Genomic DNA, 56,520 nt, shown 5'->3' on the forward strand with positions numbered 1-56,520 from the left:
TGAAGTCCGCCTCTGTTCTGGGCGTCGTCGTCGATCCCCCCACGCATGTCGGCGATGGGCTGCCCGTGGTCAAGGTCAGCCATTTGGACCACACCGCGCCGCCCGCCGCGTCCGCGCCGGCCGCAACCGCCGCGACGTCGATCCAGTCGGCCCCGGAGGGGCTGTACGAGCTGTCGATTTCGACCATTCGCGAAATGGCGACCGGGCTAGCCGGCGAGCGGCCCGTCGTCACGGGCACCGCCGGAAACGACGTTCTGTTCGGCTCCGTCGAGGGCGAGACGATCGCCGGCGGCGCCGGCGATGACTACATCGACGGCCGAGGCGCCCAGAAGGGTCAGATCGATCGCATCGACGGCGGCGCGGGCAACGACACCATCGTCATGAACGCGCGCGTGGTGGCCTCCGGCAGCGCCGGCGCCGACACCTTCCTGATCTCTGCCAACGAGCCGACCAGCCGGGCCGAGATGCTGCTGGGCGTGGTGCTCGACTATTCCGCGGCCAAGGGCGATCACCTCGCCGTTCTCGGCAAGGGCCAGGTGACGGTCGTGAGCACGGCGACGGTCAGCGATGTCCTGGCGGTGCAGGGCGCGACCCTGGGCGAGGCCACGGCCAGCCAGGTGGCCGACGTGACCACCGCCGTGGCCGGGACGCGCGTCGGGTTCGACCTGAACGGCGACGGGACCGAGGATGTCTTCATCCTGCTGGGCGGCGCGACCACCGCGAACTTCAAGGTCGGTATGACGATCGCCAACGACCACACCGATGTGAAGGTGCCTCTGATCGGCCAGTCGTCGACCGCCGACATCAGCGGTCACCCGGGCGATCCGCCCTCCGCTCACTAGAGGAAGGGGCGTTAGCCCCGAACCAGCTCCCGCATCGCCTTGTCCAGGCCTTCCAGGGTCAGCGGATACATGCGGTCCGACAGGATCTGCTTCATCACCCCGATCGACTGGGTGTAGTCCCAATGCCGCTCGGGCGTGGGGTTCAGCCAGATGCAGCTCTGGTAGATGTCGGTGACCCGCTGCATCCACAAGGCGCCGGGTTCCTCGTTCCAGTGCTCGACGCTGCCGCCCGGATAGGTGATCTCGTAAGGGCTCATGGTGGCGTCGCCGACGAAGATCACCTTGTAGTCGGCCGGGAACTTGTGGAGCACGTCGAAGGTCGGGATCTTCTCGGTGTGACGCCGCTTGTTGTCCTTCCAGACCGTCTCGTAGAGGCAGTTGTGGAAGTAGTAGAACTCCAGGTTCTTGAACTCGGTCTTGGCGGCGCTGAACAGCTCCTCGCAGAGCTTGATGTGGCCGTCCATCGAGCCGCCGATGTCGAAAAAGATCAGCACCTTGATGGCGTTGCGGCGCTCGGGGCGCAGCTGGATGTCCAGATAGCCCTTCTCGGCCGTGCCCTTGATCGTGCCGTTCAGATCCAGTTCGTCGGCCGCGCCGGTGCGGGCGAACTTGCGCAGGCGGCGTAGCGCCACCTTGATGTTGCGCGTGCCCAGTTCGACGCTGTCGTCGAGGTTCTTGTACTCGCGCTTGTCCCAGACCTTCACCGCGCGGCCGTGGCGGCTCTTGTCCTGGCCGATGCGCACGCCCTCGGGATTGTAGCCGTTGTTGCCGAACGGGCTGGTGCCGCCCGAGCCGATCATCTTGTTGCCGCCCTCGTGGCGCTTCTTCTGCTCGCGCAGGCGCTCCTGAAGGGTCTCCATCAGCTTCTCGAAGCCGCCCAGGGCCTCTATCTGGGCTTTCTCCTCGTCGGTCAGGAACCGCTCGGTGAGAGCCTTCAGCCACTCCTCGGGAATGTCGGCGGCCAGGCCTTCGTTGACCGTCTCCAAGCCCTTGAAGACATGGCCGAACACGCGGTCGAACTTGTCGAGGTTCTTCTCGTCCTTCACCAGGCTGGCGCGCGACAGGAAGTAGAAGTCCTCGACCGAGCGGTCGATGACCTCCTTGTCCAGGGCCTCCATCAGCAGCAGGTACTCGCGCAGGCTGACCGGCACCTTGGCCTGGCGAAGCTCGGAGAAGAAGCGAAGGAACATCGGCGCGGCTTTCGAACGGATGTTCGGATTGTGGAGCGTTCTGAAAGCGGACGCAATCACCCCCGCCGCAGGATGAATTCCAGGTCTCGCGTCTTGCCGACCGGGAAGTGGTATTCGCCGACCTTCTCGAACCCGAGTCGGCCATAGAGCTTCTGGGCCCCGAAGTTCTCCGACCAGACGCCGATCCAGATGCGGCGCGGACCCAGCCAGTCCAGCGCCGTGTTCAGCAGCCGCGAGCCGCGACCGCCGCCCTGATGGTTCTTGAGCACATAGATCCGCTTCAGCTCGCCGTCGGTCGGGGCGACCGCGTCGTGCGGCAGGTCGCAGGGGCCGGCCAGGGCGTAGCCGATGGCCTCGCCGTCCTCGTCCTCCAGCAGCCAGGTGGCCTTGTCGGGGTGGGCGAGGTCGTTCCGCGTCCGCTCCAGGCCGTAGGCGTAGGCCAGGAAGGTCTCTAGGTCCTCGGGCGGATAGAGGTGGGCGAACGTCTCGGTGAAGGTGCGGGCGCCCAGGCTGGAGACAGTGTCGGCGTCGTCGATCGTGGCGCGGCGGATGGTGTCGGTCATGGCGACTTGGTAGCCGCCATGACCGCAGGCTTCAACGGGCGTCAAAAACCTTCCAGCGCCACCTTGCCGATGGTTCGGGCGCTCTCGACGATGCGGTGGGCTTCCAGCAGGTCGGCGGCGCGGATCTTGCCGACCACCTGGGTCAGGGTGGTGCGCAGCACGCCCTGGTCGACCAGGTCCGCGACCTGCGTCAGCAGTTTGTGCTGTTCGATCATGTCCGGCGTGCCCTGCGGCCGGGCGAACATGTACTCCCAGTGGATCGAGGCGGCCTTCTGCTGCAGCGGGCGGATGTTCAGGTCGCCATCGGCCTCGATGATGCCGATCTTGCCTTGCAGGGCGATGGCCTCGGAAACCTGCGGGAAGTGTTGGGCGCTGTGGGTCAGGCAGGCGATGTAGGCGGGGGCGGTGAGGCCCAGGCGCTTCAGTTCGTCGGCCAGCGACTTGCCGTGGTCGAAGACCTGGTGGGCGCCCAGTTCCTGGACCCACTGGCGGGTCTCGTCGCGCGAGGCGCTGGCCACGACGTGCAGCCGGGTCAGCTTGCGCGCCAGCTGGATCAGGGCCGAGCCGACGCCGCCGGCCCCGCCGATAATCACCAGGGTCTGGCCCTCGCCACCGTCGCGCTGGACGCCGAAGCGATCGAACAGCAGCTCCCAGGCGGTGATGAAGGTCAGCGGCATGGCAGCGGCCTGGGCGAAGTCCAAGCTCTTGGGCTTTTTGCCGACGATGCGCTCGTCGACCAACTGCAGTTCGGCGTTCGAGCCTTGGCGGCCGATGGCGCCGGCGTAGAACACCTCGTCGCCGGGCGCGAACAGGGTGACGGCCTCGCCGACCGCTTCGACCACGCCGGCGGCGTCGAAGCCCAGCACGCGGACCTCGCCTTCGGCCGGCTGGGCGCGGCTGCGCACCTTGGTGTCGACGGGGTTCACCGACACGGCTTTCACCCGCACCAGGATGTCGTGGCCGCTGGCGACGGGATCGGGCGCTTCCAGGTCCAGCAGGGCGTTGGGATCGGTGGCGGGCTTGAGCTCGCGGAAGCCGACGATCTTCATGAGGGATCTCCAGAACGATGGGCGGTTTCGAACCGCGAGCAGGAGATCGCGCTAGGCTACGATCTTCGCAAGTACGGTCATTTTTTGTATGTAGTACCCGTTTTGATACTGTTTGGCTTCGAGGAGGGCGGGCGTGGAAGATCCCAAGGAATGCGGCGTCGAGGCCGCGCTGGGCCTGATCGACGGCAAATGGAAAGGCGTCATCCTGTTCCACCTGATGAACGGCCGCATGCGCTTCAACGCCCTGGGGCGCAAGCTGGGGACCGTGACCCAGCGCATGCTGACCAAGCAGCTGCGCGAGCTGGAGGCCGACGGCCTGATCGTCCGCACCGTCTATGCCGAGGTGCCGCCGCGCGTGGAGTATTCGCTGTCCACCAAGGGCCGGAGCCTGGAACCGGTGATCTGCGCGCTGAAGGCCTGGGGCGACGCCAATGTCCTGGGCTTGCCGGCCGCGCCGGCGCGAAAGGCCGGCTGACCGATGACCCTGGCGCTCTACACCCACCTGGACATGCTGGATCACCAGCCGGGCCATGGCCACGTCGAGAGCCCCGAGCGCCTGCGGGCGGTGGTCGACGCCCTGAACGACGATCCGAACCTGGCGCTGGAGCCGAGGGACGCGCCGCTGGTCGATGTCGAGGACCTGCTGCGGGTGCATCCTCGGGCCTTCGTCGACACGGTGTTCGCCGCCGCGCCCAGCGCCGGGCGGCGATCGCTGGATCCCGACACCGTGCTGTCGACCGGCAGCCTGACGGCGGCGCGGCGTGCGGCCGGGGCCTGCGCGGCGGCCGTGCGGGCCGTCGCCGTAGGCGAGAGCGAACGGGCGTTCTGCGCGGTGCGGCCGCCGGGTCACCATGCCGAGCCTGGCGTGGCGATGGGATTCTGCGTGTTCTCCAACGTCGCCGTGGCCGCTCGCGCCGCCCAGGCGGCGGGTCTCAAGCGTGTGGCGATCGTCGATTTCGACGTCCACCACGGCAACGGCACCCAGGCCGCGTTCGAGAACGACCCGACGGTGTTCTTCGCCTCGATCCACCAGTCGCCGCTCTATCCCGGCACCGGCGATCCTTCGGAGCGGGGCGTCGGCAACATCGCCAACGCCACTGTGGCCCCGCACGCGCCGCGCGAGACCTGGCGCGCGCGATTCGAGGGGCTGATGGACAAGGTTGACGCCTTCGCGCCCGAGCTGGTGATCGTCTCGGCGGGCTTCGACGCCCATGCCCGCGACCCCCTGTCGGCCCAGAGCCTGGAAGAGGGCGACTTCGCCTGGGCGACCCGGGCGATCGTCTCGGTGGCGAAGGCTCGCGCCAAGGGCCGGGTTGTGTCCTCGCTCGAGGGCGGCTACGACCTCCAGGCGCTGGGGCGGTCCGCCGCCGCGCATGTCCGCGCTCTTCAGGAGGGGTGAGGGGACGGAACGGCTTTCAAGCCCACCGCCTTCTCTTCAACATGGCCGACGTCACCACCGCCGACCAAGCGACCCCGCCCGCGCGACCGGGCGTCATCACCCTGGCTCGCCACGGCGAACCCGCTCTGTCGCGCCAGGTCAGGCTGAACGCGCCTGAATACGGCGAGTGGTGGGCGCGCTACGAACTGGGCGGCCTCAAGGACGGCCAGTCTCCGCCAGCCCAGCTGATCGAGATCGCCCGCGAGGCCGGCGTCATCATCGCCTCGACCCGCCGTCGCTCGGTCGAGACCGCCCAGGCGGTGGTCGCCGGGCGCGCCTTCGCCACCGACCCGACCTTCATCGAGGCTCCGCTGCCGCCGCCGCCCTGGCCGTTGTGGCTGAGGATGTCGCCCAAGCGCCTGGGCTTCTTCGCCCGCTTCTGGTGGTGGTTCTTCAACAACCACGGCGGCCAGGAGACGCGCGCCGAGGCCGAGGTCCGGGCCGGAAAGGCCGCCGACCTGCTGGTCGAACTGGCGGATGGGGGCCAGGACGTGCTGGTCGTCGCCCACGGCTTCTTTAACTGGATGATCGCCGCCGCCCTCAAGCAGCGGGGGCTGACGAAGCTGGTCGACGAGGGCCACGCCTACTGGAGCATCAAGCGCTTCCGCCGGGCCTGAGCTTCAAAGCCTCTTCCCTTAACCGCGCCCAGGCTCTAGGCCGTTGCCCGCGCCGCCCGTCGCCACTAGGCTGACGGCTGTTCACCCGAGAGTAGAAATGACCGACGCCACGAGCAATCCCGCCGACATCTCCGCCCTGAGCTTCGAGGAAGCCCTGGCGCAGCTGGAGCGGATCGTGGCCGAGCTGGAGTCCGGGCAGGCCCCGCTGGAGCGGTCGATCGACATCTACGAACGCGGCGCGGCGCTCAAGGCGCACTGCGAGAAGAAGCTCGAGGCCGCGCGCCTGAAGGTCGAGAAGATCGTCCTCGGCCAGGGTGGGGCCGTGACGGCCGAAGCGGCTGAGTTCAACTGATGGGCGGCGCCCGTCCGACCTGGGGGAGACGCCCTTGAACGATCTCGCCCCTTCCGACCTGGCCAAGCGGATCGTCCAGGCCGCAGACATCGTCACCGTGGCGCTTGATGAGCTGCTGCCCCGCGCCGACGGCCCCGAAACACGCCTGACCGAGGCCATGCGCTACGCGGCGCTGGGGCCGGGCAAGCGGTTGCGTCCGTTCTTCGCGCTCGAGACGGGCAAGATGTTCGACCTGCCCGAGCGGCCGGTGCTGCGTGCGGCCTGCGCGCTGGAGTGCATCCACGCCTACAGCCTGGTGCATGACGACCTGCCGGCCATGGACGACGACGACATCCGTCGTGGCCGCAAGACCGTGCACAAGCAGTATGACGAGGCCACCGCCATCCTGGCCGGCGACGCCCTGCAGACGGCGGCCTTCGAGATCATGGCCCACCCGGACACCCACGATGACGGCCACGTCCGCGCCGAACTGGTGCGCAAGCTGGCCATCGCCTCCGGCGCGAAGGGCATGGCCGGCGGCCAGATGATCGACATCCTGGGCGTTCGCGACGACCTGGGCGCGGTGGCGCGCATGCAGCGGCTGAAGACCGGCGCCCTGATCGCCTTCGCCTTCGAAATCCCCCTGATCATCGGCCGCGCCAAGGAAGCCGAGCGCGCCGCCCTGATGGCCTTCGCCCAGGACCTGGGGCTTGCCTACCAGATCGTCGACGACATTCTCGACGCCGAGGGCGACGAGAAGACCCTGGGCAAGGCCGCCGGCGGCAAGGACGCCGCCAAGGGCAAGGCCAACTACGTCACCCTGCTGGGACTGGATGCGGCCAAGGAGCGCGTGGCGCTTTTGGCCGAGCAGACGCGTTCCCATCTCGAAATCTTTGGCGAACGAGCCGAACATCTGCGCGAAAGCGTTGATTTCGTGCTGGACCGCCGCAACTGACCGCGCTTTCTTCAAACATGTCCTCCAAAACGCCTCTGCTCGACACCATCGCCTCTCCGGCCGATACGCGTGAGCTTTCCGTATCCGATCTGAAGCAGCTGGCCGCCGAGGTTCGAAGCGAGACGATCGACGCGGTCTCGGTGACGGGCGGCCATCTGGGCGCGGGCCTGGGCGTGGTCGAGCTGACCGTGGCTCTGCACCACGTGTTCGAGACCCCGCGCGACATCGTCATCTGGGACGTCGGTCACCAGGCCTATCCGCACAAGATCCTGACCGGTCGCCGCGACCGCATCCGCACGCTGCGCCAGGGCGGCGGCCTGTCGGGCTTCACCAAGCGGGCCGAGAGCGAGTACGATCCGTTCGGCGCGGCCCACGCGGCCACGTCGATCTCGGCGGCCCTGGGCTTCTGCGCCGCGCGTGATGCGAAAGGCGAGGACAACCACGTCGTCGCCGTGATCGGCGACGGCTCGCTGGGCGCGGGCATGGCCTACGAGGCGATGAACGCGGCGACCGACACCACCAAGCGACTGATCGTCATCCTCAACGACAACGACATGTCGATCGCCCCGCCGGTGGGTGGCATGAGCGCCTATCTGGCCAATCTGGTCTCGGGCGGCGCTTACCGCTCGGTGCGCAAGCTGGGCAAGACCGTCGTCGAGAAGCTGCCGACCCCGATGCGCGAGGCTGCTCGCAAGGCGGAAGAATATGCCCGGGGCATGGTCACCGGCGGCACCTTCTTCGAGGAGCTGGGCTTCCACTATGTCGGCCCGATCGACGGCCATGATATGGACGCCCTGGTCAGCGTGCTCAAGAACGCCAAGGCCTTCGGTGACAAGCCGGTGCTGGTCCACTGCGTCACCCAGAAGGGCAAGGGCTACGCCCCGGCCGAGGGCGCTGACGACAAGCTGCACGCCGTGGCCAAGTTCGACGTCGTCACCGGCCAGCAGCAGAAGGCGGCCGCGGGGCCGCCCAGCTACACCAAGGTCTTCGCCCAGGAACTGATCAAGCAGGCGGAGAAGGACGACAAGATCGTCGCCATCACCGCCGCCATGCCGTCGGGCACGGGCCTGGATCTGTTCGGCAAGGCCTTCCCGGACCGCACGTTCGACGTCGGCATCGCCGAGCAGCACGCGGTGACCTTCGCCGCAGGCCTGGCCGCCGACGGCATGAAGCCGTTCACGGCGATCTATTCGACCTTCCTGCAGCGCGGCTACGACCAGGTGGTGCACGATGTGGCCATCCAGGGCCTGCCCGTGCGCTTCGCCATGGACCGCGCCGGCCTGGTCGGCGCCGACGGCCCGACGCATGCCGGCAGCTTCGACATCGGCTTCATGGGCGCTCTGCCCGGCATGGTGCTGATGGCCGCCGCCGACGAGGTGGAGCTGGCCCGCATGGTCGCCACCGCCGCCGCCATCGATGACCGCCCCAGCGCCTTCCGCTATCCGCGCGGCGAGGGGCTTGGCCTTGAGATTCCGGCCCATGTCGACCCGCTGGAGATCGGCAAGGGCCGCATCGTCCGCGAGGGGACCAGCGTCGCCATCGTCTCGTTCGGCACCCGCCTGTCGGAAAGCCTCAAAGCCGCCGACCTGCTGGCCGCCCGCGGCCTGTCGGCCACGGTCTGCGACGCCCGCTTCGCCAAGCCGCTGGACATCGACCTGCTGCTGCGCCTGGCGCGCGAGCACGAGGCGCTGATCACGGTCGAGGAAGGGGCGATGGGCGGCTTCGGCGGCTTCGTTCTGCAGGCCCTGGCCGAGCATGGGGCCTTCGATCGCGGCCTAAAGGTCCGCACCCTGTGCCTGCCCGATATCTTCCAGGACCAGGACAAGCCCGACGCCATGTACGCCCAGGCCGGTCTCGACGCCGAGGGCATCCTGCGCGGCGCGCTATCGGCCTTGGGCATGGACAATGTCACCGCGGCGGGGGCTGGGCGGCGGGCCTAAGCCCCGCAGGCCCTGAAGAACGCCTTCACGTTCCCTCGGTCGGCAGAACCGGCCGCTAGGCTGTGACGCTCGCCCTTGGTCAGCAGCGCCAGGTCGCCTGATTTCCTGAAACCGTCCAGCGCCGGGGCGCTGGTCTTGCCGCGCGCTTCCAGCAGGCCGCCCTCGGCCATGGCGTCATCGACCTGGGCGGCGGCGAAGCGGCTCTCGGCGCGGCCGGAAGCCAGGACGATCTCGCCGCCGGACAGGCCCACGGCCGAGACGTCGACCCGATCCTGGCCCGGGCTGCAGCTGAGCATCAGCACGACGTCGTCGCTGTTGGGCCGGCCATAGGCGAGGCGAGGGGCCTCGGCGGCGCTCTCCAGATAGGCCCAGTGATAGCCATCCTGCGCGACCTTCTCGTGCGCGCAGCCGGTCAGGCCGGCGGCCAGCAGACCAAGAACGACGACGGGGGCGATGCGGGACGCCATGAGCTGGTCCTCCTCGCCTGATCAACGCCGCGCCGACCTGAATGGCTCCTGAAAGCACATCGGGCGCGGAAGCCTCGCGGCCGCCGCGCCCGACGATCTTGTCCGAAGACGTCCCGCCTAGAAGGGCGAGAACTTCTCGACCAGCGACTGGCCGGCCGGGGTCTTCTGCACGCGGCTGATGTCGCCGCGACCGCCGTAGCTGATGCGGGCCTCGGCGATCTGGGTGTGCTTGATGGTGTTGGCCGAGGAAATGTCCTCAGGGCGCACGATGCCGGCCACGGTAAGCTGGCGCAGCTCGGCGTTGGTGCGGACTTCCTGGGTGCCCTGGATGACCATGTTGCCGTTTGGCAGGACCGAGCTGACCACGGCGGCGATCGTCAGGCTGATCTTTTCCGAGCGCTGGACGCTGCCCGCGCCGGCGTTGGTGGTGGCCGAGTTGGTGTTCAGGGCGTTGGCGGGATCGAAGCCGCCCGGCAGCACCTTGCCCAGGCTCGATTCCAGGCCCAGCAGGTTCGGGATGCCGGCCTTCATGTTCGAGGTTCGCGAGGACGCGGTCTGGTTCTTGGTGTTGGCGCTGTCGTCGATGTCGATCATCACGGTCAGGATGTCGCCGACGCGGCTGGCGCGCTGGTCGTTGAAGAATGCGCGAGCGCCGACGCGCCACAGCGAGTTGGCCGAGGCCGACTGCGGGGCCGGCTCGCGGGCGGAGACGTATTGCTGCTGCATCGGGGCCAGTTCGGCGGGATAGCCGACCGGGGCCAGTTGCGGGCCCTTCACGGCCTCGGTGACGGTGGAGCAGGCGGCCAGCGGGGCGAGCAGGGCGGCGGCGGCGATGATGGCGGAGCGACGCATGGGGTGAAAGACCTCTTAGCGAGCGGCGAAACGGACGGGTTGCGAACGAGCTTGCAAGCTCTGGGCCTGCGGACCGACTGCGGCGGTGCCAGGACCGGTGGCGACGGCCTGGATGATCTTCTTCGACAAGGTGTTCTGAACGGCGAAGACGTCGCCGGTGGCGGCGTTGGCCATGGCCTTGCCTTGAAGCGAAAGGGAAATTCCGCCATCGTCATAGGTGACGGTGACCAGATCGTTGGCCTTGATCACCTGGGCGGCACCCACGTCGCGGCCCGAGACTGCGGCGCCTTCACGCAGGGGGCGCTTGGCGGCCAGGCCGATGACGGCGTCGGCGTCGCGGGGGGCGTCGGCCGGGGCGCCGGCCATCTTTGTCCAGACCAGGTCCTGAGGCTGGACGATTTCGCCGACCGAGAGACTGCGGGCATAGGCAAGAACTTCCACGTTGCCGCGCGTGGCGCCGGCTTGGCCGCGACCATTGGCGGAGACGCCGCCATTGTCGACGCCTTCGCGGACGATGATCCGGCGGATGCCGTTGCTGTTGCTCCAGTCGAAACCGGCGCGGCGGGCCGAGACCTGCACCTGGCCGGCGTCGAGCACGGCCGTCGGACCCATGCGGGCGGCGATCACCATGTCGGCGGCCGGGCCGGTGACGCCGTCGAACAGGTCGCCCAGGGTGACGCGGCCGTCGGCGTCGGTGGTGTCCATGCGCAGGGTCACCGGCGTTCCGGCGTGGGCCGGGGCGGAGAGGACGGTCAGCGCCAGCGTGGCGGCGGCGGCGAGAAGGAAGGCCTTCATCAGCTTAGCTCCGCAGCTGCGAGGTGGCTTGGAGCATCTGATCGGCCGTGGTGATCACCTTCGAGTTCATCTCGTAGGCGCGCTGGGCCGTGATCAGCGAGGTGATTTCCGTCACCGCGTCGACGTTCGACGCTTCGGTGTAGTGCTGCAGCAGGGTGCCGAAGCCCGGCTCGCCAGGGGCGGCCAGGTTGGCCGCGCCCGAAGCGGCGGTTTCCAGCAGCAGGTTGTCGCCGACCTGTTCCAGGCCGCCTTCGTTCATGAAGGTCGCCAGCTGGATCTGGCCGATCGTCTGCGGCTGGGTCTGGCCGTCCAGCTTCACCTGCACCAGGCCGGTCTTGCCGATGATGATGTCGGTGGCGTTCTGCGGGACCGTGATGCCGGGCTGGACGGTGTAGCCGTCCTCGGTGACGATCTGGCCCTGGTCGTTGGTCGAGAAGTTGCCGGCGCGGGTGTAGGCCGTCTCGCCCGAGGGCAGCAGGATCGGCAGGTAGCCCTTGCCCTGGATCGCGACGTCCAGCGGGTTGTCGGTCAGGGTCGGGGTGCCTTGCTCGGTAATGCGGTAGACCGAGCCGGCCTTGACGCCGCCGCCGACCTGCACGCCGGTCGGCACGATATTGCCGTTGCTCGACGATTGCGAACCCGCGCGCTCCACCTGCTGGTACAGCAGGTCCTGGAACTCGGCCCGTTGGCGCTTGAAGCCGACGGTGTTCATGTTCGCGATGTTGTTCGAGATGACTTCGACGTTCAGCTGTTGCGCTGACATGCCCGAAGCGGCGGTGCGGAGAGCTTGCATCGGCTAGCGTCCCTTAGTTGACTTTGCCCAGCCGCTCGACGGCGGTCCGGGACAGTTCTGCGGTGTTGTCCATCATCTTGGCGACGCCCTCGTAGGCGCGCTGGATCTCGATCAGCTTGGTGATCTCGATGACTGGCTGGACGTTCGAGGATTCCAGCATGCCTTGGTGGACGCGGGCGTCCGGCGCGGCTTGCAGGGTGGTGTTGGTGGTGTTGCGGTAGAGGTTGTCCCCGTCCTTGGCCATCGAGGCCATGTCGTCGGGGCGGACCACGGCGACGCGGCCGACGCGGACCGCGCCTTGGCTGACGGTGCCGTCCTTGCCGATCGAGACCGGGCCCAGCGTCGGGTCGATAGTCATCGGACCGCCACCTTCGTCCAGAACAGGATTGCCCTGCTCGGTGACCACCTGGCCTTCCGGATTGGTCGTGAAACGGCCGTCGCGGGTGTAGCGGTCGCCGGAGGCGGTCTGGACGTGGAAGAAGCCCATGCCCTCGATCGCCAGGTCGAAATCGCCGCCCGTCTTGGTCATCGCGCCCTGCGTGAAGTCGCGGGCGACGCCGGTATCCATGACGAACTTGACCGGGGACTTGCCGTCCAGGGTCTTGGCCGGCTTGCCCTGCTCGGTGGCGACCATCAGGTCTTCCGTCTTGAAGCCGGTCGTGTTGGCGTTGGCGATGTTGTTGGCCACGATGTCGAGCTGGCGGCGCAGCGTCATCTGACGCGAGAGGCCGACGTAGAGCGCGTTGTCCATGGCGAGTTAACTCGGGCGGCTGGCGCGACAAATGCGCCGCATCTCCTGAAGCAACCTTCGTGCCAGCCTTAAAACGCGTTATAAATCAACGAATAGGAAGGTTAATGCAGGGGTGTTGGTCGGAGTCTGCCGGGCAGATTCAGCCTGCGACCAAATGGCCTCCAAAACACATCGTTAACCATGTCCCCCGCATGTGTACGGGCATAGATTCCAAGGAACCGCGCGCGTGGCCAAGAAACCCGAAAAGGAAGCTCCCGCTCCCGAAGGCGAAGAGGGCGCCGAGGGCGAAGCTCCGGCTAAGAAAAAGCCTCCGATCCTGATCATCGCGATCGCTGCGGGCGTCCTCGTGCTGGGCGGCGGCGGCGCGGCCGCGTTCTTCCTGATGAAGCCGAAGCCGGCCGCCGACGGCGCCGAGCACGGCAAGGAAAAGAAGGAAAAGAAGAAGGAAAAGAAGGAAGAGGGCGGTCACGGCGAGAAGAAGGAAGGCGAGGGCGGCGCGGCGGCCGCGGGCGGTCCCGCGCCTGTGATCAAGGAAGGTCCCGACGGGATCTACTTCTACACCCTGCCCGATATCGTCGTGAACATGCAGACGGCGGACGGCAAGTCGACCTTCCTGAAGCTGAAGCTGACCTTCGAGCTTCCCGACGAAGAGACGGGCGACGTCCTGACCGAGAATCTGCCCAGACTGCAGAGCATGTTCCAGGTCTTCCTTCGCGAACTGCGTCCGGAGGACCTGAACGGCAGCCAGGGCACCTTCATGCTTCAGGCCGAACTGGTGCGCCGGGTGAACATGGTCGCCGCGCCGGCCAAGGTGAATGCGGTCCTCATCGAGGAGATGCTGATCAACTAGGTCCTCGGGCTGGTTGGGCGAACGAACATGGCGGACGAATTCGACGATCAGGAAGCGATGGCCCAGTGGGCCTCGCAGAATCCCCCCGGCACCTTCGAGGGCGGCGGCGAGGGCGGCAATGAGTTCGGCGATTTTTCCGGCGGCATGGGCGGCTGGGACGACGGCGGCGGTGAGGGCGGCTCCGAGCGCATCCTGAACCAGGACGAGATCGACAGCCTGCTGGGCTTCGATCTCTCGGGCGACGGCGGCGAGGATCGCACGGGCATCCGCGCCATTATCAACTCGGCGCTGGTCTCGTACGAGCGCCTGCCGATGCTGGAAATCGTCTTCGACCGCCTGGTGCGGTTGATGACGACGTCCCTGCGGAACTTCACGTCGGACAACGTCGAGGTCAGCCTCGACAACATCAGCTCGATCCGCTTCGGCGACTATCTGAACTCGATCCCGCTTCCGGCCATCCTGGCGGTGTTCCGGGCCGAGGAGCTGGACAACTACGGCCTGCTGACGGTCGACTCGAACCTGATCTATTCGATCGTCGACGTGCTGCTGGGCGGCCGTCGCGGCACGGCGGCGATGCGCATCGAGGGCCGGCCCTACACGACCATCGAACGCGTGCTGGTGCAGCGGATGATCGAGGTCGTGCTGCACGACCTGAAGAGCGCTTTCGAGCCCCTGCATCCGGTCAGCTTCTCGCTGGACCGCCTGGAGACCAACCCACGCTTCGCCGCCATCGCCCGGCCGGCCAACGCGGCCATCCTGGTCAAGCTGCGCATCGACATGGAAGACCGCGGCGGCCGCATCGAGCTGCTACTGCCCTACGCCACGCTGGAACCCATCCGGAAGATGCTGCTGCAGCAGTTCATGGGTGAGAAGTTCGGCCGCGACAACATCTGGGAAGGCCACTTGGCCACCGAGCTGTGGACCACCCAGATGGAGGTCCGCGCGGTCCTGGACGAGCAGCAGGTGCCGCTGTCGCGCGTGCTGAACATGCAGGTCGGCGACACCCTGATGCTGAACGCCACGCCCGACAGCCTGGTCGAGCTGCGCGCCGGGGCCATTCCGCTGACGCGCGGCCGCATGGGCCGTCGCAACCATTCCATCGCCGTGCGGGCCGAGGCGCCGCTGACCCCCGCCGCCAAGAAGGCCGTGCAGAAGCTGAAATGAGCCTCGTCGCCTTCGCCATGAACGGGTTCCTCGCGGTGCTGCTGATTGCGGCGCTGGCCTTCGGCTGGCGTCTCGAGCGCCGCCTGAAGGCCCTGCGCGACAGCCATGAGGGCTTCGCCAAGGCCGTGGCGGAACTGGACCAGGCGGCCGCCCGCGCCGAGCAGGGCCTGGCCGATCTGCGCGCGGCCACCGACGAGGCGGCCGACACCCTGGCGGTGCGCATCGAGCGGGCTCAGGCCTTGGCGGCCCAGTTGGACGAGCGGATCAACGGTCCGCTGCCCAAGGCTCGCCCTGACCGCGTCGAACGCGAGGAGCGACCGCCGCTGGCGCGGAGCGAACCCAAGCCCGCGCCGCAGGCCGACCGCCGACTGAAGGCCGAGGATTTCGAGCGTCTTCTGGATCGCGAGGATCGCCTTCCGCCGACCGCCCGCCTCACCCTGGGAGCGCCCAGCGCCGCCCGCGAAACCCCGCGTTCACGGGCGCGGATCGATGATGACCTCTTCGACGGGCCGGGCGACAGCTCGCGTCCAGGAAGCAACCCCCGAGTTCCCCGCCGATGAAGAACGTTCCGCGCATCCTCCCCCTGGTCGGCCTCGCCGTCGGCGGCGTGCTGGCGATCAACGCCGTGGCCGGCGCCAAGTCGCTGCCGGACCTGCTGGGCGGGGCCAAGGCCTTCGCCGAGGGCGTCGCCAAGCCGGAAGGCAAGAAGGGCGGCGAGCAAGCGGCTTCCGCGGACGCCGCGGGCCAGCCCGCCGCCGCCAACGCTCCGCCGCCGCGCGTCTGCGCCCCTTCGGCCGACGCCCTGGCCAAGGAAGCCGGCCTGTCGCCCGCCGAGCTGCGGATCCTGCAAAGCCTGGGCGCCCGTCGCGGCCAGCTGGACCAGCGCGAGCAGGACATCGACGTCCAGCTGCAGCTGCTGGCCGCCGCCGAGGCCAAGCTGGACGCCAAGATGAAGGCCCTGACCGGCCTGAAGGGCGACATCCAGGGCCTGCTGGGCCAGGTCGACGCCCAGAAGCAGGCCGAGGTCGATCGCCTGGTCACGGTCTACGCCGGCATGAAGCCCAAGGACGCCGCCGCCCGCATGACCCTGCTGTCGGACGAGGTCCGCCTGCCGATCGCCGCCAAGATGAAGGAACGCACCCTGGCGATGATCCTGTCCAACATGGCCCCCGGCGAAGCCAAGATCCTGACCGAGCGCCTGGCCTCGCGCCTGACCAACCCGGCCGTGGAGAAGGGCAAGGCCGCGATCGCCGAAAACGCCGCGGCCGCGCCGGGCGCCGCGCCGGCCCAGCAGGCCGACGCTGGCCTGGCCGGCAGCGCTCCTGCCAAGGCCGCTCCCAAGAAGGCTGGTTAAGGGAGGCCCATGACCCTTCGCCAGCTCCTGCGCTCCAGCGTCGCGGCCGCGTGCATCGCGGCCACGCTGGCGCCGTCCGGCTACGCAGCCCCGCCGCGCGTCGCGGCGCGGGGTGTGCTGGATGTGCGCGTCGCGCAGGCGGCGGACTTCTCGCGCATCGAGTTCCACTGGTCCGGCGGCGCGCGCATGGTCTCGCACCGCGAGGGCCAGACCCTGGTCCTGCGCTTCAGCCGCGACGCCAATCCCGATCTCTCGACGCTCAAGATCGCGCCGCCGCGCTGGGTGAAGTCGTCCGAGGCTCGCCACGTCAACGGCGTGCTCGAACTGGTCCTGAACCTGACCGACGACGCCGACGCGCGCCTCGGCAACGCCGACGGCGTCGACTTCGTCAACATCTTCGCCCGTCCGGGCGCGCCGCCGGCCAGCCAGACCGCGGCGTCCGCCGCGCCGGTCGGCCGGCCCAACCCCATGCCCGCCGGCGGCGTGGTCAAGGTCGAGTTCGCGCGCCAGGATCAGCAGGTCACGCTGAGCTTCGACTGGGCCGCCCCGGCGGGCGCGGCCGTGTTCCGGCGCGGTGAGGCGGTGTGGATCGTGTTCGACACGCCCGCGCGCCTCGACATCGGCAAGCTGCCGGCGTCCAGTATCCGCTATTCCAAGATCCAGGCCTTCAGGGGGCCAGACTATACCGCGCTGCGTATCGTCGCCCAGGCGGGCGCGCCGTACGTGGCGGTGGGGCAGGGCGGCCTGTGGAAGATCAGCCTGGGCCCCGGCTCGCAGGAAAGCCCCGACGTCATCAAGGTGGCGCGCGACGAGAGCGTCCAGCCCGCCACGCTGTCGGCTGCCGTCTCGGGCGTGACCAAGGCGGTCTGGGTCGCCGACCCGGCCGTCGGCGACAAGATGATCGTCGCCCCGGCCTTGGCCCCGTCTAAGGGCCTGCCGTCGCGCCGGGACTATGTCGAGATGGCGCTGCTGCAGTCGGTGCAGGGCCTGGCGATCGAGACCTATGCTTCCGACCTGCTGGTGCAGGCCGACGGCGATCTTCTGCGCATCGGTCGGCCCAAGGGTCTGGCCCTGTCGCCGATCTCGGCCTCGACGCCGCCGGAGGAAGCCGCCGCCGGCGCGCCCCAGCCGATGTCGATGCCGGCCCTGATCGACCTGGACAACTGGCCCAAGACCGGTTCGGGCGGCTTCCTGGCCCGCTACAACGCCTTGCAGAACGCCATCGCCGCCGCGCCGGAAGGCGACGGCAAGGACAGTGACGCCGGCGCGCGCATGGCCTTGGCCCGCTTCCTGGTCGGCTCGCAGATGTCGTTCGAGGCGATCGGCGTGCTCAACGCGGCCGGCCGCAAGCATCAGCCCCTGCTGGGCGACGCCGAGTTCCGCGGCCTGCGCGGCGTGGCCAAGGTCCAGGCCGGCCGCCTAACCGAGGCCGACGCAGACTTTTCCTCTCCGGTCCTGTCCGACGACCCGTCCAGCGCCCTGTGGCGCGGCTATATCTCGGCCAAGCAGGGCCAGTGGGCCGACGCGCGCACCAAATTCGTCGGCGGCGGCCGGGCGCTGGATCTGTTCCCGCCGATCTGGCGCGCCCGCTTCCTGCACGCCGAGGCGCAGGCGGCTCTGGGCGTGGGCGACCTGACCGGCGCCATGCAGTTCGTGACCAAGGCCCTGGCCCAGCCCGCTGTCCCGGTCGAGGACCAGCTGGACATCCGCCTGACCCAAGCCCGGATCTTCGAGGCCAAGGGTGAGAAGGTCCGCGCCCGTCACATGTTCGAAGCCATCGCCAAGGCGCCGATCGATCGGATCGCCACGCCGGCCATGCTACACGCGACCCAGCTGGGCTACGCCAAGGGCCAGATCAACGCCGCCAAGACCGCCGAGGTCCTGAACCAGTTGCGCTATCGCTGGCGGGGCGACGGCGTCGAGCTGGAGGTGATCCGGGCGCTGGGCAAGCTCTATATCGACCAGGGCCGCTATCGCGAGGCGCTGGAAGTGCTGCGCTCGGCCGGTCGTCAGCTGCCGGACCGTCCCGAGGCGGTGGCGCTGCAGAACGACCTGTCCAACACCTTCCGCCAGCTGTTCCTACAAGGCTTGGCCGACGGCATGCAGCCGATCCAGGCCGTGGGTCTGTTCTATGACTTCCAGGACCTGACCCCGATCGGCGCCGACGGCGACCAGATGGTCCGCAACCTGGTGCGCCGCCTGGTCGACGTCGACCTGCTGGACGACGCGGCCAAGCTGCTGAAATATCAGGTCGACAACCGCCTGAACGGCGTGCCCAAGGCCCAGGTCGCCACCGACCTGGCCTGGATCTACCTGATGAACAAGAAGCCGGAGGATGCTCTGGCCGCGATCAACGACACGCGCACCACTATCCTGCCGCCAGCCCTGAACGCCGAGCGTCGCCTGGCCACGGCCCGCGCCCTGATGAACCTGGGTCGCTACGACGACGCCCAGGAACTGATCGAGAAGGACAACAGCCGCGACGGCCAGGAGATCCGCGCCGAGATCGCCTGGAAGCAGCACACCTGGCCGACGGCCGGGGCGCTGTACGAGCGCGCTCTGGGCGACCGCTTCAAGGCCCCGGGCGCCCTGGCGCCGGGAGACGAGGCGCGTCTGCTGCGCGCGGCCGTCGCCTACAGCCTGGCCGACGACGACAAGTCCCTGGCCCGTCTGCGCCAGCGCTGGTCCGGCTTCATCGACACCGCCGGCAATCCCGACGGCCTGCGCGTGGCGCTGCAGGGCCTGAGCGTGGAAGCGTTGTCGGCCTCCGACTTCAGCCGGGTCACCGCCGACAACGAGGCCTTCAATGGCTGGATCGGCCGGATGAAGGACAAGTTCCGCACCGGCCAGCCCGCCGGCTCACCCGCTCGGGCGGGGAAGTAGGGCAGGGATTTTCCGCCTACGGTCGTTTTCGCTGAACGTGAAGGCATGACCGGCCTCGAAGCGCTCCAGCGTCGCGGAAAAATACCCGCCTAAACCCGATTGGTCTTATGGCGGGCTCTAGACGTTTAGCCTAGTTAGGGCGCGTCCTCCGTCCCACATGGCGGGAGGATCGGGAGCCGCTTGCCTTTCTGCCGCAGGCATGTCATGACAACGTTGTCATAGGGTGGACGACATTGGTGAAGAAAAAAGACGACGGCGAGAATGGCCGCGAGGTCATGGTGCTGCTTGGCGGCGCGGGTGACCTGGCTCTGCGAATGCTTCTGCCTTCGCTATACTTCCTGGAACTTGATCGTCTTCTGCCGCACGATCTGCGGATCATTGGCGTGGCCCGCGCGGATCATGACGCGGCCAGCTACAAGGCGTTGGTCCGCGAACAACTCGGCAAGCGCGCGACGGTGGAGGAGGCGGTCTGGAACCGTCTGGCCGACCGCCTCGACTACGTGCCGGCCGACATCACCAAGGACAGCGACACCCAGAAGCTCGCCGAGCGCATCGGCCAGCACGGCGATCTGGTCATCTTCTTCTCGCTCTCGCCCAGCCTGTACGGCCCGGCCTGCCAGGCGCTGCAATCGGCCGGCCTGACCGGACCCAAGACCCGCCTGATCCTGGAAAAGCCCCTGGGTCGCGACCTGGAGAGCTCCAAGGTCACCAATGCCGCGGTCGCCGCCGTGGTCGACGAAAGCCAGGTCTTCCGGATCGACCACTATCTGGGCAAGGAGACGGTCCAGAACCTGACCGCCCTGCGCTTCGCCAACGTGCTGTTCGAGCCCCTGTGGGACCGCAACACGATCGACCACGTGCAGATCACCATCGCCGAGACCGAGAAGGTCGGCGACCGCTGGCCCTATTACGACGAATACGGCGCGCTGCGGGACATGGTTCAGAACCATATGCTGCAACTGCTGTGCCTGGTCGCCATGGAGGCGCCGTCGGGCTTCGATCCCGACGCGGTCCGCGACGAGAAGGTCAAGGTGCTGCGGTCCTTGCGCCCCTTCACCAAGGAGAGCGTGGCCCACGACACCGTGCGCGGCCAGTACGTGGCCGGCGTGGTTGAGGGCGGGGCGCGGCCGGGCTATGTCGAGGAAGTCGGCAAGCCCACCAAGACCGAGACCTTCGTGGCCATGAAGGTGGCGATCGACAATTGGCGCTGGGACGGCGTGCCGTTCTTCCTGCGCACGGGCAAGAACCTGCCGGACCGCCGCACCCAGATCGTCGTCCAGTTCAAGCCGCTGCCGCACAACATCTTCGGTCCCGCGACCGACGGCGAGCTGTGCGCCAACCGCCTGGTCATCGACCTGCAGCCGGACGAAGACATCTCGCTGACGATCATGAACAAGCGTCCGGGCCTGTCGGAAGAGGGGATGCGGCTGCAGTCGCTGCCACTGTCGCTGTCGTTCGGCCAGAGCGGGGGCCGCCGCCGGATCGCCTATGAGAAGCTGTTCCTGGACGCCTTCCGCGGCGACCGCACCCTGTTCGTGCGCCGCGACGAGGTCGAGCAGGCCTGGCGGTTCATCGATGGCGTCTCGGCCGCTTGGGCCGAGGCCGGCATCGAGCCCGCGCCCTATGCGGCTGGCACCTGGGGACCGCAGTCGTCGCAGGGCCTGATCTCGCCCGGCGGCAGGTCCTGGAAGGCCTGACGATGGCCAAACTGGAAGCCTTCGGCTCGCGCGAAGCCCTCTATGACGCCGCCGCCTCGATCCTGGTCGGGGCGCTGACCACGGCCGTGGCGACCCACGGCAAGGCGGGCTTCGCCGCGACGGGCGGCTCGACTCCGGCCCCGGTCTACGATCGCATGGCCGGCATGACCGCGCCCTGGGACAAGATCACGGTCACCCTGACCGACGAGCGCTTCGTCCCGCCGTCCGATCCCAGCAGCAACGAAGGCCTGGTCCGTCGTCACCTGCTGACGGACCAGGCGCAGAAGGCCGCGTTCGCGCCGCTGTTCATCGACGGCGTCAGCCACGAGGAAAGCGCCTATCTGGCTCAGGAAGGCGTTGACGCCGCCGCGCCGTTCGGCGTGGTGCTGCTGGGCGTGGGGCCCGATGGCCACTTCGCCTCGCTGTTCCCGGGCAATCCGGTGCTGGCGCGAGGCCTGGATCCGCGCTCCGAGCGCTCGGTCCTCGCCGTGCCGCCTGGGGATCCGGCGCCGGATATTCCGCGCCTGACCCTGACCCTGGCCGCCCTGACCCGCACCGATTTGATCGTGCTGCTGGTGACCGGAGCGGCCAAGAAAGCGTTGTTGGAAGGCGACGTCGATCCGGCCCTGCCGGTCGCCGCCATTCTGAAGCAGGACCGCGCCAAGGTCCGCATCCTCTGGGCGGAGTAGATCGCCATGAGCCTGAACCCGGTCATCGCCGAAGTCACCGCCCGCATCGTGGCGCGCAGCAAGGACAGCCGCGCCGCCTATCTGGCCAACATGGAACACGCGATCCAGAGTCAGCCCGGCCGCGCCAAGCTGTCCTGCGCCAACTGGGCCCACGCCTTCGCCGCCTCTCCGGGCGTCGACAAGGTGCGCGCCCTGGATCCGAACGCGCCGAACATCGGCATCGTCTCGGCCTATAACGACATGCTGTCGGCCCACCAGCCGCTGGAGGAATATCCGGCGCTGATCAAGGCCGCCGCGCGCGAGGTTGGGGCCACCGCCCAGTTTGCCGGCGGCGTGCCGGCCATGTGCGATGGCGTCACCCAGGGCCGTCCGGGCATGGAGCTGTCGCTGTTCTCGCGCGACGTCATCGCCATGGCCACCGCCGTCGCCCTGACCCACGACGCGTTCGACTCGGCCCTCTATCTGGGCGTCTGCGACAAGATTGTCCCGGGCCTGGTGATCGGCGCCCTGACCTTCAGCCACCTGCCGGCGCTGTTCGTGCCCGCCGGCCCGATGACCTCGGGTCTGCCCAACAGCGAGAAGGCCCGCATCCGCGCCCTCTATGCCGAAGGCAAGGTCGGCCGCGCCGAACTGCTGGAGGCCGAGAGCGCCAGCTATCACGGTCCTGGCACCTGCACCTTCTACGGCACGGCCAACACCAATCAGATGCTGATGGAGCTGATGGGCTTCCATCTGCCCGGCTCGGCCTTCGTGCACCCCAACACGCCGCTGCGCGAGGCCCTGGTCAAGGAAGCCGCGCGCCGCGCCGCCGCCGTCACCAACAAGGGCAACGAATTCATCCCGGTCGGCCGGATGATCGACGAGAAGTCGATCGTCAACGGCGTGGTCGGCCTGATGGCCACCGGCGGCTCGACCAATCTGGCCCTGCACATCATCGCCATGGCGCACGCGGCCGGCGTCCAGCTGACGCTGGAGGACTTGGACGACATCTCCAAGGCCACGCCGCTGCTGGCCCGCGTCTATCCGAACGGTTCGGCCGACGTGAACCACTTCCAGGCCGCTGGTGGCATGGCCTTCGTGATCCGCGAGCTGTTGAAGGCTGGCCTGGTCCACGACGATGTCCAGACCATCGCCGGCCCCGGCCTGTCGCTGTACGCCCAGGAGCCGCACCTCGAGGACGGCGTCCTGAAGTGGCGCGAGGGGACGAGCGAGAGCCTGGACACCGCCATCGTGCGTCCGGTCTCCGATCCGTTCAGCAAGGAGGGCGGCCTGCGCCTCCTGCGCGGCAATCTGGGCCGCGGCGTCATGAAGATCTCGGCCGTGAAGCCTGAGCACCACGTGATCACCGCCCCGGCGGCGGTGTTCCAGGAGCAGGAAGACTTCATCGCGGCCTTCAAGCGTGGCGAGCTGGATCGTGACGTGGTCGTGGTCGTCCGCTTCCAGGGCCCGTCGGCCAACGGCATGCCCGAGTTGCACAATCTGTCGCCGTCGATCTCGGTGCTGCTGGACCGTGGCTACAAGGTCGCCCTGGTCACCGACGGCCGCATGTCGGGCGCCTCGGGCAAGACTCCCGCCGCGATCCACGTGACGCCCGAAGCCGCCAAGGGCGGACCTCTGGCCTATGTCCAGGACGGCGACGTCATCACGGTCAACGCCGAAACCGGCGAACTTAAAATCCTGGTGGACGAGGCGGCGCTGCTGGCTCGCACGCCAGCGAACGTCCCGGCGTCCAAGCCGGGCTTCGGCAGGGAATTGTTCGGATGGATGCGGCAAGGGGTCGGCGCCGCCGACGCCGGCGCGTCCGTCTTTGCTTGAGGAAGCACCAGGTCATGGATGGCAATCATAGCGGGGGGCTCGGCCTCGTCGGCGACATCGGGGGCACCAACGCCCGCTTCGCCCTGGTCGAATTCGACGGTCAGGATCCGCGCCTGATCGAACCCACCGCCTATAAGGGCGAGGACTACGGCACGGCCGAGGACGCCATTGAGGCCTATCTGCACAAGGTCGGGGTCAAGCATCCCGATCAGGCGGTGGTGGCGGTGGCCGGTCCGATCGACCACGGCCAAGTCCACATGACCAACCTGGATTGGCGAATTTCCGAGGACGGCCTGCGTCGCGCCGGCGGCTTTCGGAACGCCAAGCTGATCAACGACTTCACCGCCCAGGCCCTGGCCGCGCCGCGCCTGAGCCCCAAGGACCTGCGCCAGATCGGCCCGCTGCCGACCTCGGGCGAAGGGGACCTGGCCATTCTCGGCCCGGGCACCGGCTTCGGCGTCGCCGGCCTAGTGCGGCGTCACGGCCAGGAGATCCCGCTGGCCACCGAGGGCGGCCACGTGGCCTTCGCGCCACTGGACGAGGTCGAGATCGAGGTGCTTCGTCTGCTGACCAAGCAGCTGGACGGTGGCCGCGTCTCGGTCGAGCGCATCCTGTCGGGCCCTGGCATGGAAGACCTGCACGTCGCCCTGGCTCAGGCCGAGGGCCGCAAGGTCGACGCCTTGCTCGCCAAGCAGATCACCGAACGCGCCGTCGAGGGCTGCGCCGACAGCCTGGCCACGGTCAATCGCTTCTGCGCGGTGCTGGGCTCGACGGCGGGCGACATCGCCCTGACCCTGGGCGCGCGCGGCGGCGTCTTCATCGCCGGTGGCATCGCCCCCCGGATCATCGACATCCTGGAGAAGAGCCCGTTCCGCGAACGCTTCGACGCCAAGGGGCGTCTGTCGGGCTTCACCAAGGACATTCCGACCCACGTCATCCTGCACCCGCACACGGCACTGATCGGCGCGGCCGTGGCGTTGACGCCGGAGGGCCGGGCGGCGGTGTCCTGAGCCGGTCGGTTCAGTTACCCGCTTTCTGCATCTCCATCGTCTTTTTCGCGATGAGCCGTAGGCATTGCGCGGCGCCGAGGCCGAGCGGCTTTTCACGACCGGCCGCCTGGCGCTTGGCGAAATAGGGGTCCACCAGTTCCTGGACGTCGGGAGCGAACAGGTATGGCTGATGCAGGGGCGCCAATGCCGAATGGACCTGCGCGCGCGCGAGCCGCGTTTCGCAGGCCCCGACGGTCCGAGCCAGCTCGCCGCCGCCCAGGATGAATGGCGTCTGCCACCCCGCGCGCCCCTTGGGTTCTAGCAGGCTGTCGACATAGCGCCGAACGACGGTCGGGATGCTGCCCAGAGGCGGCGTCATCAGGGTCGAACCGACGGGGTCATCGACGGCGCGGCGGCACTTGGTCGCCAGCTCCTCCACCGCGTCGTTCAGAGCGCGGTCGGCGCTTTGTTCGTCGAGATGCGCCATGGCGGCGTCCATCTTCTCTCGCATCGCCCGGTCTTCAGTGGTCTTGGCGGCGGCGACGGCGGCCATGGCGTCGCGGGCCGAGACGCCCACGCGATCGCCGTAGCGGCTCACTTCCTCGTCGAAGGCCCGCGGATCGCGGAGACCGTAGCCGAGAACCGCGCACGACGGCGCGTCGCCGGCGAAGCGGCCCAGGACGTCGAGGCGGCCCATGATCTCGGACGGTATCTGCGCGGACTGCGCCAGGGCCGCCGCCGGCGCGAGCCCGAACAGGCCGGCGATCACCGGTGCGAACACTGCTGAAACTTTCACGGCCAAGCCCTCTCCATCAACCGCGGCGGATACCAGCCGGCTGGCTTTGTCTAATTTGAGGCAAGAGGAGAGGGCTCGCCATGACAAGGTTGTCATGGCTTAGTATTCGCCACACCGAACGAATCGGGGCGGCGAGGGACGGAATTGAGCGCCAAGATCACGATCCACGACGTGGCGCGCGAAAGCGGCGTCTCGATCAAGACCGTTTCGCGGGTCCTCAACCGTGAGCCCAACGTCAAGGCCGACACCCGCGACCGGGTGCAGGCCGCCGTGGCCGCGCTGAACTACCGACCGAACATCTCGGCCCGCAGCCTGGCGGGCTCGAAGGCCTATCTGATCGGCGTCTTCTTCGACAACCCCAGCCCCGGCTACGTCACCGACGTGCAGCTGGGCGCGATCGCGCGGTGCCGTCAGGAGGGCTACCACCTGATCGTCGAGCCGATCGACTCCACGACCGACGTCGAGGACCAGGTCGCGCCGATGCTGGCCACCCTGCGCATGGATGGCGTGATCCTGACCCCGCCGCTCAGCGACCACCCCGTGGTCCTGGCCGCGCTGGAGCGGGAAGGGGTGCCCTATGTGCGTATCGCGCCGGGCGGCGACGTGGATCGCGCGCCGTGGGTCAGCATGGACGACCGGCTGGCGGCCTATGAGATGACCCGGCACCTGATCGACCTGGGCCATCGGGACATCGGCTTCATCATCGGTCACCCGGATCACGGCGCCTCGCACCGTCGCCACGCGGGCTTCGTCGACGCCATGCGCGACGCGGGCCTGGTCGTGCGCGAAAATCGGGTCGAGCAGGGATTCTTCTCGTTCCGCTCGGGCTTCGAGGCGGCCGAGAAGCTGCTGGGCGGCGCCGACCGTCCGACGGCTATCTTCGCCTCCAACGACGACATGGCGCTGGGCGTCATGGCCGTCGCCAACCGACTGCGTCTGGACGTGCCAGCCCAGCTGTCGGTTGCCGGCTTCGACGACACGCCGGGGGCCAAGATCACCTGGCCGCAGCTGACCACCGTGCGTCAGCCGATTCACGCCATGGCCGGCGCCGCCGCCGACATGCTGATGAATGGGGTCGAGCGGGCGGAGGGGGCGCCGCCGCCCTCCCGTCTGCTGGATTTCGAGCTGATCGTCCGGGAATCCACGGGAAAAGCGCCGCGTTAGACGCGGATTTGCCGAGCGTCACGAATGTTACCGTAATCAAATGGACTTGACAGCGCTGTCCAATCGACGTGAGATTACGGTGATCAAGACGGTCGCCCACGGTAAAGGCGGCGTCAGGAGGAAACGCCATGACCTCGCCTGACCGGACAAGCGTCCGTCGCGCCATCCTGTGCGCACGATCACTCCCCTCCAAGCGGCCCTGACCGCTTTTCTTTCGCTCGGCGCGGTCACCCCGCAAGCGCCGCGCCGAGCGCTTTTCTCGACATTTCACATGGTCCGCCGGGGGGCGGGCGCATCCTGGGAAACATCATGTCCGTATCCGGTCGTCTCGCCGCCGCCTCCGCCCTGGCCTTGATCTTCGCCGGCGGTCTGGCGCAAGGCGCGCTCGCCCAGACCCAAGGCGCCTCGGCGGCGATCGCTCATCCGGACGCCTGGCCCAAGGCCGCCAGCCCGGCGACGATCACCGACGCCAAGACCGAGGCCTTCGTCACCCGGCTGATGAGCCAGATGACCGTCGAGGAGAAGGTCGCCCAGACCATCCAGGCCGACGGCGCCTCGATCACGCCGGAGGAGCTGAAGAAATACCGGCTGGGCTCGGTCCTAGTCGGCGGCAACAGCGCCCCCGACGGCAACGACCGCGCCACGCCCCAGCGCTGGGTGGAGTGGATCCGCGCCTTCCGCGCCGCGGCGCTGGAAAAGCGCGGTGGTCACCAGGAAATCCCGATCATCTTCGGCGTCGACGCCGTGCATGGGCACAACAATGTCGTCGGCGCGACCATCTTCCCGCACAACATCGGCCTGGGCGCGGCGCGCGATCCCGACCTGATCCGCCGCATCGGCGAGGTCACGGCGCTGGAGATGGCCGCCACGGGCGCGGACTGGACCTTTGGGCCCACCGTGGCCGTGCCGCGCGACGAGCGCTGGGGCCGCGCCTACGAGGGCTATGCCGAGGATCCCGAGGTGGTGAAGGCCTATTCGGGGCCCATGACCCTGGGCCTGCAAGGGGCGCTGGTCGCCGGCAAGCCGCTGGCCCCCGGTCATGTGGCCGGCTCGGCCAAGCACTTCCTGGCCGACGGCGGCACCGAGGGCGGCAAGGACCAGGGCGACGCCAAGATCTCGGAGGCGGATCTGGTCCGCCTGCACGCCGCCGGCTACCCGCCCGCGATCGACGCGGGCATCCTGTCGGTGATGGTCTCGTTCTCCAGCTGGAACGGCGTCAAGCACACCGGCAACAAGAGCCTGCTGACCGACGTGCTGAAGGGGAGGCTGGGCTTCGAGGGCTTCGTGGTCGGCGACTGGAACGCCCACGGCCAGGTCGAGGGCTGCACCAACACCAACTGCGCCCAGGCCTATCTGGCCGGCATGGACATGATCATGGCCCCCGACAGCTGGAAGGGCCTGTACGACAACACCCTGGCCCAGGTTAAGGCCGGCCAGATCCCGATGGCGCGCATCGACGACGCCGTGCGGCGCATCCTGAGGGTCAAGGTCAAGGCGGGTCTGTTCGCGGACAAGCGGCCTCTCGAAGGCAAGTATGAGCTCCTGGGGTCGGCCGCCAACCGCGCCGTCGCCCGCGAGGCGGTCCGCAAGTCGCTGGTGCTGCTGAAGAACGACGGCGTGCTGCCGCTGAAGAGCTCGGCCCATGTGCTGGTGGCCGGCGACGGGGCCGACGACATCGGCAAGGCGGCCGGCGGCTGGACCCTGACCTGGCAGGGCACGGGCAACAAGAACAGCGACTTCCCGCACGGCCAGTCGATCTACGGCGGTATCGCGCAAGCGCTGAAGGCTGGCGGCGGCAGCGCCGAGCTGTCGGTCTCGGGTGACTTCAAACAGAAGCCCGACGTGGCCATCGTGGTGTTCGGCGAGAATCCCTATGCGGAGTTCCAGGGCGACATCACCAGCGTCGAATACCAGGCCGGCGACAAGACCGACCTGGCCTTGCTGAAGAAGCTGAAGGCGGCGGGCATCCCCGTGGTGTCGGTGTTCTTGAGCGGCCGTCCGCTGTGGACCAATCCCGAGATCAACGCTTCGGACGCCTTCGTCGCGGCCTGGCTGCCGGGGTCGGAAGGCGGCGGCGTGGCGGACGTGCTTGTCGGCGATGCGGCGGGCAAGCCGCGCCACGACTTCAGCGGCAAGCTCTCGTACTCGTGGCCCAAGCGGGCCGACCAGGAGCCGATCAATGTCGGCGACCCGGGCTACGACCCGCAGTTCGTCTATGGCTATGGCCTCAGCTACGCCAAGCCGGGCAAGGTCGCGCAACTGTCGGAGAACCCCGGAACGGCCTCGGCGGCGGTCAATGTCGACCGCTATTTCGTGGCCGGCCACGTTCCCGCGCCGTGGACGATGAACGCCGCCGGCGCGGTCTCGGTGAAGGCGATCGACGCCGGGGCGCAGGAGAACGCCCGCCAGGCCGTATGGAGCGGCGAGGGGGCGGGCGCGCTGAGCGTGCTGGGCCAACCCGTCGACCTGTCGCGCCAGACCACCGGCGACATGGCCGTCATGATCCGCTATCGCGTCGATGCGTCCCCAGAGAAACCTGTTTCCCTCGGGATCGTCTGTGGCGAATCCTGCGGGGCGGCGGTAGACGTGACGTCAACGTTGTCAGGTGCGAAACTCGGCGAATGGCGTACGGCCAAGATCAAACTTTCCTGCTTCATGGCCAAGGGCGCGGACGTGACGCATGTTTCGTCCCCGTTCTCGCTGTCGACGTCGGGTCGCATGACGCTGACGTTCACGGAGCTGAGGTTGGCGTCCAACGAGGGCGACGCCTTCTGTCCATCGAACTAACCAAAGAAGGAGCGACGGCATGATCCGCGCCCGTCGCTCCCGCATCGTCGCCACGATCGGGCCTGCTTCCAGTTCGCTCGACATGATCGTCACCCTGGCCACGGCCGGGGCCGACGTGTTCCGCCTGAACTTCAGCCACGGCGCCCACGAGACCCACGCGGCCGTCTACGCCGCGATCCGCGAGGCCGAGAAGATCGTCGGGCGCCCGCTGGGCATCCTGGCCGACCTGCAAGGCCCCAAGCTGCGCGTCGGCAAGTTCGCCAATGGCCCGGTGATCCTTCAAGCTGGCCAGGCCTTCCGCTTCGACAGCGACCCGAGCCCGGGCGACGAGACGCGTGTTCACCTGCCGCACCCCGAGATCCTGACCGCCATGCGGCCGGGCGCGACCTTGCTGCTGGACGATGGCAAGCTGCGCATGACCGTGACCGAGGCCGGTCCGGGCTACGCCAACACCACCGTCGTCAATGGCGGCAAGCTGTCCGAGCGCAAGGGCGTGGCCGTGCCGGACGTCGTGATCCCGATGTCGCCGCTGACGGCCAAGGACCGCGAGGACCTGGCCTTCGCCCTGCGTCTCGGCGTCGACTGGGTGGCCCTGTCGTTCGTGCAGGCGCCGGAAGACATGGCGGAGCTTCGCCGCATCGTCGAAGGCCGCGCCGCGGTTCTCGCCAAGATCGAGAAGCCCCAGGCCCTGAAGGTGCTGGGTCCGATCCTCGACCTGTGCGACGGCGTCATGGTGGCCCGGGGCGACCTCGGCGTCGAAATGGCGCCCGAAGAAGTGCCAGTGGCCCAGAAGGTCATTCTACGGGCGGCGCGCGAGCGCGGCATCCCGGTGATCGTCGCCACCCAGATGCTGGAATCGATGATCAGCTCGCCGACGCCGACCCGCGCCGAGGCTTCGGACGTGGCCAACGCGGTCTACGAAGGCGCGGACGCGGTGATGCTGTCGGCGGAATCGGCGGCCGGCGAGTATCCCGAGGAGTCGGTCTCGATGATGAACCGCATCATCGAGCGTGTGGAGCGCGACCCGCGCTGGCCCGAACTGATGCAGGCCGAGCAGATCCACGACGATGTCGACGCCGACGTGCTGGTGGTCGCCGCCGCCGGCGCGGCCAAGGCCGGCTCGACCAAGTGCCTGGTCGCCTTCACCACGACCGGAGCGACCGCGCGGCGGCTCTCGCGGGAACGCCCGCTGCAGCCGGTCCTGGCCTTGTCGCCGGACATCAACGCCGTTCGCCGCATGGCCCTGGTCTGGGGCGTCGAGTCCCGGGTCAGCGCCCAGCCCGACAGCCTGGAGGTCGTCACCACCGACGCCTCGAGCAAGGCTTTGGAACTGGGCTTGGTCGCGCCGGGCGAACGCCTGCTGGTTGTGGCTGGGACGCCGTTCGGCGCGCCGGGCGCGGCCAACCTGCTGCGCCTGGCGCACGCGCCGGGGCCGGGGCGGCGTCGATAATCGATGCTCCCCCGCATTGCGGGGGAAGGATCAGCCGAACGACGCGGGCAGCAGCCGCTCGTAGCTTTTGCGCACCGCGCCGTAGCACTCGCAGGCCATGGCCTCCAGGCCGCCGCGGTCCAGGATGTCGACGACGCCGCGGCGATAGCGGATCAGGCCCTTGGCCTGCATCGAGCCGGCCACGGCCGTCACTGTCGTGCGCTGAACGCCCAGCATGTCGGCCAGGAACTCCTGGGTCAGACTGACCGTGTTGCTGTCGATGCGGTCGTGGCACGACAGCAGCCAGCGGCAGAAACGCGCCTCCACCGCGTGCAGGGCGTTGCAGGCCACTGACTGGATGGCATGGCCGAACAGGGCCTCGTTATGCCGGTCGACCAGGTCGCGCAGGGCGGCGCTGCGGCTCCAGGCCTCGTGCAACGGGCCGGCGGCGACGCGCAGGGCCGAGCCGGGTGCCTGGACGATGGCGCGGCTCAAGGACTGGCGTGGGGCCACGGCGGCCATCAGGCCCAATGCGCCTTCGCGGCCGATCGTGGCCGACTCGATGGCCGCGCCGCTCTCCATCAGGGTCATCAGCGAAATGACGCAGTCCGTCGGGAAATAGACCTGATCGATCAGGTCGCCTGGGTCATACAACAGGCGGCCCTTGTCGAGATCGACCAGGGACAGATGAGGCATGAGCAGGCCCCTGTCTTCGGACGGCAATGCGAAAAGCAGTCGGTTCTTCAAGGTCGCTAACGGCCTAGTCATGCGGAATCGAACGCCGTCTGAGCGGCAAGGGTTGCAAGCTATAGGTGGGTAAGCTGTACCGCGCCGTCGCTTAGTCGACACAATGCAGTCAGGAGCGCGGCAAAAATAAATGAGTCCGCGAAACTCACTGTTGGGAGCCATCATTTGGTATGCGGACGATTTGTCGGATTCCCGACATAACTACTCAATGCGGGCCGTTATCAACTTGAGGTAATATAATATCGACAAGAAAAAGGCCGCCGAAGTCGGCGGCCTTTTGGAGCTTCGGTCAAGGGGAGCGGTCAAAAGCCCATCAGGCGGGCGTAGCGATCGCGGTGGAAGCTGGCGCCGCCGAACAGGGCCTCGGTGACGCGCGCGCGCTTCATGTAGAGGCCCGCGTCATGCGCGTCGGTCATGCCGATGCCGCCGTGCATCTGGACCATCTCGTTGGAGGCCATGTGGACCAGTTCGCTGGCCTTGGCCTTGGCCAGGGAGGCGAGGGCGCGGCTGTCATTCCCGGCGTCCAGGGCCTCCAACGCGGCCTCGACGCACGAGCGGGTGGTCTCCAGGTCGGTGAACCACTTGGCGGCGCGGTGCTGCAGGGCCTGGAACGTGCCGATGACCTGGCCGAACTGGGTGCGGGTCTTGATGTAGTCCAGGGTGATGTCGAAGGCGGCGCTGGCGCTGCCCAGCATCTCCGCCGCCAGGCCGGCATAGGCGCGGCCCAGGACGGGCTCCAGGACGGCCCAGCCCTTGTCGACCTCGCCCAGAATGGCCTCGGACCCGACCTCGACGCCGTCGAAGGCGATCTTGGCCGCGCCGCGCGAGTCGATCAGCGATAGGTGGGCGCGGGTGACGCCTGGCGCGTCTCCGGCGACCAGGAACAGGGTCAGGCCGTCGGTTGACCCCGGCGCGCCGCCCGTGCGGGCGACGACGATCAGCAGGTCGGCGGCCTCGCCGTCCAGCACGAAGGTCTTGATCCCGTTCAGCACGTAGCCCGCGCCGCTCTTGGTCGCGGTGAGCGCCGTGCGGGCCGGGTTGTGGTGCGAGCCCTCGTCGACGGCCAGGGTGGCGACGGCCGCGCCGGTGGCGATCCTGGGCAGCCAAGTCGACGTCTGGGCGTCCGAACCGCCCAGTTGCAGGGCCGAGGCGGCGATCATGGCCGAGGAGAGCAGGGGCGAGGCCGTCAGCGTGCGGCCGGTCTCTTCCAGGATCAGTCCCAGGCCCAGATAGCCGAAGGCGGAGCCGTCATGCTCTTCGGGGACGATCACGCCCGCCCAGCCCATCTCGCCCATCTCGGCCCAGGCGGCGGGGTCGAAGCTCTGTTTGGACTTGCCGTCGCGCAGCTTGCGCAGGGCGGCGACGGGCGCGCTCTGGCTGGTCCAGCCCTTGGCGGCGTCGCGCAGCATGGTCTGTTCTTCGGTCAGGACGGCCATCAGGCGTGCTCCCTGGATTGATGACGGACGGCCCAGTCGAGGGCCTGTTCCAGACGGTCGTTGCCCCAGAAGAGCTCGCCGTCGGCGGTGAGAAAGCTGGGCGCGCCGAACAGGCCGCGTTCCTTGGCCATGGCGACGTGCTGCTTGAGCTGGGCCTTGACCGGATCGGACTGGGCGGCGGCCAGGACGTGTTCGGGACCCGCGCCGACCTCGGCGATCAGCGGGGCGAGGACATCCGGACTGCCAATATCGAGGTCGTCGACGAAGTTGGCCTGGTAGACGGCGCGGCTGAACGCCGGGGCCCAGCCGTCCTCCAGGCCCACGATCGCCACGCGGGCGGCCAGCAGGCTGTTGCGCGGGAACTGGCTGGGATGGCGCAGCGGTAGGCCCTGGCTGTCGCAGACCCGCTCCAGGTCCCGCCACATGTACTGACCCTTCACGGGCACGGCGTTGAACGGACTATCGTTCAGGCCCTGCTGCTCATGGAACAGCGGACCCAGGATGAACGGCCGCCAAGCCACGGCCACGCCCTTGTCGGCGGCCAGCCGCTCGATGCGCATGGCCGCCGGATAGGAGTAGGTCGAGGCGAACTCGTACCAGAACTCGATCATGGATCAGCTTACTGGTGATCCAGCAGGCCCAGGACCCGCTTGGCGACGACGTTGAGGTTCACCTCGCTGGTGCCGCCCTCGATCGAGTTGCCCTTGGCGCGCAGCATGGCGCGCGGCGCGGCCAGTTCCTCGGCGGCGAAGCCTTCACCCTCCCAGCCCAGGCCTTGCAGACCCAACGCCTCGACCAGCAGTTCGGTGCGCTCCTGGTTCATCTTGGCGGCGGCGTATTTGATGATCGAGACGGCGGCGCTGGGGCCCGAGCCCTGCTTGGACTCGGCCTCGGCGCGGCGCACGGTCAGCATGAAGGCGTGGGCGTCCATCGAATGGGCGGCTAGGCGGGCGCGGAAATCGCCGTCGGCAATGCGGCCTTCGCTGTCGACGCCGATCTCCGTCTTGGCCGCCTCCACGGGCGAGAGCCCGCCGCCACCGCCGAAGCCCGAGGCGCTGATGTTCTGGCGTTCGTACTGCAGGAGCCGCTTGGCGATATCCCAGCCGCCGTTCAGCTTGCCGACCAGCTGTTCCTTGGGAACCTTCACGTTGTCGAAGAAGGTCTCGCAGAAGGGCGAGGAGCCGCTGATCAGCTTGATCGGCCGGGCCTCGACGCCGGGCGAGGTCATGTCGAACAGCACGAACGAGATGCCCTCGTGCTTCTTCGAGGTATCGGTGCGCACCAGGCAGAAGATCCAGTCGGCCTGGTCGGCGTAGCTGGTCCATACCTTCTGGCCGTTGATCAGGTAGTGATCGCCCTTGTCCTCGCACTTGGTCTGCAAGGCGGCGAGGTCGGAGCCGGCGCCGGGTTCGCTATAGCCCTGGCACCAGCGAATCTCGCCCTTGACGATCTGGGGCAGGAAGCGCCGCTTCTGTTCCTCGGTGGCGTATTCCAGCAGCACCGGGCCCAGCATCCAGATGCCAAAGCTCATCAGGGCCGGACGGGCTTTGAGGCGGCGCAGTTCCTGCTCCAGCACCTTGTTCTGGGCCTTGGAGAGGCCGCCGCCGCCGTATTCCTTGGGCCACATCGGCGCGGTCCAGCCGCGCTCGGCCATGCGGTCCAGCCACAGCTTGGCGTCGGGATTCTTCCAGACCATCTTGCGGCCGCCCCACGGGGCGTCGTCCTCGCCCATCGGCGCGTTCAGGGATTTCGGATAGTTGGCCTCCAGCCAGGCGCGGGTCTCGGCGCGGAAGGCGTCGAGTTCGGTTCCCCCGAAGTCGGCCATCGTCTCATCTCCCTAAGCGGACGGTTATGGGCCGACACACTACGCCTCGCGACGGCGGCGGCAAGTCGATTCAAACGATCGTTCGCGTCATCACCAGCGACCACGTCATGCTTTGCGCGCTATACGAAGGCTCGTTGCTGAATCCCGCCGGGGATTCGTCTCTTCGGGATCTGGATGTCCTCGACAGTTTTCAGGCCCGCGGCTCTGGCGATCGCCCCGACCCTGGCGGCGATCCTGACCGCGTCCGCCGGGGTCATGCTGCTGGCCTCCGGGGCCACGCCGTCCGAGCCGACCCGGTTCCTGCTGCTGCTGGCCTTCGCGCCGGATCTGCTGATCGAGATCAGCCACTTCTTCTCCTCGATCCTGGGTCTGGTCTTGCTGCTGCTGGCGTTCGGCCTGCGCGCGCGGCTGGGCGCGGCCTGGTGGGCGGCGCTGATGGTGCTGGCCGCCTCGGCGGTGCTGGCGATCTTCAAGGGCCTGAACTGGGAGGAGACGGCCATGCTGACCGTCTGTTTCCTGGCCATCGTCCCGTTCCACGACGCCTTCCCACGCAAGGCCGCCCTGACCAAGATGGAGATCACGCCCGGCTGGCTGCTGTCGGCCGCCGCCGTCGTCGCCGGCGCGGGCCTGCTGGGCTGGTGGTCGTTCAACCACACCGAGTTCGCCGACAAGTCCTGGATCCGCGTGCTGCAGGATCATGACGAGGCCGCCCGGGCCATCCGCTCGTCGGTGGCCGCCGCCATCGTGCTGCTGGCCGTCGGCGTCTGGCGCCTGATCGCCACGGCCGCGACGCCGGCCGTGGTCGATGACACCGATCCCGAGTTCGACCGCGTCCGCGCTATCCTGGCCAAGGCCGAGGACGCCGAGCCCAGCGCCAACCTCGCCCTGCTGGGCGACAAACGCTTCCTGTTCTCGGCCTCGGGCGAGAGCTTCCTGATGTTCGGGGTGCGCGGCCGTTCGTGGATCGCCCTGGGCGCGCCGATCGGCAAGAACGAAGAGCGCATGGAGCTGTTCTGGCGCTTCCGCGAACTAGCCGACGCCCACGCCGCGCGGGCCGGCTTCTACGGTCTGGGTCCCGAGGATCTGCCTGACACCGTCGACCTGGGCCTGGCCATCCAGAAGACCGGCGAGAGCGCCGCTGTGCCGCTGGAGGCCTTCAGCCTGGTCGGTCGTCGTCGCGAGGTCCTGCGCCGCAACTGGCGCAAGGCCGGGGAGGGCGGGGCGGCCTTCGAGATCCTGCCCGTCGGCGCGGCCCTGGAGATCATGGGCGAACTGCGCGCCATCTCAGACGCCTGGCTCAGCCACCACGCGGGCGGCGAGAAGAGCTTCTCGATGGGCGGCTTCGACCCGCGCTACGTGGCCGAGTTCCCGGTCGCGGTGGTGCGCGGCGAGGAGGGCAAGATCGTCGCCTTCGCCACCCTGTGGCTGACGGCATGCAAGACCTCGTTCTCGATGGACCTGATGCGCTATTCCGACGAGGCGCCCAAGAACGTCATGGACTACCTGTTCGTCGAGCTGCTGCAGTGGGGCAAGGACGAGGGCTACCAAGCGTTCGAGTTCGGCATGGCCCCGCTGGCCGGTCTGGAGGACCGCCCCCTGGCCCCGATCATGTCGCGCGTGGGTCGGCTGCTCTACGAGCGCGGCGAGGAGATCTACAATTTCCAGGGCGTACGCCGGTACAAGGACAAGTACGACCCGGTCTGGCAGCCGCGCTACATTGCCGCGCCCCACAAGTGGGCCATCCCTTTTCTGCTCGCCGACATCGGCCTGTTGTCCTCGGGCGGGGTGTCGGGCCTGACCAAACGGCCCAAGAAGGCGCCCGCGCCGCCCGCGACCTAGTAGCGCGGCTGGTTGCCGGTCTGGACCCCCAGCAGGTTCACCAGATGCACCATCATCAGCATCAGGGCGACGACGCAGACCATCATCATCGGGCGCCACGGCATCATGCGCGGGCCCTTTAAAACGTTAATGGGACGGGCGCCGAGCCAGCCGAACAGAACGGCGAGAACGAGAAACACGGCCGCGGCGGCGGCGGTCAGGGGCAGGTCCATGGCCGCTTCTAGGCCTGCGACAATCCGCCTGGCAAATGGTTAACCTGCGTTAACCCTCTTGCATTTGAAGCGCGCTACAGAACGTTCGAACTCTGTCCCGATTCCTCCACAATGAATCTTAACGCCACAAGATCTGGCGTTTTCGTCGCGTTTACACCCTAGGAATCGCTGACTAGCGTTTTCCCCAGGTGCGGGGAGATCGATTCGCATGACGGCGGCGTCGCCATGGAGCGTAAAGGGGATCGACCCCAAGGCACGGGAGGTCGCCAAGGACCTCGCGCGTCGCTCCGGCATGACTCTGGGCGAGTGGCTCAATCGGATGATCATCGAGGGCGATGGTCAGACGCCGGACTCTAACGCGGGCTCTGGCGACAGGCCGGGCCGCGCCTATCTGGAAATCGTCAAGGATAACGCGCCGTCGCGCATCGAGGTCGCGGAGCATCCGGCGGACGAGGTCGGCCGCGTGGCCGTGGCCATGGACCGCCTGACCAAGCGTATCGAAGCCGCCGAAGGCCGCAACGCCGCGGCCATTTCCGGCATCGACCACTCGGTCCGTGACGCCCTCACGCGATTGGGACAGGCCGAGCGTGAACAGATCGCTGTCGCCGCCCGTTTCGAAGGCGCCGTGAACGAACTCAAGACCGAGCAGGCCCGCGCGGGCGAACGCGTGCGCCGCATCGAGGCCGAGGCGGCCGGACCGCGTTCGGCCGAGGCTCTGCGCGCCTTGGAAGGGGCGCTGGGCAAGGTCGCCAGCCATCTCTACGACGGCGAGGCCCGGACCCGCGAAGCGATCGCGGCGCTGGAAGCCCGCCTGAACGAACAATCGCCCGCCGCGCCGCAAGATCCGTCCGCCCTGGTCGACGCCGTCGTGGCGCGCCTGGGCGAACGGCTCGAAGCCGCCGAAACCCGCACCAGCGAGGCTCTGCGCGAATTGAGCTCGTCGTTTTCGGCGCTGGATCAGCGCTTGGGCGCCGTCGAAGGCGCCAACCCCGCCGCCGGTGTCCAGGAACGCCTGGATGGCCTCGCCGCCAGCCTCAGCGAGAAGATGGAGGCCGCCCGTCTGGAGATGGCCGCCAAGCTGCGTGAAAGCGCCGACGGCCGCTTCGATCGCATGGAGCGCAAGCTGGGCGAGATGGCCGCGCACGTGCAGGCCGCCGAGCAGCGCTCGGCTCAGGCCATCGAGCGCATGGGCCGCGAGTTCGTCGGCGTCGCCGACGCGTTCAGCCGCCGGGTCCAGAGCTCGGAACAACGCAACGCCGCGGCCATCGAGCAGGTGGGCGGGGAAGTGGCCCGCATCGCCGCGTCCGTCGAGCACAAGCTGGCCCGCAACGACACCGTCCAGGCCCAGGCGCTGGAGAAGCTGGGCGGCGAGATCGCCCGCATCACCGAGAAGCTGGCCGAGCGCATCGGCAGCGCCGAGCGCCGCAACGCCCTGGCCATCGACGAGGTCGGCGAGCAGGTCTCCCGCGTCACCGAGCGCCTGAACCAGCGCCACGAGCGCTCCAGCCAGGAGCTGGTCGATCGCATCCGCCAGAGCGAGGAACGCACGCTCCGCATGCTGGAGGAAGCGCGCGAGAAGATCGACACCCGCCTGCACGACGCTCAACGCAAGTTGGAGCAGACCCCTCCTGCTTCGGTCCTGGCGCCCGAGGCCGAGCCGGTCCGCGCCGCGCCGCCGGCGGCGTCGCCGTTCGAGGAAAGCTATTTCAGCCAGGCCGCCTCGTTCAGTGGCCATGACGACATCATCGACGACGCCGACGTGTTCGGTGACGCGCCGCTTTCGCCCGCATCGCCGTTCGACGACGACGACTTCCCGGCCGCCGACCTGCAGGATCGCGGCTTCGGCCATGACGACTACGCGATGGCCGACGGCTTCGAACCGGAGGCGCCGCGCTACGAGGCCGAACCGGACGTCGCCGATCTTGCGCCCGTCGAGCCGGCCCGTCCGCTGTCGACCCGCGAGATCATCGAGCAGGCGCGCGCCGCCGCGCGCGCCGCCGCGGCCGCGGAAGCCAAGGGTGGCCCCAAGCCGGACAAGAAGGCCAAGGGCGGCTCGTTGTTCGGCGGCTTCAAGAGCCGGAAGGCCAAGAACCGTCTCGGCGCGACTGTCGCCACGGTCGCGATCGCGGTCGGCACGGCCTCGGCGCTGGGCGCCGGCGTGGGCGGCCTGTTGCTGCTGAATGGCGAGGGTTTCGGCGCGACCACGCCGCGCGTCGCCGACCGTCAGGCCGATGTCGGGGGCAAGGCGGAGGCCGACGCCGCGCCGCGCGCCGCCGTGGCCCTGTCGGCCACGCAGCCGTTGCCGGTTCAGGGCGAGATCGCCCCGGCTCAGCCTTCCGACGAGGCCAAGGTCCTGTTCGAGGACGGCGTCCGCAAGATCGAGAGCGGCGACCGCTCGGGTCTCGAGGCCCTGAAGCGGGCCGCCAACGGCGGTTATCCGGCCGCGCAATTCTATCTCTCGAAACTGTTCGAGAGCGGCAAGGGTGGCCTGAAGGCTGACATGCCGGAGGCGCGGCGCTGGGCCGAACGGGCCGCCGTGGGCGGCGATCCGCGCGCCATGCACGATATCGCGCTCTACAATTTCAAGGGCGTTGGCGGTTCGCGCAACGTCGCCGCCGCCGCGGTGTGGTTCCGCAAGGCCGCGGACCTCGGACTGGTCGACAGCCAGTTCAACCTGGCTCAGCTGTACGAAGGCGGATACGGCGTCAGCAAGAATCCCGCCGAGGCCTACAAGTGGTTCGTGATCGCCGGCCGCGCCGGTGACGCCACCGCCCGTAGCCGCGCCACCGCCCTGCGCGCCCAGCTGACCGCCGAGGCCCAGCAGACCGCCGATCGCTCGGCCCAGGCCTTCCGGCCTCAGGCGCAATCGACCGCCAGCCTGTCCAGCCCCGCGCCGGCCGCCGACGCCAATCTGGGCCTGGCCCAAGGCGTGCTGTCGCAATTGGGCTACTATCAGGGTCCGCGCGACGGCGTCGCTTCGCCCGCCCTGCGCATGGCCATCGCCGCCTACCAGCGCGACCAGGGCCTGCCGGCCTCGGGCGGCGTGGACGCCGAGACGCTGAACCGCCTGTCGGTCTACGCGCGGTAGTCCGTCCGCTTCGCGTTGACGCCCGCGCGCCCAGCCGGCAATCAGGATAAACCCTGAAGCCGCAAGGGCCGCCCAAAGCTTTGCACGTCTATCTTCCCATCGCCGAGGTTTCGGTGAACGCGCTGCTGCTGGTGGCGCTGGGCGGGCTCGTGGGCTTCATTTCGGGACTGTTCGGCATCGGCGGCGGCTTCCTGATGACGCCGGTGCTGGTGTTTATGGGCATTCCGCCCGTGGTGGCGGTGGCCAGCGAGGCCAACCACGTCGCCGCCTCGTCGGTCTCCAGCGTCATCGCCTACAGCAAGAAGCGCGTGGTCGACTTCAAGATGGGCGCGGTGCTGGCCAGCGGCGGAGCCATCGGCTCGTTCGCCGGGGTCGAGGTGTTCCGCTGGCTGCGGCTGATCGGCCAGGCGGATCTGGCCGTCTCGGTTTCCTACTTGCTGTTCCTGGGCGTGATCGGCGGACTGATGCTGATCGAGTCCGTCGGCGCGATCCTGCGCCGGCGCGGCGGTCAGCCGCCCAAGCCGCGCCGCGACCGCCGTCCGCTGTTGCTGTACGCCTTGCCGTTCAAGGTCCGCTTCCCGCGCTCGCGGCTCTATATCAGCGTCATTCCGCCGATCGTGCTGGGCGTGTTCGTCGGGATCCTGTCAGCGGTGATGGGCGTGGGCGGCGGCTTCATCCTGGTGCCGGCCATGATCTACCTGCTGCGCATGCCCGCGCCCGTGGTAGTGGGCACCAGTCTGTTCCAGATCGTCATCACCACCTCGCTGACCAGCGTGCTGCAGGCCGGCCGTAACCAGACCGTCGACATCGTGCTGGCGACCCTGCTGCTGATCGGCGGGGTGATCGGCGCCCAGCTGGGCGCGCGGGCCTCGGGCCGCTTCCGCGCCGAGGAACTGCGAGCGCTGTTGGCCTTGCTCGTCCTGGCCGTCGGCCTACGGATGGGCGCGGACCTGTTCCTCAAGCCCGAGGAAGCCTTCGTCCTGATGACGGGGACGACGCGATGATCCCGCCCCCCGCGATCCCAATGGTCGAAGCGCCTCCCGCGCCGGCCTTGTCGGCCGCCCTGACCGACACGGAAATCCGCGTCAGCTCCGGCTTCCGGGGCGCGCGGATCGTGCTGTACGGCGCCGTCTTCGATCCCAGGGACCGGCCCAGCGACATCGTCGTCATCGTGCGTGGGCCGGACACGCCCCTGCGCATCGCCCGCAAGACCCAGGTCGCGGGCCTGTGGCTCAACAGCCGGCCCGTGGTGTTCCGCGGCGCGCCGGGTTTCTACCGCGTGGCCTCGACCCGGCCGCTGCAGGACATCGCCGGCTTCGCGCCGTTGCGCCACCTAGGCGCGGGTCTGGAGCATCTGGCCATCGCCGCGCCGATGGAGCAACGGGTCGAGACGACCTATGGCGTCCGTGACGTCGTCGTCAGCCGCCTCGGCGCGGACTATCTAGACTGGCGGCGGGCGGTGCTGCGCCTGAAGGAGAAGGCCGGCCTCTACGCCGCCGACCCGCAAGGGGTCCGCTTCGTCGATAAGGGCCTGTTCCGCGCCCAACTGGACCTGCCCGCCGAGTCGCCGATCGGCCAGTACACTGCCCGGATCGTGCTGTTCCAGGACGGCAAGCCGGTCTCGATCCGCGACCGGACCCTGGTCGTCGAGAAGGCCGGGGCCGAACGGGCCCTCTACCTGTTCGCGAAAGATCGTCCGTGGACCTATGGGCTTGTGTCGGTAATAGTCGCGCTCGGGGCAGGGTGGGCGGCTTCAGTCGCCTTCCGAAGGAGTTGAGTCATGAACGAGTCCGCGGCGGGGCGGACGCCGGTGCCGCCGGCGGTATGGGTCTTTGGTCTGTCGACCATCATGCCCTTCTTCATTGCATCGGGCCTGTTCTGCTACGGCCCTGATCCCATCCAGAAGCCGGCGCTGGTCGCCTTGCTCGCCTATTCGGCGGCGATGGTCTCGTACTTCGGGGGCGTGCGCAGCGGCCTCGAGATCGAGAATCCCAGCCCGCGCTGGTCGGTTCTGGGCCTGTCCCTTCTGTTCCCGCTGGCCGGATTTGGCCTGCTGCTGGGCGAGCTGAAGTTCGACCCGGCCTGGCAGCTGTCGGGCTTCCTGCTGGTCTTCCTGCTGCAATGGGTCTGGGACGTCACCGACCACGACGGCCCCACCTGGCGCCCGCGCATGCGCACCCTGCTGACCGCCGGCGCGGCCATTTCGCTGGCCTTCTCGCTGGAGCAGGCGCTGCATATGTGAAGTGTTCGCGGCCTAGTCCGGCCGCAGGGACTTCATCCCCACGGCATGGACGCGGCTGGGGCCCAGCGCCCCCGCCAGCATCGGGCCGGCGAACAGGTTCGAGAACGCAGCGTCCAGGATGTTCAGGCCGCCGGTGAAGGCGCCGAACGCCGGCAGCACCAGGCGCTGGCCGTCGGTGACGAAACAGCGCCGGCGCGTCGTGGCCCGGCCGCTGGTGATCCTGGCCGCCGGGTGAAGGTGGCCGGCCACCTCGCCGAGCTGGACGCCGGGCAGGGGTTCGTGGCGTAGGGTCAGGCCCGAAACCTCGGCCTCGTCGATGATTTCGCCGGGCAGGACCTTGGGACCGTCGGCGTCGTGGTTGCCTACCGCCCAGACCAGTTCGCGGCCCGTCGCCAGACCCTCCAGCCGCCGATGGTCATCCTGGGCCAGCCGCGCCTCGCCGGCGCCGTCATGGAAGCTGTCCCCTAGGAAGATCAGCCGTTTGGGCGCGAGCAGGGCGATCTCGCGGTCCAGCCGGTCCAGGGTCTCGCGGGTGTCGTAGGGCGGCAGCATCTGACCGAAGCGCGCGGCGTAGCTGCTGCCCTTCTCGAAGTGCAGGTCGGCGACGATCAGCGCCTCCTCGCGCTCAAGCCACAGGGCGCCGGACCAGCGCAGCATGACCTCGACATTGGCCAGGGCGATCCGCAGGCCGCCGCAGGTGGAAGGCCGGAAGCGGGTCATGGCATGGCCTCGGCGATCAGGTCTTCCTCGGCCTCGGCCAGGATCATCTCGCCGGCGGCGTCGCCCGGGGCGCGTTCGCGGCCAATCTCCAGCATGATCGGCACGGCGAACGGCGAGACGCGGTCCAGCGGCATGTGGCGGATATGGCCCTTCACGCGCTGGAGCATGTCGCCCAGCCGCGCGATGTCGAGCATGCCGGTGGCCGCGTCGTGGCGGGCGCAGCGCAGCATCAGGTGGTCGGGTTGGTGTTTGCGCAGCACGTCGTAGATCAGGTCGGTCGAAAAGGTCACCTGCCGTCCGGACTTCTCGGCGCCAGGGTGGCGGCGTTCGATCAGCCCGGCGATCAGGGCGCAGTGCTTGAAGGCCCGCTTCATCATGAAGCTCTCGTCCAGCCAAGCCTCCAGGTCGTCGCCTAGCATGTCCTGGGCGAACAGTTCGTCGAGATCCAGACCGTCCATGGGCCGCAGCGACCACAAGTTCAGGGCGTAGTCGTTGCAGACGAAGCCCAGCGGCCCGACACCCAACCTGTCGAGGCGGCGCGTCAGCAGCATGGCCAGGGTGGTGTGGGCCAGTCGTCCCTCGAACGGATAGCAGACCATGTGGAAGCGCTTTCCGTTCGGAAAGGTCTCCAGCAGCATCTCGCCCTCGTCGGGGATCGCCGAGCGGATCTTCTGCCAGGCCAGCCACTCCTGGACGTCCGGGGGCAGGGCGGTCCATTCGCGCTCGTCGTGCATCATCTGGCGCACGCGGCTGGCCAGATAGGTCGACAGCGGGAACTTCGAGCCGCCCCAGCTGGGCATCTTGGGATCGTCGTTCGGCGCGGGCGAGACGAAGGCGTCGGCCCCGATCAGGCTGTTGTACCGCCAGACCTGACCGGCAAAGATGAAGGTGTCGCCGGGCGTCAGCTGCTCGAAATAGCCTTCCTCGGCTTCGCCGATCTTGCGGCCCCCCATAGGACGTCGGCCGCCGCCGATGCGGATGTTGATCATGCCCGGCGAGACGATGGCCCCGACGTTCATCCGGTGCTGCTGGCGAGCCTGGGCGTTGCGGGCTGTCCAGAAACCTTCCGGTGTCTGCACGATGCGCCGGAACTTGTCGTAGGTGCGCAGGGCGTAGCCGCCGGTCGAGACGAAGTCGACGACGGTCTCGAAGTCCTCCCAGGAAAGCTCGGCATAGGGGCCCGCCGATCGGACCTCGTCATAGAGGTCGGTCAGCTTGAAAGGCTCCGAGCAGGCGCAGCCCATGATGTGCTGGGCCAGGACGTCCAGCGTGCCGAGCCGAGGCGGATCGCCGTCCAGGTGGTTTTCCAGGATGGCGTCGGCGGCGGCGCGGCACTCCAGCATCTCGAAGCGGCTGGCGGGTACGAACAGGGCGCGGCTGGGCTCGTCCAGGCGGTGGTTGGCGCGGCCGATCCGCTGGACCATCCGCGAGGCCCCCTTTGGCGCGGCCAGCTGGATGACCAGGTCGACGTCGCCCCAGTCGATACCCATGTCCAGGGTCGAGGTGCAGACCACGGCGCGCAGGTCGCCGCGAGCCATCGCGGCCTCGACCTTGCGGCGCTGCTCGGCCGACAGGCTGCCATGGTGCAGGGCGATTGGCAGGTCCGCCTCGTTCAGCTCCCACAGGCGCTGGAACGCGAACTCGGCCTGGAAGCGGGTGTTGACGAAGATCAGCGCCGTGTGGGCCTGCTTGATGATCTCGTAGACCTCGGCCATGGCGTGCTCGGCCGTGTGGCCCGCCCACGGCACCCGGCCGCCGGAGACGAGGACTTCGACGACGGGCTGTGCGCCGCCGGAGCCGAGGACGAGGTCGATGCCAGGTTCAAAATCCTCCCCCTGACGGGGGAGGTGGCCGGAGGCCGGAGGGGGAAGTTCTGAGGACTTGCCGCTTCCCCCTCCGTCGGCTTCGCCGACACCTCCCCCGCTAGGGGGAGGATTGCTTCCCAGCCACTTCCGCACCAGGTCCGGATCGTCCACCGTCGCCGACAGCCCTACGCGCCGCATCATCGGCGCGAACTGCTGCAGGCGCGCCAGGCCCAAGGCCAGCAGGTCGCCACGCTTTGACGGCCAGATGGCGTGGGCCTCGTCGATGATCACGCAGCGTAGGTCGGCGAAGTACTCGCGCGCGCCTTCCCAGGCGCAGAACAGGGCCAACTGCTCGGGTGTGGTCAGCAGGATGTCCGGTGGCCTCACGCGCTGACGGGCCTTGCGGCTTTCGCCCGTGTCGCCGGTGCGACTCTCGGCCACGATCGGCAGGCCCATCTCGCGGATAGGCGTCAGGAGATTGCGCTCGACGTCGACGGCCAGGGCCTTCAGCGGCGAGATGTAGAGGGTGTGGATGCCGGCCGGGGTGTTGCGCGGCGGGCGTTCGGCCAGCTCGATCAGGCTGGGTAGGAAGCCGGCCAGGGTCTTGCCGCCGCCCGTGGGCGCGATCAGCAGAGCGCCGCGCCCAGCCCGCGCCTTCTCCAGCATAGCCAGCTGATGCTCGCGCGGGCTCCAGCCGCGTTTGGCGAACCAGTCTCGGAACTTGGGAGGAAGGGCGGACGCCGCGGACATTGTCCGCGATATAGCATGTTCTCTTTCTGTTTCACGGGGGTTTTGCTAACAGACTCGCGTGACCGCTTCCCCGCCGACTCTGGATCTGGCTCCGGCCCTGGTCGTCCTGCCCGGGCCGCGCGCCGGCGTGGCCGACGGCGGCGGCGAGGGCCGGATGCTGCGGCCGCCGGACGCCCGCGACCTGTTCGAGCACGGCCCGGTGCTGGTGGCCCACGCGGCCATGACGGCGCGCCGGCTGAACCTGTCGCCGCCCGCGCGCAATCCGCGCCTGTTCGACGTGCTGGAACTCCACGCCTTCGCCCGCCCAGCGACGTTCTGCGCGCCCTCGGCCGTGGGCTTGGCCATGGCCCTGGGTCTGGCCGAGCCGCACGGCGCGGCCCAGCAGGCCCAGAGCCTGCGCGAGAGCGCCGACGCCTTGCTGCGCGAGCTGGCCCTGACGCCGGTCCCCTCGCGCGAAGAGGCCCTGGCCGTGGCCGAGACCCTGGCCAAGGCCGGCTGGTCGTGGGGACCCGCCGTGATCGGCGCGCTGCGCTCGGTCCCGGTCGGCAACCAGTTCCGGGGCTCGGGCCTCGACGTCTGGGCCCGCCTGGCCGAGTGGGAGGACCAGGCCCCGCCGGGCGAGGCCGGGTCGCGGCCGATCGATCCGGAGCGCGCCGGCGAGCGCCTGACCCAGCTCTTGCAACGCTCGGGGCTGGAAGAGATCCGCGAGGCCCAGGCCACCTTCGCCAAGGAGGCCGCCTACGCCTTCCAGCCGCGCGAGCGCGAGGGCGAGCCGCGCATGATGCTGGCCGAGGCCGGCACCGGCGTCGGTAAGACGCTGGGCTATCTGGCGCCCGCCTCGCTGTGGGCCGAAGCCAACGGGCCGTCGGTCTGGGTCAGCACCTACACCCGCGCCCTGCAGCGCCAGATCGAGCGCGAGAGCCGGTCGATCTATCCCGACCCCAAGGAGCGCGCCAGGAAGGCCGTCGTGCGAAAAGGGCGCGAGAACTACCTCTGCCTGCTGAACTTTCAGGAGCAGATCAACGGCGCCCAGCTGGGCAACGGCGACCTGATCGGTCTGGCCCTGACCGCCCGTTGGGCCCGCGCGACCCGCGACGGCGACATGACCGGCGGCGACTTTCCGGCCTGGCTGCCCACGCTCTCCGCCGTTCCACCTTCGGCTCAGGCCAGTCCCTCGAACCTGGTCGACCGGCGCGGCGAGTGCATCCACGCCGGCTGCCAGCACTATCGCATCTGCTACATCGAGAAGGCCGTGCGGGCGTCCAAGCGCGCCGACATCGTCATCGCCAACCACGCCCTCGTCCTCACCCAGGCCGCCTTCGACGGCGCGCGGACGGCGAGGGGGCTGAAGGGCGATAACGAGACCACCAGCCTCAAGCGCATTGTCTTCGACGAGGGGCACCACCTGTTCGAGGCGGCCGACAGCGCCTTCTCGGCCGCCCTGTCCGGCGCCGAGGCGGCGGAGCTGCGTCGTTGGATCCGCGGCCCGGAGGGGCGAGGGCGCCGAGGGCGCGGCCTGGAAGCGCGCCTGCTGGACATCCTGGGCGACCGTGAGGGCGCGCGCGGGGCGATGAACCAGGTCATCCAGGCCGCCGCCGCCCTGCCGGGCGAGGGCTGGTCGGGACGGGTCGCGCCGCCGGACGGCCAGATCAATCCGATCGGGCCGATCGAGAACTTCCTGGTCGCGGTGATCGAGCAGTTGCGCGCCCGCACCAGCGAGCGGGGCGGGGCGGACCTGGGCCTGCAATGCGACGCCCGGCCGGCCACCGACTTGGTCCGCGAGCGCGCGCCGGAAGCGGCGAAGGCCTTGGCCGCCATCGAAGCCCCGCTGCTGGCCCTGGCTCGCGCTCTGGAAGACGTGCTGGACGAGGACGCCGAGCACCTGGGTCCCTCCGAGCGCGCCCGGATCGAGGGCGCGCTGCGCGGCCTGGACCGCCGCGCCCGCATGACCTTGCCGGCCTGGCGTTCGATCCTGAAGGCCATCGAGGAGGACGACGTCGATCCGTCCGAGACCGATCCGGACTTCGTCGACTGGTTCGAGGCCACCTTCCTGTACGGCCGCGTCGTCGACGCCGCCTGTCGCAGGCACTGGGTTGATCCGACCGAGCCGCTGCGCGCGGCGGTGCTGTCGCCGGCCCACGGGGTGCTGGTGACCAGCGCCACCCTGGTCGATCCGGCCCTGGAGGATCCGTTCGCCCTGGCCGAGATGCGCACGGGCGCGGCCCGCCTGCCGTCCGCGCCCAAGGTGCTGCGGCTGGTCTCGCCGTTCGACTACGAGAACAACGCCAAGGCCTTCGTGGTCACCGACGTCAACAAGGAGGACCCGCGCCAGGTGTCTGCCGCCATGCGCGAGCTGTTCCTGGCCGCCGGGGGCGGAGGCCTTGGCCTGTTCACCGCTATCCGCCGGCTGAAGGCCGTGCACGAGCGCATCGCCGCGCCGCTGGCCGATAACGGTCTTGCTCTGTATGCGCAGCATGTCGATCCGCTGGAAGTGGGGGCGCTGGTCGACATCTTCCGGGCCGAGGAGGACGCGTGCTTGCTGGGGACAGACGCGATCCGGGATGGCGTGGACGTGCCGGGCCGCAGCTTGCGCCTTCTGGTCTTCGACCGCGTGCCGTGGCCGCGTCCGGACGTGCTGCACAAGGCCCGCCGTCTGCGCTTCGGCGGCAAGGGCTATGACGACGCCGCGGCCCGCGCCCGGATCAGCCAGGCCTTCGGCCGCCTGATCCGCCGGGCCGACGACCGGGGCGTGTTCGTCATGCTGGACGCGGCCGCGCCGACGCGGCTGTTCTCAAGCTTGCCGGAGGGTGTAACCTTGGAACGGGTAAGCTTGGTCGAAGCGATCGAGGGCACCGCCGCATTTCTGTCGAAGGATCGCTCTTAAGAACGGCTCCGATTTTCTCAGGGTTTCGTTTTTGATCCGTCCGTCCGGTTTCATCCTCGCCGTGGTCCTGCTGGCTGCTGGCGCCGCCAATGCCCAGGAGTTCGTCCGGGGAGACTGTCGGGGCGTGATCGCGCCCAGCGTGGGGCTCAAGTACGACACCGCCGAGCACGCCCGCTGGTACAAGCGCTTCTGGACGGGCGACTGCGACCACCTGCCGTTCTGCCTGCCGGGCGCGCCGAACTGGAATGACATCGTCGGCAAGCTGCTGACCAAGGGCGGGCCCAAGGAGCAGCCGGCCCTACTGCCCAAGGCCTGCCGCCTGGGTCAGTTGATCGGGCTGGAATGGTCGCGCGACAAGAAGGTGAAGCACATCACGACCGGCGACCTGAAGGTTTTCAACAGCATGCTGGAGGCGTCCGGCGATCCGCTGCGCGGCGTCGATCAGGTCGACGCCAAGGCCCGGGCCCTGACCGCGCCGCGTTGATCCCGATGCGTCCCCGAGAAGCCTGACGCGCTATGACTCAAAGCCGTCGAATTTCTGCAATCGGGAGGTCCTAAAAGACTCTCATAGGGGAGGCGTCAGTAGGAGCGTACCGATCATGACCCGACCCGCCGACCCCGCGATCGACGAAGCCGCCACGCCCTCGCGCGCGCGATCCGCCCGCGCCCTGGTCCAGGCGGTGCGATGGCGGACCGGCCTTTGCCAGGCCGACTTTGCGCGGATCTTCCATATCGACCTGACCCTGCTGGAGGATCTGGAGCACGGCGACGCGCGCCCCGACGCGGCCCTGACCGCCTATCTGAGGGTCATCGACCACGCGCCGGACGTCGTACGGGCCGCCTTGGGACGCGCACACTCCTGACAGTGGGGGATGTGTGTGTGCGTTCCGGGCGCGGACGTTTTCGGACGTGACACAAAAATCTACGTTTCTCACAAATCACCGCCGGATTGCCGACGGAATGGCAGCGCTTCCTCGTTCGACATCCAGTGGCGTCTGAAACGGCGCCTTGTCAGCGTCGAGGCGTGGCGTGTTCGATCGACTGTTTTTCTTTCACAACCCGAAGGCTGGCGGGACGTCGGTCGTCGGCGCCTTGAGCCAGTTGTTCCCGCCGGCCCGACGCGGCCCGCGCATAGAGAACGACGCGACCGAACACGCCCAGCACGCCGGTCGCTACGAGGCGTTCGCCGGCTATGACTTCTACGCCGGCCACTATGGCTTCGACATCTACGAGGCGGTGGGCGAGGGCATGCCGGCCGCGACCAACTTCCGCTGGCCGGTCGACCGGGTGGTCTCGGTTTATCGCTATTTCCGGCATGTGGTGGAGATCACCGACGCCCAGTCGCGCGACCCGCGCTTCCGAGCCGTCAGCTTGGCCAAGCGCCTGTCGCTGGACGATTTCGTGACCTGCGACGACCCGGCAGTGGTGCTGCACACCTACGACCATCACTGCCGGCAGCTGACCGGCTCGGGCTGGTCGCCGGTCTACGAACAGGACCTGGCGACAGCGCGGGACATGATCGACCGGATGGTCTGGTTCTATGTCTGCGAGCACCCCTACGAGTCGCTGGCCTGGGCCGATATGGCCTTCGAGGGGCGAGCGCCCCGGGTGGAGCGCCTGAACGTCACCCCCGCCGAGGATTCCGCCGAGACGCTGCTGAGCCCCAAGGCGCTACGCCAGGTGCTGTCGCGGAACCAGAAGGACATCGCGATCTATCAGCACGCGCTCGGCCGGCTGCTGGCCGAGGTGAGCCCGGCCGAGACGCGTTTGATCGCCTAGTCTAGGCGTCCACGAACTTGATCAGCGTGGCCATGTTGGCGATGAACGCGCCCGTCGAGATGCCGATCGCCGGATGCGGATCCGGATAGGGCGAGGTGTCGTACTTGTCGCCGACCTTGGTCTCCGAGAAGTCGCCCGGCGTCGGCGTGGCGGGACCGTCGCCGATATAGGGCTGGCTGGTCTGGGTCAGGGGCGTGGGCCACCAGCCCTCGGCGTTCAGCTCGGCCGTCAGCTTGGCGACCTTGGCCGGGTCGGCGCTGACGCGCTTGGTCGCCGAGCTCGAGAGATCGCCGCCCACGGTCAGGTCGTCGACCGAGAGGTCCTTGACCATGAAGTACTTGGGCAACGGACGCGTGCCCTTCAGCGGCGAGTGTTTGCTGGCCTCCTCCGGCGGGGTGGCTTTCAGTTTCTCGTAGCGCGCGCGCAGGCCGGCCACGTCGACATTGCGGAACGACGAGTAGTGGGTGACCGTCTTTTCCGGATTCTCGTCGACATAGTAGCGGCCGTTGACGACGTTCGAGCCCGTGCGGTGCACGTAGAGCGGCTTGTTCGTCCCGATCTGGATGAAGGTCGGATAGCGGGCCTTGCCGGGCATGACGTCGTCGGGCAGGCGCACGCTGTCCAGCCAGGCCAGGGCTTCAGGCACGCGGGCCAGATACTTCGGATCGCCCGTCAGCTGGTAGAAGGTCAGGAGCTGCGAGACGCAGCTGGCCGAGGCGTGGGTGGCGAAGGCCTTGGGCTCGTAGGTGCGGGCCCCGGCAGGCTTCAGGTCGGCGACCGTGTGCTGCAGGCCCCAGCCGGCCTGGGGCGCGGGCTGTTGGCAGGCGACGTAGCAGTCCATGGCCCGACGGATCGGCTCCAGGACGGTTTTGTCGCCCAAGGCCTGATAGACCATGATCAGGAACTCGATGTTCTCGCCGACCACGTCGTCGTTGAAGGTGATGAAGCTGGTGTAGTCGGGATTGCCGTGGTGGTGGAACTCGTCCTTCAGCGGATAGCGCTGGGGCCAGCCGCCGACCGGGTACTGGCTTTCCAGGACGAACTTCAGGGCCTTGTCGAAGGCGGCCTTGTACTTGGGATCCTTCTTCTCGACGTACATGCGCAGCATGAACTTGCAGCACTCGGCGGTGCCTTCGTCGTCGAAGGTGCAATTGCCGTAGTAATGCTGGAATTCCTCGAGCCGCCAGCCGTTCTTGCCGATGGTGTCGTACCATTTCTTCAGCGAGGCCTCGCCGGCCAGGTCGCCGATATAGTTCCAGCCGCCGGCCGGGTTCTGGATCGAGATCAGGGCGTCGGCGGCCTTGCAGGCGGCGTCGTAGTAATATTCGTCGCCGGTGGCGTGATAAGCGTCCAGGAACACATGGCCGACCGTGCCGGTGCCGGGGGGCTGGACCCAGATCATCGTCGGGAAGGCTTCCATCTCGCCCCAGCGGCGCGAGAAGTCGGGCAGGTAGCTCCAGACATAGCCGCCCTTGTAGGCGGCTTTCTCGACCATGAACCTCGAGGCCTTCTTCATGACATCCAGCGCCTGGGCCTTGCTGGTCTGGGCCAGGGCCTTCAGCGGGCTGAGCGCGCCGGCGGCGGCGAAGGCGGCGGCCGAGGTGGCCATCAGGCGGCGGCGGGAAATGGGGCTGAGCGGCATGGGGTACTCCGACGGACGCGGAGCCGACATCGAGCCGGAAGGGGCGTATCTCAAGTGTTCCTCCCGGGCCAACGCGGGCCCCGTCGTCTTGCAGCGACGATCTGGAATACAGTTTGCTACCGGTGTCATTGATTTGGCCATCCATTTTTGCGACGGCCCACGCCAGCGCGCATGCGGCGGCTGGTCGCGACGGAAATTTGTGTTTCCGTCTGACGCCTTGATTGAAAACGATTTCTTCCTCGACAGCATACCCGAAATGGGGCCTGCGACAGGTGGACGCGTTGCCTGTCGATCTCGGTTCGGCGAAATGACGCCCAGCAAGTTTCTGAGGCGACGCCGCCGCGCTCGAAGTTCAGCGCTGCCGACGCCGTCCTGTTGGGGAACAGGACGACGCCCCCGGACCCCAAGGTTCGGGGGCGTTTTCATTCAAGGCTATGCTTGGCCTTCAACGATCCTTCACAGTCTGGCGCACGCTATTCCTCGAACAACGTGCGCTGTGCGTCCAGCGGTCGCATGGCGGGCGCGTTCATCTTCTGTAAAACTTTACGTTATGGGAAACCGAAGCCACCATCTCAGCGAAGCCGAGCATCTCGAGCGACAGGCCGAGATCGCCGACAACACGCATGCGCGGGCGGCGTTGCTGCGCATGGCGCGAGCCTCGCGCGGCGTGGCGGCACTGGTGGGCATGTTCGAGGCCTGCGCCGATGAGACCCGCCCGACGCTGACGCGCTAGACGCGCTGCTTTAGAGGGCCTGGCTCAGGCACACGGCCACGCAACGCTTGGCCAGTTCTCCCGTCGCATCCAGGAACGGAACCGACAGGTCCGAGGCCGACAGCACCAGCGGCACCTCCGTGCAGCCGGCCACCACGCTCTGCGCGCCCTTGCCGACAAGACGGTGGGCCAGGGCGGCCATGGTCTCGCGCGAGGCCCCGCCTAGGTCGCCCTGCTTGATCCGATAGAGCAGGGCCATGAACTCGACCTGCTCGTGGTCGTCCAGCATCACCACCTCCAGCCCCATGTGCGAGAAGCGGTCGCGATAGAGGCTCAGCGCCAGGCTGGTGCCCAGCACCCCGACGACGCTCGCGCTCTTGGCCTGGGCGGCCAGGCCCGCCGTCTCCAGCATGTCGACGAGGGGCAGGCCCGACGCGCGGACCTCTTCGGCATAGGCGTGGGCGGTGTTGCAGGCTATGGCCAGCACCTGGGCCCCGCCGTCGCGCAGCCCCGCGGCCATGGCCGCCAGCACGGGGCCCGGATCGGACGTCGAGACGTTGCGGTCGGGGACCTTGGGATTGATGTCGACCAGCACCCGCAGGTGATCCTGCTCGCGCTTCACCGGCGTGGCGGCCTGCAGCTTGGCCAGGAAGTCCAAGGTCGCCGCCGGACCCATGCCGCCCAAGACTCCGAGGATCTTGCTCATCAGAGGGCGGGCTCCAGCACGCTTTGATAGCCGAACAGGCCCTGGGCGCCGCCCGTGTGCAGGAAGACGACCCGTTGGCCCTTGAACGCGCCCTTGCGAGCCTGATCGATCAGGCCCTTCATCGCCTTGCCCGAATAGACGGGATCCAGCAGCAGGCCTTCGGTCCGGGCCGCCAGGGTCAGGGCGTCGATCACGCCCTGGTCGACCAGGCCATAGCCCTCGCCGACATAGTCGCAGTTGGCGACGACGGCCTCGCGCCTGACGCGGCCGGCCGCGCCGATCGTCTCGGCGGTGGCGACCGCCAGGTTGAAGACGTTCTCTTCCTGCTTGGGCTTGGGCGCGCGGACGCCGAAGCCGAGGATCGGAATGTCGACCGACAGGGCCGCGAAGCCGGCGACCAGGCCCGCGTGGGTGCCGGCGCTGCCGGTGGCGGTGACCAGGCGGTCGATCTTCAGGTCCATCTGGTCGGCCTGCACGACCAGTTCGCGGGCGCAGTCGACATAGCCCAGCGCGCCGACCGTGTTCGAGCCGCCGCCGGGAATGACATAGGGCTTGCCGCCGCGCTGGCGGACGCTCTCGGCGGTGCTCTCCAGTTCGGCGACCATGTCCGCGCCGCCCGGGGCATAGCGGATCGCCGCACCCATCAGCTTGTCGAGCAGGACATTGCCGTTGCCGATGTAGTCGCCGGCCTTGGAGCCGGTGCGCTCTTCCAGGATCACCTCGGTCTTCAGGCCAAAGCGGACGCCAGCGGCGATGGTCTGGCGGACGTGGTTGGATTGGACGGCGCCTTGCGTCACCAGTGTGTCGGCGCCTTGGGCCAGGGCCTCGCCCAACAGGAACTCAAGCTTGCGGGTCTTGTTGCCGCCGCCCGCCAGACCCGTGCAGTCGTCGCGCTTGACCCAGAGGTCGATCCCGAGTTCCGCGCCCAGGCGGGGCAGGGGCTCCAGCGGCGTCGGCAGGTGGGCGAAGCGGGCGCGGGGAAAGCGAGCGAGATGCATGCCAAAATCCTTGGAACTGGAGCCCTTACGGAGTCGCCGTCTCTGTTAGCACGCCCTGTAGTGGGCGCGAGCGTATCCGGACGAGTGGTGGTATGATGCCCCATCGAGAGCCGGCGCACGTACGTCCGGCTCCAGGGAGGACGACATGACCCGAGCGATCCCGCTCGCCGCGCTGGGCGCGGCGGCGCTTCTGTCCTTTGCCGGTGCGACGGAAGCTTCAACCCTGATCATCGGCAGTGGCGCGGCCCAGGAATGTTCCGACGCCGCCTTGAAAGGCCGAGAGGACAGCCGCGCGGTGCTGGCCTGTACAACGGCTCTCGAAGTCGAGACCCTGAACTTCCGCGACCGCGCCCGCACCTATGTGAACCGTGGCGTCCTGCAGATGCGACAGCGCCAGTTCGGCGCCGCCCGCGCCGACTTCGACCAGGCCTCGAGTATCGATCCCAACCTGGGCGAGGCCTATGTGAACCGCGGCGCCACCTTCGTCGGCGAAGAACGCTATGGCGAAGGCGTCGAGCAGATCGACAAGGGCCTGGCGCTGGGGGTCAAGGACCCGGAGAAGGCCTTCTTCAACCGGGGCCTGGCCAATGAGGGCCTGGGCGACCTGACGGCGGCCTACAAGGACTATTCGCGGGCCTCCGCGCTGAAGCCCGACTGGGTGGCGCCGAAGACCGAACTCGCGCGTTTCACGGTCAAGCGGCCCTGAACGCTCCACGTCGTCGGGCCCATCACGAGGTGTGCCTGATGCGGCGTGGCGTTCTACTGTTGTCGGTCAGCTTGGCGGCGCTGGGCGGCGTCGCGGGGGCCCAGGACCTGCGCGCGCTGCAGGCTCGCAACGCCGCCGCCCACGCCTTGGAGGACGTCCGGCGCGACCTGCTGGCCAACCAGATCGAGGCGTCGAACGCGCGTGAGCAGGCCGCCAGCGCGGCGAGGCTGCGCGCGCTGGACGCCCAGCGAACCGCGCCGGACGCCCGGTCTTTGACCATCCCGCCGGCTCGCGTGATCGAGTCGCCGGATCGGCGTGACGCCGAGCTGTCGGCTTCGGCCAGCCAACTGGACCGCCTGACCCAGGCGGCCCTGGCCGAGAGCAATGCGCGCATGCGGGCCATCCGGCCGGCGAGCGAACCGAAACAACGCTAGAGACGAGGAACGCTCATGGAGTGGCAAGGCGGCCGTCGGTCCGGCAACATCGAGGATCGGCGCGGTCTGGGGCCCGTCGGCATCGCCGGCGGCGGTATCGGCGCGGTGGTGCTGGCCGCCATCGGCTATTTCGTGTTCGGCATCGATCCGCGCACGACCATGGAGGCGACCCAGGGCTTGCAGCAGCCCGCCCAGCAGGAGGGGGCGCGCGGCGAGGTCAGCGACAAGGAAGGCCAGTTCGTCGACGTTATCGAGACCTCGAACCGCGAGGTCTGGTCGCCGATCTTCCGCAACGAAGGTGTCGACTACCGGCCGCCCGAGGCGATCGTCCTCTACAAGCAGGCCACCGGCACCGGCTGCGGCACGGGCCAGTCGGCCATGGGCCCGTTCTATTGCCCGGCCGACCAGAAGGTCTATCTGGACCTGTCGTTCTGGCAGGAGTTGGAGAGCCGCTTCGGCGCCAAGGGCGACTTCGCCCGCGCCTATGTCATCAGCCATGAGATCGGTCACCACGTGCAGCATCTGCTGGGCGCCGACCAGCAGGCCCGCCGGCTGGGCGCACGGGGCGAGGAGAGCGGCTCGGTGCGGCTGGAGCTGCAGGCCGACTGCTACGCCGGCGTCTGGGCCGCGCACGCGGGCGACGCCTCGGGCGGCCGGATCGTCATCAATCGCGCCGACATCCAGGACGGCCTGGGCGCGGCGGCGGCGGTCGGCGACGACACCATCCAGAAGCGCTCGCAGGGCCAGGTCGTGCCCGACAGCTTCACCCACGGCACCAGCGCCCAGCGCATGCGCTGGTTCACCCGCGGCTACGACCAGGGTGACCCCAACGCCTGCGACACCTTTTCGGCGTCTCGGCTCTAGCCCCGCTTGACCCAGGTCAAAGTCGGACTAGTGTCCGCCCATTGTTCACCGGGGGGTCGCTCGCGCGGCTGAGATTGGGTTTCGGCCCTGACCCGTAGAACCTGATCCGGGTCATGCCGGCGAAGGGAGGGAACGCGGATCAGGGCTCATCGTCCGTCCGTAAACCGACTTAAGCGCGACACGTCCGGGTCTCCTCGAAGCCGAAGGAGCGCCCGACTATGAACATCCAGACGACCATCAAATCCGTGGCCGAGACGATCTCGACCGGCCCGATCCCCGGTTCGCGCAAGGTCTACCAGGCCGGCGCGCTGTTTCCCGAGCTGCGCGTGCCGTTCCGCGAGGTGGCCGTACACCCGTCGGCCAACGAGCCGCCGGTGACGATCTACGATCCCTCGGGCCCCTACAGCGACCCGACCGTCAGCATCGACATCGAGAAGGGCCTGCCGCGCACCCGCGAGGCCTTCGTCGTGGCGCGCGGCGACGTCGAGATCGTCGCCGATCCCCGCCAGGTCAAACCCGAGGACAACGGCTTCGCTCAGGGCAAGCACCTGGCGCCGGAGTTTCCCGACCAGAGCCGCACGATCTATCGCGCCAAGCCGGGCAAGCTGGTCACCCAGCTGGAATACGCCCGGGCCGGGATCATCACGGCCGAGATGGAATATGTCGCCATCCGCGAGAACCTGCGCCGCGAGCAGGACCGCCCGTGCGTGCGCGACGGCGAGGACTTCGGCGCTTCGATCCCCGACTTCGTGACGCCCGAGTTCGTGCGCCAGGAAGTGGCCCGCGGCCGCGCCATCATCCCGGCCAACATCAACCACGGCGAGCTGGAGCCGATGGCGATCGGCCGCAATTTCCTGGTCAAGATCAACGCCAACATCGGCAATTCGGCGGTGCTCTCCACCGTCGCCGACGAGGTCGACAAGCTGGTCTG

At 68.6% G+C, this 56,520-nt stretch carries 51 protein-coding genes, 1 pseudogene and 1 riboswitch (2 of these 53 only partly in view); of the genes and pseudogenes, 33 read left to right on the forward strand and 19 right to left on the reverse strand.

Translation table 11 applies throughout. From position 1 onward, the window contains the following. Positions 1-842: the 3' portion of a calcium-binding protein gene (locus MZV50_RS09265; protein ID WP_252634144.1), read on the forward strand. The gene continues 589 nt to the left of window position 1, outside the view; 842 of the gene's 1,431 nt are visible here — the last part of the coding sequence; its start codon lies beyond the left edge, outside the window; its stop codon occupies positions 840-842. 11 nt (positions 843-853) lie between these two features. Here the strand turns inward: MZV50_RS09265 and MZV50_RS09270 are convergent, their stop codons facing one another. From MZV50_RS09270 to MZV50_RS09280, 3 genes are read right to left on the reverse strand one after another with little or no spacing between them, the layout of a single operon-like run. Beyond that, positions 854-2,032 (reverse strand): vWA domain-containing protein, encoded by a 1,179-nt coding sequence (locus MZV50_RS09270; RefSeq protein WP_252634146.1) that lies wholly within the window; start codon positions 2,030-2,032, stop codon positions 854-856. A gap of 56 nt (positions 2,033-2,088) precedes the next feature. Continuing rightward, entirely contained in the window at positions 2,089-2,595 is a 507-nt protein-coding gene (locus tag MZV50_RS09275; protein WP_252635215.1) for a GNAT family N-acetyltransferase, read from the reverse strand. Positions 2,596-2,636: 41 nt separating this feature from the next. Further along, positions 2,637-3,644: a zinc-binding alcohol dehydrogenase family protein gene (locus MZV50_RS09280; protein WP_252634147.1), complete on the reverse strand. Its 1,008-nt coding sequence runs from the start codon at positions 3,642-3,644 to the stop codon at positions 2,637-2,639. A 133-nt stretch (positions 3,645-3,777) separates the two neighbouring features. Between MZV50_RS09280 and MZV50_RS09285 the strand changes: the two genes are divergently transcribed. From MZV50_RS09285 to dxs, 6 genes are all read left to right on the forward strand, one after another. Next, positions 3,778-4,119, forward strand: coding sequence for a winged helix-turn-helix transcriptional regulator (locus tag MZV50_RS09285; RefSeq protein ID WP_252634149.1), 342 nt, complete (start codon positions 3,778-3,780; stop codon positions 4,117-4,119). Positions 4,120-4,122: 3 nt separating this feature from the next. Further along, positions 4,123-5,043 (forward strand): histone deacetylase family protein, encoded by a 921-nt coding sequence (locus MZV50_RS09290; protein WP_252634150.1) that lies wholly within the window; start codon positions 4,123-4,125, stop codon positions 5,041-5,043. Continuing rightward, positions 5,040-5,699 carry a histidine phosphatase family protein gene (locus MZV50_RS09295; RefSeq protein WP_252634152.1) on the forward strand — a complete coding sequence of 220 codons (660 nt, stop codon included), beginning with the start codon at positions 5,040-5,042 and terminating at the stop codon, positions 5,697-5,699. The genes MZV50_RS09290 and MZV50_RS09295 overlap by 4 nt, the downstream gene beginning before the upstream one ends. 97 nt (positions 5,700-5,796) lie before the next feature. Beyond that, positions 5,797-6,051, forward strand: coding sequence for an exodeoxyribonuclease VII small subunit (locus tag MZV50_RS09300; RefSeq protein WP_252634153.1), 255 nt, complete (start codon positions 5,797-5,799; stop codon positions 6,049-6,051). Positions 6,052-6,085: 34 nt separating this feature from the next. Then, positions 6,086-6,985: a polyprenyl synthetase family protein gene (locus MZV50_RS09305; protein WP_252634155.1), complete on the forward strand. Its 900-nt coding sequence runs from the start codon at positions 6,086-6,088 to the stop codon at positions 6,983-6,985. Positions 6,986-7,002: 17 nt separating this feature from the next. Beyond that, a complete protein-coding gene (gene dxs, locus MZV50_RS09310) occupies positions 7,003-8,925 on the forward strand; it encodes a 1-deoxy-D-xylulose-5-phosphate synthase (RefSeq protein ID WP_252634158.1) in 1,923 nt (640 codons plus the stop codon). Here the strand turns inward: dxs and MZV50_RS09315 are convergent. The 5 genes from MZV50_RS09315 to flgF form a co-directional block, all read right to left on the reverse strand. Next, a complete protein-coding gene (locus MZV50_RS09315) occupies positions 8,922-9,392 on the reverse strand; it encodes a hypothetical protein (RefSeq protein WP_252634159.1) in 471 nt (156 codons plus the stop codon). The genes dxs and MZV50_RS09315 overlap by 4 nt on opposite strands. Before the next feature lie 117 nt (positions 9,393-9,509). Then, positions 9,510-10,244, reverse strand: coding sequence for a flagellar basal body L-ring protein FlgH (gene flgH, locus MZV50_RS09320; RefSeq protein ID WP_252634161.1), 735 nt, complete (start codon positions 10,242-10,244; stop codon positions 9,510-9,512). 15 nt (positions 10,245-10,259) lie between these two features. Beyond that, positions 10,260-11,039, reverse strand: a complete 780-nt coding sequence (gene flgA, locus MZV50_RS09325) for a flagellar basal body P-ring formation chaperone FlgA (RefSeq protein WP_252634163.1) — start codon at positions 11,037-11,039, stop codon at positions 10,260-10,262. A gap of 4 nt (positions 11,040-11,043) precedes the next feature. Continuing rightward, entirely contained in the window at positions 11,044-11,832 is a 789-nt protein-coding gene (flgG, locus tag MZV50_RS09330) for a flagellar basal-body rod protein FlgG (protein ID WP_252634165.1), read from the reverse strand. A 13-nt stretch (positions 11,833-11,845) separates the two neighbouring features. Next, positions 11,846-12,583 (reverse strand): flagellar basal-body rod protein FlgF, encoded by a 738-nt coding sequence (flgF, locus tag MZV50_RS09335; RefSeq protein WP_252634167.1) that lies wholly within the window; start codon positions 12,581-12,583, stop codon positions 11,846-11,848. Between the two features lie 226 nt (positions 12,584-12,809). Here flgF and fliL point away from each other — a divergent pair, with 226 nt between their 5' ends. The 9 genes from fliL (at position 12,810) to glk (ending at position 24,045) form a co-directional block, all read left to right on the forward strand. Then, positions 12,810-13,433: a flagellar basal body-associated protein FliL gene (gene fliL, locus MZV50_RS09340; protein ID WP_252634169.1), complete on the forward strand. Its 624-nt coding sequence runs from the start codon at positions 12,810-12,812 to the stop codon at positions 13,431-13,433. 27 nt (positions 13,434-13,460) lie between these two features. Next, entirely contained in the window at positions 13,461-14,597 is a 1,137-nt protein-coding gene (gene fliM / locus MZV50_RS09345; protein WP_252634171.1) for a flagellar motor switch protein FliM, read from the forward strand. After that, the gene (locus tag MZV50_RS09350) at positions 14,594-15,157 is read left to right on the forward strand and encodes a DUF6468 domain-containing protein (RefSeq protein WP_252634173.1); all 564 of its coding nucleotides are present in this window, start codon (positions 14,594-14,596) and stop codon (positions 15,155-15,157) included. Before fliM ends, MZV50_RS09350 begins: the two co-directional genes overlap by 4 nt. After that, positions 15,154-15,951, forward strand: a complete 798-nt coding sequence (locus MZV50_RS09355) for a MotE family protein (RefSeq protein WP_252634174.1) — start codon at positions 15,154-15,156, stop codon at positions 15,949-15,951. Before MZV50_RS09350 ends, MZV50_RS09355 begins: the two co-directional genes overlap by 4 nt. A gap of 9 nt (positions 15,952-15,960) precedes the next feature. Then, positions 15,961-18,834, forward strand: coding sequence for a tetratricopeptide repeat protein (locus MZV50_RS09360; protein ID WP_252634176.1), 2,874 nt, complete (start codon positions 15,961-15,963; stop codon positions 18,832-18,834). Positions 18,835-19,067: 233 nt separating this feature from the next. Then, positions 19,068-20,531, forward strand: a complete 1,464-nt coding sequence (gene zwf / locus MZV50_RS09365) for a glucose-6-phosphate dehydrogenase (protein WP_289781913.1) — start codon at positions 19,068-19,070, stop codon at positions 20,529-20,531. Between the two features lie 2 nt (positions 20,532-20,533). Further along, a complete protein-coding gene (gene pgl, locus MZV50_RS09370) occupies positions 20,534-21,220 on the forward strand; it encodes a 6-phosphogluconolactonase (protein ID WP_252634178.1) in 687 nt (228 codons plus the stop codon). A gap of 6 nt (positions 21,221-21,226) precedes the next feature. After that, positions 21,227-23,035 (forward strand): phosphogluconate dehydratase, encoded by a 1,809-nt coding sequence (edd, locus tag MZV50_RS09375; RefSeq protein WP_252634179.1) that lies wholly within the window; start codon positions 21,227-21,229, stop codon positions 23,033-23,035. Positions 23,036-23,049: 14 nt separating this feature from the next. Further along, entirely contained in the window at positions 23,050-24,045 is a 996-nt protein-coding gene (gene glk / locus MZV50_RS09380) for a glucokinase (protein WP_252634181.1), read from the forward strand. 10 nt (positions 24,046-24,055) lie between these two features. Here glk and MZV50_RS09385 read toward each other — a convergent pair whose 3' ends face one another. After that, the gene (locus tag MZV50_RS09385) at positions 24,056-24,826 is read right to left on the reverse strand and encodes a hypothetical protein (protein WP_252634183.1); all 771 of its coding nucleotides are present in this window, start codon (positions 24,824-24,826) and stop codon (positions 24,056-24,058) included. Positions 24,827-24,964: 138 nt separating this feature from the next. On the opposite strand from MZV50_RS09385, the gene MZV50_RS09390 reads away from it, so the two are divergent. The 3 genes from MZV50_RS09390 to pyk all read left to right on the forward strand — a co-directional run bounded on the left by MZV50_RS09390 (position 24,965) and on the right by pyk (position 30,221). Continuing rightward, on the forward strand, positions 24,965-25,984 hold the full coding sequence (locus MZV50_RS09390) for a LacI family DNA-binding transcriptional regulator (RefSeq protein ID WP_252634184.1): 1,020 nt from the start codon (positions 24,965-24,967) through the stop codon (positions 25,982-25,984). A 309-nt stretch (positions 25,985-26,293) separates the two neighbouring features. Next, positions 26,294-28,771 carry a glycoside hydrolase family 3 protein gene (locus MZV50_RS09395; RefSeq protein ID WP_252634186.1) on the forward strand — a complete coding sequence of 826 codons (2,478 nt, stop codon included), beginning with the start codon at positions 26,294-26,296 and terminating at the stop codon, positions 28,769-28,771. 19 nt (positions 28,772-28,790) lie between these two features. Continuing rightward, positions 28,791-30,221 carry a pyruvate kinase gene (pyk, locus tag MZV50_RS09400; protein WP_252634188.1) on the forward strand — a complete coding sequence of 477 codons (1,431 nt, stop codon included), beginning with the start codon at positions 28,791-28,793 and terminating at the stop codon, positions 30,219-30,221. Positions 30,222-30,251: 30 nt separating this feature from the next. On the opposite strand, the gene MZV50_RS09405 is transcribed toward pyk, so the two are convergent. From MZV50_RS09405 to MZV50_RS09420, 4 genes are all read right to left on the reverse strand, one after another. Further along, positions 30,252-30,896: a Crp/Fnr family transcriptional regulator gene (locus tag MZV50_RS09405; protein ID WP_252634189.1), complete on the reverse strand. Its 645-nt coding sequence runs from the start codon at positions 30,894-30,896 to the stop codon at positions 30,252-30,254. Between the two features lie 353 nt (positions 30,897-31,249). After that, positions 31,250-32,383, reverse strand: a complete 1,134-nt coding sequence (locus tag MZV50_RS09410) for an acyl-CoA dehydrogenase family protein (RefSeq protein WP_252634190.1) — start codon at positions 32,381-32,383, stop codon at positions 31,250-31,252. Next, positions 32,383-32,994, reverse strand: a complete 612-nt coding sequence (locus MZV50_RS09415) for a 2-hydroxychromene-2-carboxylate isomerase (RefSeq protein WP_252634193.1) — start codon at positions 32,992-32,994, stop codon at positions 32,383-32,385. The genes MZV50_RS09410 and MZV50_RS09415 overlap by 1 nt, the downstream gene beginning before the upstream one ends. 8 nt (positions 32,995-33,002) lie before the next feature. Next, entirely contained in the window at positions 33,003-34,208 is a 1,206-nt protein-coding gene (locus MZV50_RS09420) for an acyl-CoA dehydrogenase family protein (protein ID WP_252634195.1), read from the reverse strand. A 174-nt stretch (positions 34,209-34,382) separates the two neighbouring features. Between MZV50_RS09420 and MZV50_RS09425 the strand changes: the two genes are divergently transcribed. Beyond that, complete coding sequence (locus MZV50_RS09425; protein ID WP_252634196.1) at positions 34,383-36,047, forward strand: phosphatidylglycerol lysyltransferase domain-containing protein; 1,665 nt, start codon at positions 34,383-34,385, stop codon at positions 36,045-36,047. On the opposite strand, the gene MZV50_RS09430 is transcribed toward MZV50_RS09425, so the two are convergent. Continuing rightward, a complete protein-coding gene (locus tag MZV50_RS09430; RefSeq protein WP_252634198.1) occupies positions 36,044-36,259 on the reverse strand; it encodes a hypothetical protein in 216 nt (71 codons plus the stop codon). The two genes, MZV50_RS09425 and MZV50_RS09430, sit on opposite strands and share 4 nt — an antisense overlap. A 208-nt stretch (positions 36,260-36,467) precedes the next feature. Here MZV50_RS09430 and MZV50_RS09435 point away from each other — a divergent pair, with 208 nt between their 5' ends. From MZV50_RS09435 to MZV50_RS09450, 4 genes are all read left to right on the forward strand, one after another. Continuing rightward, positions 36,468-39,347, forward strand: coding sequence for a peptidoglycan-binding protein (locus MZV50_RS09435; RefSeq protein ID WP_252634199.1), 2,880 nt, complete (start codon positions 36,468-36,470; stop codon positions 39,345-39,347). A gap of 80 nt (positions 39,348-39,427) precedes the next feature. After that, the gene (locus MZV50_RS09440; protein ID WP_252634201.1) at positions 39,428-40,351 is read left to right on the forward strand and encodes a sulfite exporter TauE/SafE family protein; all 924 of its coding nucleotides are present in this window, start codon (positions 39,428-39,430) and stop codon (positions 40,349-40,351) included. Positions 40,352-40,371: 20 nt separating this feature from the next. Next, entirely contained in the window at positions 40,372-41,124 is a 753-nt protein-coding gene (locus tag MZV50_RS09445; RefSeq protein WP_252634203.1) for a TIGR02186 family protein, read from the forward strand. A 3-nt stretch (positions 41,125-41,127) separates the two neighbouring features. Continuing rightward, on the forward strand, positions 41,128-41,589 hold the full coding sequence (locus MZV50_RS09450; RefSeq protein ID WP_252634204.1) for a DUF3429 domain-containing protein: 462 nt from the start codon (positions 41,128-41,130) through the stop codon (positions 41,587-41,589). A gap of 12 nt (positions 41,590-41,601) precedes the next feature. Here MZV50_RS09450 and pdeM read toward each other — a convergent pair whose 3' ends face one another. Then, the gene (pdeM, locus tag MZV50_RS09455) at positions 41,602-42,309 is read right to left on the reverse strand and encodes a ligase-associated DNA damage response endonuclease PdeM (RefSeq protein WP_252634205.1); all 708 of its coding nucleotides are present in this window, start codon (positions 42,307-42,309) and stop codon (positions 41,602-41,604) included. Then, positions 42,306-44,864: pseudogene (locus tag MZV50_RS09460) on the reverse strand (ligase-associated DNA damage response DEXH box helicase). The gene pdeM and the pseudogene MZV50_RS09460 overlap by 4 nt, the downstream one beginning before the upstream one ends. Positions 44,865-44,922: 58 nt before the next feature. Here MZV50_RS09460 and MZV50_RS09465 point away from each other — a divergent pair. The 4 genes from MZV50_RS09465 to MZV50_RS09480 all read left to right on the forward strand — a co-directional run bounded on the left by MZV50_RS09465 (position 44,923) and on the right by MZV50_RS09480 (position 49,527). Continuing rightward, complete coding sequence (locus MZV50_RS09465; protein ID WP_252634209.1) at positions 44,923-47,748, forward strand: ATP-dependent DNA helicase; 2,826 nt, start codon at positions 44,923-44,925, stop codon at positions 47,746-47,748. 31 nt (positions 47,749-47,779) lie between these two features. Beyond that, positions 47,780-48,232: a hypothetical protein gene (locus tag MZV50_RS09470; RefSeq protein ID WP_252634210.1), complete on the forward strand. Its 453-nt coding sequence runs from the start codon at positions 47,780-47,782 to the stop codon at positions 48,230-48,232. Positions 48,233-48,347: 115 nt separating this feature from the next. Further along, a complete protein-coding gene (locus MZV50_RS09475; protein WP_252634211.1) occupies positions 48,348-48,611 on the forward strand; it encodes a helix-turn-helix domain-containing protein in 264 nt (87 codons plus the stop codon). A gap of 166 nt (positions 48,612-48,777) precedes the next feature. Then, positions 48,778-49,527, forward strand: a complete 750-nt coding sequence (locus MZV50_RS09480) for a hypothetical protein (RefSeq protein WP_252634212.1) — start codon at positions 48,778-48,780, stop codon at positions 49,525-49,527. 1 nt (position 49,528) lies between these two features. Here the strand turns inward: MZV50_RS09480 and MZV50_RS09485 are convergent, their stop codons facing one another. After that, positions 49,529-51,169 carry a pectate lyase gene (locus tag MZV50_RS09485; protein ID WP_252634213.1) on the reverse strand — a complete coding sequence of 547 codons (1,641 nt, stop codon included), beginning with the start codon at positions 51,167-51,169 and terminating at the stop codon, positions 49,529-49,531. Between the two features lie 550 nt (positions 51,170-51,719). Here MZV50_RS09485 and MZV50_RS09490 point away from each other — a divergent pair. Further along, entirely contained in the window at positions 51,720-51,902 is a 183-nt protein-coding gene (locus tag MZV50_RS09490; protein WP_252634214.1) for a hypothetical protein, read from the forward strand. Between the two features lie 10 nt (positions 51,903-51,912). Here the strand turns inward: MZV50_RS09490 and MZV50_RS09495 are convergent, their stop codons facing one another. Continuing rightward, entirely contained in the window at positions 51,913-52,587 is a 675-nt protein-coding gene (locus tag MZV50_RS09495; RefSeq protein ID WP_252634215.1) for an aspartate/glutamate racemase family protein, read from the reverse strand. After that, entirely contained in the window at positions 52,587-53,585 is a 999-nt protein-coding gene (locus MZV50_RS09500; protein ID WP_252634216.1) for a D-cysteine desulfhydrase, read from the reverse strand. The genes MZV50_RS09495 and MZV50_RS09500 overlap by 1 nt, the downstream gene beginning before the upstream one ends. A gap of 145 nt (positions 53,586-53,730) precedes the next feature. Here MZV50_RS09500 and MZV50_RS09505 point away from each other — a divergent pair, with 145 nt between their 5' ends. The 4 genes from MZV50_RS09505 to thiC form a co-directional block, all read left to right on the forward strand. Then, positions 53,731-54,291, forward strand: a complete 561-nt coding sequence (locus tag MZV50_RS09505) for a tetratricopeptide repeat protein (RefSeq protein ID WP_252634217.1) — start codon at positions 53,731-53,733, stop codon at positions 54,289-54,291. Positions 54,292-54,329: 38 nt separating this feature from the next. Further along, the gene (locus tag MZV50_RS09510; RefSeq protein WP_252634218.1) at positions 54,330-54,725 is read left to right on the forward strand and encodes a hypothetical protein; all 396 of its coding nucleotides are present in this window, start codon (positions 54,330-54,332) and stop codon (positions 54,723-54,725) included. Between the two features lie 15 nt (positions 54,726-54,740). Continuing rightward, the gene (gene ypfJ, locus MZV50_RS09515; protein WP_252634219.1) at positions 54,741-55,589 is read left to right on the forward strand and encodes a KPN_02809 family neutral zinc metallopeptidase; all 849 of its coding nucleotides are present in this window, start codon (positions 54,741-54,743) and stop codon (positions 55,587-55,589) included. A gap of 39 nt (positions 55,590-55,628) precedes the next feature. Further along, positions 55,629-55,734: riboswitch (TPP riboswitch) on the forward strand. Between the two features lie 73 nt (positions 55,735-55,807). Beyond that, on the forward strand, positions 55,808-56,520 hold the 5' end (the start) of the coding sequence (gene thiC, locus MZV50_RS09520) for a phosphomethylpyrimidine synthase ThiC (protein ID WP_252634220.1). It continues 1,126 nt past the right edge of the window; 713 of the gene's 1,839 nt are visible here — the first part of the coding sequence; its start codon is at positions 55,808-55,810; its stop codon lies beyond the right edge, outside the window.

The organism is Caulobacter segnis (genome assembly GCF_023935105.1).
Classification (GTDB): Bacteria; Pseudomonadota; Alphaproteobacteria; order Caulobacterales; family Caulobacteraceae; genus Caulobacter; species Caulobacter segnis_B.

Excerpts from the sequence above, each read along its gene's own strand:
- MZV50_RS09270 (WP_252634146.1), bottom strand. The coding sequence starts at position 2,032 with ATGTTCCTTCGCTTCTTCTCCGAGCTTCGCCAGGCCAAGGTGCCGGTC.
- MZV50_RS09275 (WP_252635215.1), bottom strand. The coding sequence starts at position 2,595 with ATGACCGACACCATCCGCCGCGCCACGATCGACGACGCCGACACTGTC.
- MZV50_RS09280 (WP_252634147.1), bottom strand. The coding sequence starts at position 3,644 with ATGAAGATCGTCGGCTTCCGCGAGCTCAAGCCCGCCACCGATCCCAAC.
- MZV50_RS09290 (WP_252634150.1), top strand. The coding sequence starts at position 4,123 with ATGACCCTGGCGCTCTACACCCACCTGGACATGCTGGATCACCAGCCG.
- MZV50_RS09300 (WP_252634153.1), top strand. The coding sequence starts at position 5,797 with ATGACCGACGCCACGAGCAATCCCGCCGACATCTCCGCCCTGAGCTTC.
- dxs (WP_252634158.1), top strand. The coding sequence starts at position 7,003 with ATGTCCTCCAAAACGCCTCTGCTCGACACCATCGCCTCTCCGGCCGAT.
- MZV50_RS09315 (WP_252634159.1), bottom strand. The coding sequence starts at position 9,392 with ATGGCGTCCCGCATCGCCCCCGTCGTCGTTCTTGGTCTGCTGGCCGCC.
- flgH (WP_252634161.1), bottom strand. The coding sequence starts at position 10,244 with ATGCGTCGCTCCGCCATCATCGCCGCCGCCGCCCTGCTCGCCCCGCTG.
- flgA (WP_252634163.1), bottom strand. The coding sequence starts at position 11,039 with ATGAAGGCCTTCCTTCTCGCCGCCGCCGCCACGCTGGCGCTGACCGTC.
- flgG (WP_252634165.1), bottom strand. The coding sequence starts at position 11,832 with ATGCAAGCTCTCCGCACCGCCGCTTCGGGCATGTCAGCGCAACAGCTG.
- flgF (WP_252634167.1), bottom strand. The coding sequence starts at position 12,583 with ATGGACAACGCGCTCTACGTCGGCCTCTCGCGTCAGATGACGCTGCGC.
- fliM (WP_252634171.1), top strand. The coding sequence starts at position 13,461 with ATGGCGGACGAATTCGACGATCAGGAAGCGATGGCCCAGTGGGCCTCG.
- MZV50_RS09350 (WP_252634173.1), top strand. The coding sequence starts at position 14,594 with ATGAGCCTCGTCGCCTTCGCCATGAACGGGTTCCTCGCGGTGCTGCTG.
- MZV50_RS09355 (WP_252634174.1), top strand. The coding sequence starts at position 15,154 with ATGAAGAACGTTCCGCGCATCCTCCCCCTGGTCGGCCTCGCCGTCGGC.
- MZV50_RS09360 (WP_252634176.1), top strand. The coding sequence starts at position 15,961 with ATGACCCTTCGCCAGCTCCTGCGCTCCAGCGTCGCGGCCGCGTGCATC.
- pgl (WP_252634178.1), top strand. The coding sequence starts at position 20,534 with ATGGCCAAACTGGAAGCCTTCGGCTCGCGCGAAGCCCTCTATGACGCC.
- edd (WP_252634179.1), top strand. The coding sequence starts at position 21,227 with ATGAGCCTGAACCCGGTCATCGCCGAAGTCACCGCCCGCATCGTGGCG.
- glk (WP_252634181.1), top strand. The coding sequence starts at position 23,050 with ATGGATGGCAATCATAGCGGGGGGCTCGGCCTCGTCGGCGACATCGGG.
- MZV50_RS09395 (WP_252634186.1), top strand. The coding sequence starts at position 26,294 with ATGTCCGTATCCGGTCGTCTCGCCGCCGCCTCCGCCCTGGCCTTGATC.
- pyk (WP_252634188.1), top strand. The coding sequence starts at position 28,791 with ATGATCCGCGCCCGTCGCTCCCGCATCGTCGCCACGATCGGGCCTGCT.
- MZV50_RS09405 (WP_252634189.1), bottom strand. The coding sequence starts at position 30,896 with ATGCCTCATCTGTCCCTGGTCGATCTCGACAAGGGCCGCCTGTTGTAT.
- MZV50_RS09410 (WP_252634190.1), bottom strand. The coding sequence starts at position 32,383 with ATGGCCGTCCTGACCGAAGAACAGACCATGCTGCGCGACGCCGCCAAG.
- MZV50_RS09415 (WP_252634193.1), bottom strand. The coding sequence starts at position 32,994 with ATGATCGAGTTCTGGTACGAGTTCGCCTCGACCTACTCCTATCCGGCG.
- MZV50_RS09420 (WP_252634195.1), bottom strand. The coding sequence starts at position 34,208 with ATGGCCGACTTCGGGGGAACCGAACTCGACGCCTTCCGCGCCGAGACC.
- MZV50_RS09425 (WP_252634196.1), top strand. The coding sequence starts at position 34,383 with ATGTCCTCGACAGTTTTCAGGCCCGCGGCTCTGGCGATCGCCCCGACC.
- MZV50_RS09430 (WP_252634198.1), bottom strand. The coding sequence starts at position 36,259 with ATGGACCTGCCCCTGACCGCCGCCGCCGCGGCCGTGTTTCTCGTTCTC.
- MZV50_RS09435 (WP_252634199.1), top strand. The coding sequence starts at position 36,468 with ATGACGGCGGCGTCGCCATGGAGCGTAAAGGGGATCGACCCCAAGGCA.
- MZV50_RS09445 (WP_252634203.1), top strand. The coding sequence starts at position 40,372 with ATGGTCGAAGCGCCTCCCGCGCCGGCCTTGTCGGCCGCCCTGACCGAC.
- MZV50_RS09450 (WP_252634204.1), top strand. The coding sequence starts at position 41,128 with ATGAACGAGTCCGCGGCGGGGCGGACGCCGGTGCCGCCGGCGGTATGG.
- pdeM (WP_252634205.1), bottom strand. The coding sequence starts at position 42,309 with ATGACCCGCTTCCGGCCTTCCACCTGCGGCGGCCTGCGGATCGCCCTG.
- MZV50_RS09475 (WP_252634211.1), top strand. The coding sequence starts at position 48,348 with ATGACCCGACCCGCCGACCCCGCGATCGACGAAGCCGCCACGCCCTCG.
- MZV50_RS09485 (WP_252634213.1), bottom strand. The coding sequence starts at position 51,169 with ATGCCGCTCAGCCCCATTTCCCGCCGCCGCCTGATGGCCACCTCGGCC.
- MZV50_RS09490 (WP_252634214.1), top strand. The coding sequence starts at position 51,720 with ATGGGAAACCGAAGCCACCATCTCAGCGAAGCCGAGCATCTCGAGCGA.
- MZV50_RS09495 (WP_252634215.1), bottom strand. The coding sequence starts at position 52,587 with ATGAGCAAGATCCTCGGAGTCTTGGGCGGCATGGGTCCGGCGGCGACC.
- MZV50_RS09500 (WP_252634216.1), bottom strand. The coding sequence starts at position 53,585 with ATGCATCTCGCTCGCTTTCCCCGCGCCCGCTTCGCCCACCTGCCGACG.
- MZV50_RS09505 (WP_252634217.1), top strand. The coding sequence starts at position 53,731 with ATGACCCGAGCGATCCCGCTCGCCGCGCTGGGCGCGGCGGCGCTTCTG.
- MZV50_RS09510 (WP_252634218.1), top strand. The coding sequence starts at position 54,330 with ATGCGGCGTGGCGTTCTACTGTTGTCGGTCAGCTTGGCGGCGCTGGGC.
- ypfJ (WP_252634219.1), top strand. The coding sequence starts at position 54,741 with ATGGAGTGGCAAGGCGGCCGTCGGTCCGGCAACATCGAGGATCGGCGC.